Source organism: uncultured Nisaea sp., assembly GCF_963974195.1.
GTDB lineage: Bacteria > Pseudomonadota > Alphaproteobacteria > Thalassobaculales > Thalassobaculaceae > Nisaea.
In genome coordinates, this window is record NZ_CAXBDC010000022.1 from 1 (window position 1) to 48,349 (window position 48,349).

A 48,349-nucleotide genomic window follows, 5' to 3' on the forward strand; every position below is an offset into this window, starting at 1 on the left:
AGTACGGCGCCTATGTCCAGAACGAGCTCGTTCTCTGGGACAAGCTGACCCTGATCCCGGGCATGCGTGTCGATTACACCGAGCTCACCCCGGCCGATAACCTAAGCGTCAGCGAAGGTTCCGAGAACACGGCCTTCTCGCCGAAGCTCGCGGCGCATTATCAGCTGAACCAGAACTGGGGTGTCTTCGGTTCCGTCTCCTACACGGAGCGTATGCCGGTGCTGGACGAGGTCTATGACGCGACCAGCGGCAACCTCAATCTCGATCCGGAAAAGTCCTTCAACGTCGAAGGAGGTGTGGCCGCATCCTTCCGCGATATCGCGCAGCCGAACGATGCCTTCACGGCGAAGGCGACGGTCTTCCGCAACGACGTCAAGGACTTGATCGAGCGTGAGAACACCCGCTCCAGCTACTACAATGTCGGCAAGGCGGAAATCGTCGGTGTTGAATTCGAGGCGTCCTACCAGTCCACCTACTTCTTCACCCGCGCGGCCTATTCGGCTCTCCGGGGCGAAAATACGGAGGACAATACCGACCTCAACTCCATCCCGGCGGACGAACTTGTTCTGACCGTCGGTGGCCGGGTGCCGGAATACAACGTCGATTTCGGTTGGCGCGGTGTCATGGCGGCGGGCCAGGACAAGGTTTCCGGCAGCACTGCCGCGACGCCTGGCTATACGGTGCACAACCTCTTTGCCAGCTGGAAGCCGGATGAAGGCGTCCTGCAGGATTCCGAATTCCGCTTCGGCATCGAGAACATTCTCGACAAGACCTATCGCGAGCATCTGTCCGGTGACAACGGCAAGGGCCGTACGTTCCGGGTCACGCTGGTTCATCAGTTCTGAGGCTGAGCTCCAGCGCATAAAAACGGGAGACGACAATGACGGCCAGATCGGCGGAAGAACTGCTGGTTGAACTCAATCGCATGAAGGAAGAGCAAGGATTTGTCCGTGCCCGGGCAGCAGCCGAACAGCTCGGTGTGCCCGAGGCGGCTCTTCTGGAAGCGAGGGAGCACGATGGCAGTGTCCGCCGATTGTCGGTCTCCGGCATGGACGTCGCCGGCCTTATCGAGCGCATGCCCGAGGTCGGCGACGTCATGGTCCTCACACGCAACGACCACTGCGTGCACGAGAAGACCGGGACTTTCGAGAACATGCGGTTCAACACCCATATGGGCTCGGCCTTTGGCAAGGAAATCGACCTCAGGATGTTCCTTGGGCAGTGGAAGACCGGTTTCTACGTCACCGACCCGTCACCGAAGCTCACACGCCACTCTTTGCAATTCTTCGACAAGACAGGCGCCGCCGCCTTCAAGATCTATGCGGTTGGCGGCACCGATATGGACAAGTTCGTCGCACTGGCGCGGGACTTCACGAACCTGACGCCGGAGCCGCTCCAGTACGAGGAACCTGACGAAATAAAAGCCGAACGACCCGACGATCAGATCGATGTCGAGGATCTGCGATCCCGCTGGAGTCGTCTTGGTAACGGGCACCAGTTCACCCGCATGCTGGCCGAGCTCGGCATCGGCCGCCGTCAGGCCTTGCGGCTGGCGGGGAGCGATTTCGCCAATCCCGTTCCGGCCAGTGCCGTTGAAAACATGCTGAACAATGTTGCCGAAAGCGGGCTGCCGATCATGTGCTTCGTGCGCGGCCCCGGCTGCATCCAGGTTCATTCCGGCCCGATCCAGCGCATCAAGCGCGCGGGCGGGTGGCTGAACATCCTCGATCCGCGCTTCAACCTGCATCTGAAGGACGAGGCGATCGACGCCTGCTACGCGGTCTGCAAGACCTCGACCGAAAAGGGCCTGAACATCACCTCGCTCGACTGCTTCGCGGCCGACGGCACGGTGATCTGCCAGTTCTTCCCGGTCCGGGGAGGAGGCGAGGAGGAGCCGGAAGCCTGGCTCTCGCTGATCAATGGCTTTGCCGAAGGAGTGGCGGCATGAGATTTCTGACGGCAATACTGCTCACTGTCGCTCTGCTTGCATCCGGCGACGCACGCGCGGCTGGACCGCAGCGTATCGTCTCCGCCGGTGGGGACATTACCGAGATCATCTATCAGTTGGGTGCCGGAGACCGGGTGATCGGGCTCGACAGCACGTCGAATTTCCCGGCTGATGCGTCCGAAAAAGCGCAGATCGGCTATATCCGGAGACTGGCGGCCGAGGGCATTCTCTCGCTGCAGCCCGATCTGCTGATTGCCGCGCATGATGCAGGGCCGCCCCCCGCGCTCGAGCAGCTCCGGTCTGCCGGTCTGCGGGTCGAGCTGGCCCCGAAAGGCGATTCCGTCGCCGGGGTACAGGAGAAGATCCGCTTCGTCGGCAAGGTTCTGGAAATGCCGGAAGAGGCGGAAGCGCTCGCGCTCAAGCTCGCGGACGAAATGAAGGCTTCCCTCGAAATCGCGAACGCAAACAAGGAGCGTCCGCGCGTCATTTTCGTTCTGAATACGGCTGACGGGGCGCTGCTTGTCGGCGGGACGGAGACATCCGCGGATGCCATCATCGCGCTGGCCGGGGGCGTGAACGCGGCCTCGGGCTTCGAGGGCTACAAACCGATGTCCCAGGAGGCGATCATCACCGCCGCGCCGGATGTGTTGTTGATGATGAGCCAGACGGTGAACCGGATGGGCAATATCGACGTCATGCTCTCGCGTCCGGAGTTCCAGCTCACGCCGGCCGGCAAGAACCGGCGCTATGTTGCCATGGAAGGTATCTTGCTGTTCAGCTTTGGCCCGCGTCTGCCGCAAGCAGTCCGGGAGCTGGCGACGGCATTGCAGCAGAAGGACGGCTGACGGGTGGCTGTGACGACGGCCCTGCAGAGACGGGCGGCGAGCGTTCTTGGACGCCGGCCGCTTTTCAGCGCCCTTGTGGCGCTGGTTGTGCTTGTGGCTTTTGCCGAAGTCGCTCTGGGGCCGGTGCGGCTCGGGCCGTCCGATCTGTTTTCCGTCCTGATCGGTGAGGGCGAGCGCGGCCCGACGGCAATCCTGCTGCAGATCCGGATGCCCCGGATGGTGCTCGGCCTTGCCGTCGGCATTGGCCTCGCGCTGTCCGGTTGCGCCTTGCAGGGCGTGCTGCGCAACCCATTGGCCGATCCGGGCCTGATCGGTGTGACCGCAGGAGCGGCGGTCGGCGCCGTCGGTGTCATCGTTCTCGGCAATTTCTTCGTCGGCGACCTGCCGGCCTTCGTGCGGCCCTATGCCCTGCCGCTTGGCGCCTTTATCGGCAGCATCATCGTCACCGGGTTCGTCTTCTCCTTCTCCAGCCGGGGCGGCGGCACCAATATCGCCATGCTGATTCTTGCCGGGGTGGCGGTGAACGCCATCGCCGGGGCGCTGATCGGCGCCATGGTCTTCATCAGCAACGATCAGCAGCTTCGGGACCTGACCTTCTGGTCGATGGGCTCCATCGCCTCGGGCAACTGGATGACGGTGACGGTGACCTCGGTGGTCGCCGTGCTGTCCGGACTGTTGCTGGCCTGCATGGGGCGGACCCTCGACCTGTTCCAGCTTGGTGAGCGCGCGGCGTTTCACGCCGGGGTCGATATTGAGCATCGCGCTGCTGACCGCGCTCGCCGTCGGTGCCGTCACGGCGGCGGCGGGGCCGATCGGCTTCATCGGTCTGGTAGCGCCGCACATGGCCCGGCTGATCGTCGGCCCGGCCCATCGGCATGTGCTTCCGGCAGCCGCCCTGATCGGCGGCGCCCTCATCCTCGGCGCGGACTTGATGGTCCGGCTGGCGATCCCGCCCAGCGAGCCGCCCATCGGGCTGGCGACCAGCATGATCGGCGGCCCGTTCTTCCTCTGGCTGCTGATGCGCCGGATGAGAAAGGGAGGCGGGGGTGCTTGAAGCCCAGGGAATTACCGTCAGCTTCGGCAAAACGACCGTCCTGCGTGATGTCAGCCTGCGGGTGCGGCCGGGCGAGCTGGTCGCCCTGTGCGGCCCGAACGGGGCCGGCAAGTCGACCCTGCTTGCCGCCATGGCCGGAGACTTTCAGCCCGAGCGGGGCCAGGTTTTCATCGAAGGCGCCATCATCACCGGCCTGCCGCCGGCGGAGCTGGCACGCCGCCGCGCGGTGCTCGAGCAATCGCCATCGCTCTCCGCCGGGTTCAGCGTTGGCGAGCTGTTGAGCCTCTCCATCCCGCGCGACGTCCCGCCGGAACGGGCCGACGCGCTGATCGCCAGGAAACTGCATTCCGTCGGCCTCGCCGACCGGATCGGCGACAATTGCCAGATCCTGTCCGGCGGCCAGCGCCACCGGGCCCATCTGGCGCGGGTGCTGGTGCAGCTCGCCGCCTCGGATAACCCCGAGACTGGCTATCTGATGCTGGACGAGCCGACATCGAGCCTCGACATCGCCCACCAGATCACCACCATGCGCATTGCCCGCCGGGCGGCCCGCGAGGGGGCGGGGGTGCTGGTGGTGCTGCACGACCTGAACCTCGCCGCAGCCTTCGCCGACCGGGTGGCGCTGATGCATGACGGACGCATGGTCGCGGAGGGCACGGGCGCCGAGGTCTTCACAGCCGACCGGCTGAGTGCCATCTATGAAACCGAAATCGCCGTCGAACGGGAGGACGGCCATGCGCCGCGCATCCTCCCCGTCTACAGCCCGGACGCGCATGCCAACCCGGAGCTTTAGAAGCACTGGACCTTTAGAAACCCGATACGTTTAAAAAAACCAGGAGAGAGTGAATGTATATCGCCATGAACCGCTTCAAGGTCACCAAGGGCTCCGAAGAGGATTTCGAGACCGTCTGGAAGACCCGGGATTCCCAGCTCGACCAGGTGCCCGGCTTCGTCGAATTCCGCCTGCTCAAGGGCCCCGAAGCCGAAGACCACACCCTCTACGCCTCGCACACGCTCTGGAAAGACCACGACGCCTTCGTCGCCTGGACCAAGTCCGAGCATTTCCGCAAGGCCCACGCCAACGCCGGCAACGCCGACCGGAAACCGCTCTATGCGGGCCATCCGCAGTTCGAGGGGTTCGAGACGGTTCAGAAGATTTGATCTGGATGTGAGATGTGTGGAGCACCGGGTCGGGAGACGGGGCGGTGTTCCATGCTGCAGCGGGGATTGTCAGCTGCAGACTGAGCGAAACTAATGGATGCCGCCTCCCAACCCTTCGGAGTTGGATGGCTGAGACACAAAGGGGAGAATTCAACAAAGCTGAAGGTGCTCAGTATGCGGCAATTTTCTTTCTCTTCCGTGATCGAGTTTTCATATCCATACCGAACTAGGATTAACGGGAAATAACTAGATGCATCGCTCTGAACCAATTCTGCAGGCGACAGGAAGCACTGCAATTAATCCGCAATGAATCTGTAGCGGCTCTGACGCAACACCACAGTAAATACACCTTTATTCGATCATAAATACTAAACGCCTACCAAGGATCTTACGCCCTCTCGTCATACAGGAGCGTGATCCATGAAAATTTTGACCCGTCTTGCTGCGGCTGGGCTGATGGCTCTTGGGCTATCGGCAGGTTCCGCAATTGCAGACGACCGGCCCGATCTTGTCGTTGCCGTCAACGATATCCCCGATACGCTTGAGCCTGCAGACGGGATGGGGAATATCCATGTCCGTCTCATCTATTCGATGTTCGACTCGCTGATCCGCCGTGACTTCCTGTCCGACGGTCAGGGCGGTGGCTCCAAACTGGTGCCAGGTCTGGCCGAGAGCTGGACAGCGATTGACGACAAGACCATTGAGTTCAAGCTCCGTAAGGGCGTCAAGTTCCACAATGGCGACGAATTGACCGCCGATGACGTGGTGTTCACCTTCACGATGGGGCGGATGATCGGCGAACAGCCGGTGGTCGCAACCGGCAAGCGGTTCATGGACACGATCAGCCATGCCGAAAAGGTCGACCGCTACACTGTTCGCGTAGTCAGCAAGGTACCGGATGTCATGCTTGAGCAGCGGATGGCTGGCTATGCCAGCTGGGTCGTCAATGCACGCGAATATGTGCTGAAGGGCAACGAGTCCTTCAAGCGCAACCCGGTCGGAACCGGACCGTACAAGCTGGCTGAGTTCATCGATGGCGAGTACATCAAGCTGGACGCCAATGACGACTATTTCGGAGGTAAGCCGACCGCCAAGTCGATTACCTATCGCGTGGTTCCGGAGACCTCGGCGCGGATCGCCGGTCTGGTCAGCGGTGAGTTCGATATCATCGTCAATGTGCCGCCGGACCAGGTTCCGGTTCTGGCGGGCTACGATGATATTCAGGTCGAGCAGATCGTCCTCGATAACACCCACATGCTGGTTTTCTACCAGGATGCCCCGTTCATGAAGGACAAGAAGGTCCGTCAAGCTCTGTCCATGGCGATAGACCGGGATCTGCTGCGCAAGGCACTTTGGGACGACAAGAACTACACCCCCAACAGCCACCAGCTGCCGTCCTACGTAATGTACATGCCGGATTATCCGGGATTCGAATTCAGCCCCGAGAAGGCCCGCGCGCTGGTCGAGGCATCGTCCTACAAGGGCGAGGAGATCGTGTACCGTCTGCCGCTGAACTACTATCTGAATAGCCTTGAGGCTGCTCAGGCGATGCAGCAGATGTGGAAGGATGTCGGCCTCAACGTGAAGGTCGAGCCTGTGGAAACCTTCGCGCAGGTGACCGGCCAGGAAGGCACGCATATCCGTCCCTGGTCTAACACCCACCGCATGCCGGACCCGCTGGGCTCGTTTGTCCCGCAATGGGGTGATCTCAGCCCGGTGCAGAACAACAAGAAGTTCCCGGATCGGGCCTGGAAAGCGCCGGCTCGCTTCAACGAGCTGCATCGCCAAATCGAGTCCGAGACCGATATGACTGCACGGAAAGCGGCCTATCGCGAGGCACTCGATATCTGGATGGATGAGGCGCCGGGGACCATGCTTTACAATCCGCTGGAAACCTATGCGATGAAGTCGAGCGTCCATTGGAAGCCCTACGCGCTCTACTACATGGACTTCCGCCCTTACAATCTGACCTTCGGAGACTGACATCGGCTTGCGCGCTGCGGCGGGAATCGTTTCCCACCGCAGCTCCGGCTGATGTCTTTGCTGAATTGAGTACCCTTATTGATATCCGCGACCTGACGGTTCGCATCGATCTTCCTGATGGACCGGTATTCCCGGTGCGCAATGTCTCTCTGAGTCTTGAAGAAGGCGAAACCGTTGGCCTTGTGGGCGAGAGCGGTTGCGGCAAAACGCTGACCTGTTTGTCGGTGATTGGTTTGCTTGGCCGTCGCGTCTCGATCGAGAGCGGCAGCGTGGTCTTCCAGGGTGTCGAGATCGACCCTGACGACAAGGATGACCGGCGCAGACGATCACGCGGTATGGGCATGATCTTCCAGAATCCGATGACCTGCCTGAACCCGGTCCGCACCCTCGGATGGCAGGTTGCCGAGGCCTATCAGATCCGCACCGGCGAAGGCCGCCGGGTTGCACGGAAGCGAGCGGTGGAGTTGCTTGACCTGGTTGGTATTCCGGAGCCGAAGCGTCGCGCCGCCGATTATCCCCATCAGGTCTCCGGCGGACAGCAGCAGCGCGCGATGATCGCCATGGCGATCGCCGGCGGCCCCGCCCTGCTCGTCGCTGATGAGCCAACCACGGCACTGGATGTAACAGTTCAGGCGCAAATTCTCGATCTGTTGGCTCGCCTTCAGCGGGAGATCGGCATGGGCATCCTGTTCGTGACCCACGATTTGGGCCTCGTTGCAGAAGTCGCCGACCGGGTGGCGGTCATGTATGCAGGGCGGGTTGCGGAGCTGGCACCTGCCGCAGATCTTTTTTCCCGGCCGCGTCATCCCTATACCCATGGGCTCCTGACCTCCCTGCCTTTCCTCGACGACGATATCGATCGCTTGACACCGATCGAGGGAACGGTGCCGCCAATGCATGCGATGCCGCCGGGTTGTGCCTTTGCTCCGCGCTGCTCGCGGGCGTCGCCGGTCTGCACCACCCCGCCGAACTTACTTGCAGCAGGTGACGGTCTGGTTGCCTGCCATCACGTCTTAAAGACGGATACCGTGGCAGCATGAGCGCAACGTTGCATCAGACGGCGCCGATCCTAAAGGTTCAGGGGTTGGCCAAGCGGTTCCCGATGCCGCGTGAGCGGCTGTTCGGACCAAGACCGATGCTGACGGCAGTGGCCGATGTGTCATTCGATCTTGCCGCCGGGGAAACACTGGCTGTGGTCGGGGAGAGCGGGTGCGGCAAGTCGACGGTTGGCAATCTGGTCCTCAATCTGCTGAAGCCCAGCGCCGGTGTCATCGCGTTCGAGGGCGAGGATCTGTCGCGCGCCAATGCGGCCCGCTGGCGCGCCCGGCGCCAGGATCTGCAATTAGTCTTCCAGGATAGCCGAGGAGCTCTCGATCCTCGTCTGACCATCGACCGGCAAGTGGCCGAGGGGCTTGAGATCCACCGCATGGGTGCGCCCTCGGAACGACTGGAGAGAGCGCGTCATATGCTGGGGGCGGTGGGGCTCGGCGGTAACTTGATGGGAAGATACCCGCACGAGCTGTCCGGAGGGCAGCAACAACGGGCGGTGATCGCGAGGGCGCTGGTACTGGAGCCGAAGTTGATGGTCTGCGACGAGCCGGTCGCCGCTCTCGACGTGTCTGTCCAGGCTCAAGTCGTCAACCTGTTGCAAGACCTGCAGAGCGCCTACGGGTTGACCTATCTGTTTATCTCCCACGACCTCAGTGTGGTGCGCCACGTCGCCGACCGGGTCGCGGTCATGTATCTCGGCCGGTTCGTCGAGGTCGCAAGCCGTGACGCATTGTTTTCAAAACCCGCTCATCCCTATAGCCGCGCTCTGATCGGAGCGGTGCCGGCGGCACGGTCGCGGCATGGCCGACGAGTGCAGCCGGTCGCCCTGCACGGCGAGCCGCCGAGCCCGCTGTTTCCTCCACAGGGTTGTGCGCTGAACCCGCGCTGTCCCTTCGCCACCGATCTATGCCGGCAGGAGCGCCCGGACCTGCGGCCACTTCCCGGCGGCGGTTTCGTGGCGTGCCATCATGCGGAAAATTTGACGTGAACCTGCGCTATATCGCGATCAAGCTGCTGCGGGCGATCTTCACCCTCTGGCTGGTGGTGAGCTTTGTCTTCATCGTATTACGGATCACAGGGGACCCTACCGAGCAACTTTTGCCTGATGATGTAGGTGAGGAAATACGACAGTATTATCTTACCCTTTGGGGCCTCGACCGGCCAATCTGGGAGCAGTATCTGCTCTATTTCAAAGCGGCGTTCCAGGGCGACTTCGGTATTTCATTCCGCAACAGCCAGCCAGCCCTTGATCTCATCTGGCAGCGAATTCCGAAGACTGTCGAGCTGGGTCTGGCAACGTTCGTTACAGCACTCGCACTTGGTATTCCTCTTGGCGTAATGGCGGCAATCTGGCGAGACAGCTGGATCGACCGTCTGACCATGTCCTTCGCTGTGTTCGGGTTCTCAATGCCAAACTTCTTTCTGGGAATCCTGCTGATCCTGTTGTTTGCGATGAATCTGCGCATGCTGCCCAGCTCCGGCTACGGCACGTGGGCGCATATGGTTATGCCGGTATTCACACTTGCGACCGCCTTTGCGGGTGCGATTGCCCGCTTTACCCGCTCCGCCATGCTCGACGTGCTGTCGCGGGACTACATCCGGACGGCGGAAGCCGAGGGTGCGTCGCTGTCTCGTAGGGTCTGGCTGCACGCCTTTCCCAATGCGGCCGTGCCTGTGGTGACGATTGTCGGCTTCAGCCTGGGCGGGATGATTGGTGGTGCCGTGGTGACGGAAAACGTGTTTGCCTGGCCGGGAGTCGGGCGTCTGCTGACAAGTTCTGTTGCCGACCGGGATCTCGCGATCGTGCAGGGCATTGTGGTGCTGGTGGCGATCACCATGGTGACAGCCAATTTCCTGGTTGATCTCGCTTATGGCTGGCTTGACCCCCGGATCCGGCTGGGTAGCGGGGGGCAATCACGATGAGCGCCGAAACCGATGCTCTGGTGGAATCCGGGGCTTCCGGCCCGCGCGGTGAACGATTCTGGCGGATGCCGGCACTGGTCTGGTTCGCTGCTGGTTTCCTCGTCCTGGCCGCGTTGATAGCAATATTCGCCCAGGTACTGATCCCTTACGGCTATGAGGACACAAACCTGCTCTATCGGCTGAAGCCGCCGTTCTGGTCGTCTCTCTCGATCGAAGGGCACGTGCTCGGTACCGACAAGCTCGGCCGCGATTTGCTGTCGCGCCTGCTGGTGGCAACCCAGGTTTCCTTCGCGCTTGCCCTGCTGGGAACCTTGATCGGTGCGGTTCTCGGTACGGTTCTCGGCGTCCTTGCCGCACATTATGGCCACCTGGTCGATGAGATCGTCATGATGCTGGTCGATTGGCAGGCGGCGATGCCATTCCTGATCATCGCACTCGCCGTGCTGGCATTCTTTGGCAACAATTTCTATCTGTTCCTGGCGCTCATGGGGCTGGCGGGCTGGGAGACCTATGCCCGGCTGACCAGAGGTCTTGTCCTGTCGGCGCGGGAGCAGGGATATGCAGTGGCGGTCCGGGCGTTGGGCGCACGCCCCTGGCGGCTCTACACCCATCATATCTTGCCGAACGTGGTCGGTCCGTTGATTGTGCAGCTTACGCTGAACTTTCCCCAAACCATCCTGCTGGAAACCTCGCTCAGCTTTCTGGGACTCGGCATTCAGCCGCCGCTGACTTCTCTCGGCCAAATGCTGGGCGAGGGACGGGATTATCTGCTGACATCATGGTGGCTGGCGGTGATACCGGGTGCGGTGATCTTCATCACCACCTTGTCTATGAGTCTGTTCGGCGACTGGCTGCGGACGCGCCTCGACCCGACCCAGCGTTAAATGCGTCAGGGATTGTCGACCGCATGCCGGCCGAGATCGGGATCATTTATCAGGATACCGCCGATACCGGCAGCGATCAGGTTACCGAGAGATTCAGGCGTTGCGTCCCCGACATCGCGTCCGGTCTTCGGACCACCGGTCGTCGCCCAGACTGTGCAGCCCTGGGACCGCAGACCGGACACCGTTACCGGAGCGGCCTGCGCCTCCCATAGCCGGACAAGGGTAACGCCGGCTTCGCGGAATGACTGGAGTGGATCGCTCTCTCCATGCAGGGCCAGAATATCCGCATCCGGTAGTTGGGTTCGGCTCGGCCGGACCAGCGCCGCATCCCGCAGGCCGAGAATGAGCGCCGATGCCGGGAAACCGGCTTCGACTGCAGCGGAAGCGATATGTGTGAGCACGATCGGATTCCGCTCCTTCACGTCGAGCATCAGTGGTATGCGCCCCCGCGCTGCCCGCATCAAAGTGGCAAGTCGCGGAATTTCGGCCCCGGCGCGCCTGGCGCGAGCATCAAGTTCTTCGGCCGGGAGGTCGGCAACGGCACCGTTATCACCAGCGAGCCGCGAAAGATGTGCATCATGCGAGACCACTGCGATGCCATCGGATGAGATGCGAACGTCTGCTTCCACCGCATCGGCGCGGGCGACGATGGCCTGCTCCAGTGCTGAGACGCTATTCTCCGCGGCTGCGGCGGAATGACCGCGATGTGCGATCACCCAGGGGCGTGCGGGACTCATGCCGCGACGGAGCAGGCATTGACCCTATCGGCGAAGGCACGCAAATGGCAGAGGCTGTCGGCCAGCATCGCGCGGGCATGACCCTGAAGCTCCAGCACGGCGAGCGTACCCGGCAGAACCGGTGATGCGTCGGCAAGCGCTGTCAGGTCCATGCATCCGGTTCCCAAAGGCGCGTGCATATCGCCCACACCGAAATACATCCAGTCCGGCTGAGAGGTGATCGAGGGAATTGTCGGTAAACCGGATGCCTCACTGATGTGAATATGACCGGTGAAGGGCGCCATCGCTGCCGCACCGGCGATCGGGTCGAGCCCAAGCAGACCAGCGCCCTGGGTGGCGTGACTGTAATCGAGGCAGCCAGTCACCGACGGGTGATGCAATGCACCGAGCTGTCGTGCCAGTGCTGCCGGATCGAGTGAGTAGCTGGTGGCTTTGCCGCCAATAACAGCCAGGTTCGGGCTGATGTTCTCAAGGGCGATCCGGACGCCGGATTTTGCCGCATGATCGCCGAGGGCGGATAATTCCTCGCGCTCAAAGATGAGCAGACTGTCGGGGTCCGAGGCCCACTCGGTGGGATCTGCCCGTCCGGCATGGATGACGACAATCGGCGCGCCTATCTCGGCAGCGAGATCAACTGAAACCCGTGCGGCGGAGCGATGCAGAGTGATGTTGTCACGGTCCATGAAGTCGATCGGGATTGGTGCATGCAGGGTCGGCATCAACGGCCGCTCCTCGCAAAGCGTGCGGAGTTCAGTGGTACGTGCTGGCAATAGTCTGGCGTTGGCGACCACGCCCAGTGACGACGCATAAAGCTCCATCACATCGACGCCGAATGCCAGCAACTCATCTGCCTGCGCGCGAACCCGGTCCAGTTCGCCATTGACGGCTCCGAGACTGGCACCGATCCCGGCAATGCGTTTCTCGCTGTTCATATGCAGCCCCCTATTACCTTGAGCGAGACAGCCAGTCTCGTCCCCGGTTAGGTCTTTACATTGTTATGTGACCTCCGGATGACATCGCGCGATAAATCCATAGGCGTTGGCTGTATCTTCGGAGGCTCGCCGCGAGCGAGTGCTTCCCCGTCGCGCCTGACAGCCTATTCGCCCGGCAGCGACCCGAAGCGGTCATTTGATCTGGGCTTTCGGATATCTACCTGGCGAACTCGTCCTCCCAAATCACGAAGTTTAGAGACTGGCTGCCCTTGAGCAGGAAGGTCGTTATTCCAACTAGATTTCCAACAGCCCTCCGTCGGATGATCCGGGACTGATCGGTGAGGTGGTTTGTATGCGGCGGATTCCTCGGATGCTTCTGATGCCAGCAATTATCACCTCGCGAAGCGTCCGATCTAGTGCCTGCGGCGAACCTACCGTATATACGTGTTCTCCTGTGCCCGCGCGGGATTGATGCGCGACACCCTTTGCCCTTGGTCGACCGCCCCGGACCCTGCGCTTGGCAAACAAGTGCTCGGCGAGCTCATGCAGCGCGAGATCCTTGTCGGCGGACACCAAGCTGAGAATAAAGTGCCCCTGACGCGCAGGCTCAAGCGCACCTTCCGCCCGCCACTGTTGATCCCACTTGATCGCAGAGGATGGCGCCACAGAAAAACCGGCACCACGCTAAACCGCCATCAATCGCGTCGACAAGCTCGGATTGCCAAAGATCGAGCCGTTGTCATGTTCATAAAGCGTATTTGAGGCTTTGAGCTTCACGAATGTCTATGCTCAATCGGACAAGCCGTAGAGGTCAATCAGGCTGGAGATTTTATGCTCCATTAAATTTTGAGTAATGAACTGACTGACGTTATTGCGCATCTGAGCGTAGTCCACCTTTCGCAAGCGCTCCGGTAGGCTCTGGAGCTCCTCCGATGAAACCGTAAGCCCAATACCATTATTTTGAATGATCGACGAAGCGTGTTTGTATTCGGAGTTGATCAGTATCGGTAACCCAGCTTCCAGATAATTAAAAAACTTTGTTCCGACACCGCCTTTATAAAGCTCCGGGCGACACATACTGTTCGTCATATCTAGATTGTTAATAATCAAACCGAAATCGTATCCGGCGATGCCCGCGGCCAGTTCGTTCGTCGGCAAGCTCGGCTTAACCTCGAAATGCGGATAGCGCTCCTGCAGGTCTTCAAGGAATTTGAATCCAGGTATGTCTCCCTTGCCATAGGGGGTGTAATAGATCGAAACTGAGATTCCTGCCCGGAGCAGGACTTCCCATGCTTCTGCCGCGCCCCAATTGGGATACAAAGCCGGCGGATGACGTTCGTTGCGGGGAACAATGCCGCCGATATAGACGCAGCGAATTTCATTCGGACCGCGAGATGTTGAAGGTCTGCTTTGAAGTAAGGGAGCAATGGGATATTGCTGAATTTCGGCTTGTGGCGGCACGCGACCGTAGGTTTCGCAATGTTCGGTGATCAATTCGGTTGGAAACCGGTGTACGATCCCGTCACTCTCGCGAATGATGGTCCGTTCGCAGTCTAGTTCGAGATCGACAGCTGCGGGGAGCCAGTTCGTATAATAGGCCTCTCTGGTGCTCACGATCCCTGTAATGTCATAAAATTCACAGATCACGCGGGCCTTGCGTTTGCGTTCTAGGACGAAGCGCCCCATCACGTATTCCCACATCCGGCACTGTACGTGAAAGACGTCTGGTTCCAGGTGTCTGAGGACGAGGTCGAGCGCGACGTAATTGTCGCACCCATGGAATATGCGATCGAAAGCTTCCGAATACGACGCAATCTGGTCGTCGGGGATGGTATCGAGGCAGACTAGAAAAACCCGAAATCCCCGACGTCTGAGTGCCCAGGCCTCGCGCCAGATGACGTTATAGCAAGTGCCCGCGACCATCACGACGATGCCTTTGGTGCCCGGTTCGGATCTGACTGTCGCGATGATTTTCCCGAAGTTCGTAGCCGCGGTTTCGTTTAGGTCGAGGCAGATCCGGGCAAAGACGTCCTCCATAAAAGGCTGGTCGATCTTTATGTTCAGAAGAGAAATGCTGTCGCTCAGAAAGGCAAGGCGCGCCTGAACTGACTCGTCACCTGCGCTGATTACTTCCTCGGCCTTCGCCGGGAGGTCTGGATCTTCGAGTCGTTCTGCGGCAATTGCGGCAAATGCCCTGACGCCGGAGTCAGTTACGAGCGAGTTTCGGAAATGCACGTCCATCTGTTGCTTCAAGTGCGTGAGGCCCGAAGACGTAATTGGAGGTGTTCTCATGGGAAGCCGCGTTGCCAGACGATAAAGGTCTTCGGGTTGTTTCACGCGAGGTGCTCCTTTATCTGAGATGCAGGCTGTTAATGCAGGTGGTGGGCTACAAGGTTTGAAGATAATACTGCGCGGCACGGGCGATCAAAGCCTGTGCCAACGCTTCCTGCCCTGGTGTGGAGGGGAAACGCACCAACTCCTGGCTAAGTTGAAGCTGCTCACTAAAACCTTGATCGACAGTATGGAGTATCTGCGTTGAGACGTCAGCGGTCAGCATGACTGATTCCTCGTAATTTTTAAATATGGAAGCGCCATCGAACGGAAGCGACTGAAGAAAAGTTAACCTTATTTAAAATCCGAAACATCTTCAATTACCGCGAAATATACCCGGTAAGGAGGAAGAATTAGTTTAGTTTTTTATGTTTATGTTCGTTATATATTGATTTTATGGTGTAAAATGAACAGCATATTAAGTTCTTGATGGTTGACCTGCGTCTCCAGTTTTATTTGCCTGCTGGTAGGGTTCGAGTATCAATTGGCGACTTGTTGTTGATGGGCTGGCAAGCAGATCCTTCAACATGGTGATGTCGAGCATTATTTCAGCCTGCAACTTCTTAAGGCGCGCGTTCTCGTCTTGGATGTCCATCAGCGGCTTTGCGTCGAATACCTCAAGGCCTCCATACTTGGCTTTCTACTTGTAGAACGTCGTGTCACTGATCCCCCGACGGCGGCACACATCCGCCGTCCTCTGGCCAGCCACCTGCTCCTTCAAAATCGAAATGATCTGCTCTTCGCTGAAGCGGCTGCATTTTATATAATCCGTCTCCTCTCGGGTGACGGGCTCTACTCAAAAAGGAGGAGCCTTGCGGGATTGAGGTTACAGCGCTTCAGAAAGCGGCTCTGCAGGCGCAGGAAAGCTCTTCTTCACTAACTGCTCTCCAAAAGATCTACTAAATTCATGTCAACAGGACTGACTGTGACGTAGTCAACAGATGATGAAATCGCACGCTTTGCGACCTGGCGCGAATTCTCCAGACTTCTATAAGGAAACGACGCCGTCAGGCAGACAGAGAACCCTCTTCTATGTAGTCGCTCCGTCAGTTCAGGGGATGCCGTCCGATAGCGAACATATAGACGATCAAGCCCCTCTACAGGAGCCGGCGCATAAGCGTCCTTGGTCAATTCAGTGAGAAATGCTCGGCAACTTCGCTCAGCAAGACTGAGAGGCACGTTTGGAAACAGTCTCTTGAGGCGCCTATATGTGCTTGGTTGACCTACTATAAGCCGAAGGCGTTTCCCCGCATCGTTCTGTATTATAGGCTCGATGCCCTTAAGCAGGGAATGTACGGGATTGACCGGAAGGTCTGATACCGAGAGGTTACTTTCCGGAAACAGTTCCATAGAGGTATCGTCACGCAGATCGAGCTCAAACTGGGTATCCGGAAACGCATCAAGCGCCCCCGTCAGGGTTGCGACTTTCGATTCACCTGCAATTTCCTCCAACTCGTTGAGAGTGACATCAAGAATCGTACGACGACGCCCGAAGAGACGGTCCAGAGAGAGATCATGCAGTAAGACCGGATGACAATCCTTTGTTACGGCTACGTCAATTTCAACGGGTCGCCAAGGAGCCAGCTCAATGCATTCCTTAATTCCAGCGATTGAATTTTCTGCTTCAGTAAGGTTGCATCCTCGATGAAATATCAACCCGATCATTCAGGAACAATACGTGTCATACCAGCGACATAGGACTGCGCTGTTGAGAAATCATTAGCGGCCGGATCGAGCACGTTCCGATGTCGGCAATGAGTACAGTTTCGGCAATCCTCGTTTTGATTCTCGACCACGTTCACTTTTGCCCTAAAGGCAGCAAGGCTATCGCCGTTCCAGATGTTCTCAATCGACTGCTCGTTCAGATTGCCGATCGGATTAGAGGTCAAGGGACACGGATAAACGTCGCCATCCGGTTGAATGGAAAGCCTATACCAAGGCATCGAGCAGTAACGGTGTCCCAAATCCTTCGTCGCCTCGACGATTTCATCCACGGTGCCGCCTTGCTGCTCGAACGCAACACCGAGCCTATCTGCGTGCGCCCGGGCTGCGTCGCAGGCTTTCTGGAATTTCGTCGGGTCATTCAAAGGCATTTCACGCACCATGTCATCACCGTGAGCCTTCAAATAGGTCACCTGCACCCCTTCGCTCGCCTCAAACTCGTCTGCAAAATCGATGGCTTTCGGCAAATCATCCAAAGTGCTTAACATTCCGACAGTTGAGATGCGCAGTTTTGGAAGATCCGTTTCCCGTTCTCTCTTTTTCTCATTCAGGCGTTTCAATCTTTCGCGCACGACGTCCAATCGATCCAGGCCCATATGACGTTCATAGGATTTTCGATCAAAACCGGTCACGGACACGGTCAGATATGTCAGGTTTCCAACAAGAACGTCGAGAATGTCATCCTCAAGCAGGATGCCGTTTGTCGAGAAATAGGTTTCGATATCGTAGGAAGAGATTTTCTCGAATATCGGAATAAAATCGCGACACGTTAACACCTCGTACTTGCTGAAAAGCGTCATTGATTTCAGGTGAGGGAGCAACGGTTCAACAGCTCTAAACTGACCTGCTGATATCTGGGTCCAGCTCTTAGGTTTAAAATAACTGAGATGGCAAAAACTGCAGCGCAGATTGCACTTGGTGCTCAGGTCGATATCAATATGAATCGGGAACTCTGTGTGCTTCACCATGTGCGTCCTTTATCTCGGTCAGCTCGGCCCACAGGATTGAAACAAACCACCATCGCATTCACCGCGTATACCACATATGTAAATTCGCATGAACATCAGGCAAATTACAGGCCACTGTCTTCTGGTGTTATGATTTCTGTTGCGGCATCTTCCTTAAAAACGAACCTTGGAAGCAGTCTTATATGAACCTCCTTTGCACCCTTGGGCCAGCCTCGTTTGAGAGTTCTGTTATCCGAAAACTGGATGCGATCGGTGTCGATCTGTTCCGAATCAATCTATCTCATACTGCCGTAGATGAGGTTGCGGACCGGGTAAAATTCGTTCAGGAGCATAGCGCCGTACCGATCAGCCTCGATACCGAGGGAGCGCAAATCCGAACAGGCAAGATGCGTACAGGGACCGTGGAACTCGCCGAGCACATGAAGGTTCACATCGTCTCAGAGCCAATGCTTGGAGACGCGGGCCAATTCAGCCTCTACCCGGCTTATGCTTTATCGCTGCTCGAGGTCGGCGATCTCATCATGATCGATTTCAACGCGGTGATGATTCAGATCGTCGAGCTAAACGAACATGACGCGCGAGCCCGCGTCATTACCGGCGGGACCGTCGGCTCCAACAAAGGGGTCTCGGTTCACAGACCACTTAGGTTGCAACCGCTTACCGACAAAGACCGTCAAGCCGTTAGCATTGGGCGTGAACTGGGCATCAAGCATTTCGCTCTATCCTTTGCCAACTCGGCGAGCGATGTTGATCTTTTGAGGCAACTTGCCGGCGATGACGCGCACATCATCGCAAAGATCGAAAGCCAGAGTGGGTTGGCCCATTGCATGGATATCGCGCGAACGGCGGACGCGATCCTGATTGACCGCGGTGACCTTTCCCGCGAGGTGCCGATCGAACGCCTTCCAATTACCCAGAAACGAATTATCCAGACCGCAAAGAAGGTTCGCACTCCGGTTTATGTAGCTACCAATCTTCTCGAATCGATGGTGGTTTCCCCGGTCCCCACGCGTGCTGAAATCAACGACATTTATAATACTTTGCTTGATGGTGCAGACGGCCTGGTGCTGGCAGCTGAAACGGCTATCGGCGAGCATCCGGTTGCCTGCGCTGCTATGATTCGCCGACTGATCCAGCAGTTCCGCAGCGACACTGGTGCGCTTGCCAGCACCCCAAACTTCGAGAGTGCAGCAAACGGCCCTCACGGCGGAACCCTAGTCTCGGCTATTGCTGATTCGGATACGATTGCTCTGGCAGAACAGGACTCTCTTCCGACCCTGCATGCGGATGCCATGGCGCTTAGTGATATTGAGCAGATTTGTCATGGCACCTACTCCCCCATCGATCGCTTCCTTGGAAAGGAAGAACTCGGATCAGTCTTGTCCGAAAACAGGCTGCTGGACGGAACTGTCTGGCCCCTGCCAATAGTTCTGCCTGTGTCGACAGATCAAGCAGGAAAGCTTTCGGTCGGGCAACGTGTCGCAATCCGCGGCGCACAGAACCATCTGCATTCGATCCTCGACGTGTCTGAAATCTATGAGGCCGACCTCGATGCTCTCGCTTCGACCTGGTTCGGTACGCGAGATCGGAACCATCCCGGAATCCGGAGTCTGGAAGGAAGAGGCAGCCATTTTGTTGCAGGCAAACCAACCCTTGTTGCCGCCACCCGTGAACTCTACTCGCCCTATAAACTGCAACCAGCAACAATCCGGGACATTCTGGCGCAAAAAGGCTGGAACCGGGTGGTCGGGTTTCACAGCAGAAATGTTGCGCATCAAGTACATACGCACCTGCAGTTCGAGGCTTTGGAACGTGCTAATGCGGACGGACTGCTCATCAGTCCGGTGCTCGGGTTCAAAAAACCGGGAGATTTCCTTTCCGCTCCGATTATCGAGAGCTACGAGGCGTTGCTTCAGACTGGAATCTACCCTAGCGGCAAAATCGTTCTGGGTGGGTTCGCGACCTATTCCCGCTACGCTGGTCCACGAGAGGCGGTCTTCACGGCACTCTGCCGAAAGAATATGGGATGCACCCATTTTATCGTCGGCCGGGATCATACTGGAGTCGGAGATTTTTATGCCGCTGATGCAGCTCGGGCATTCTTCGCATCCCTTCCCGACCTTGGGATAACACCTCTATTTTTCGATGCATACGCCTACGATCTGGCAAGCGGTCGGTACGGTCCGGCAAAGGGAGCGAAGGATGCTCGGGCGATTTCTGGAACCGAAGCGAGAGCGGCACTACTGGAAGGCAAGCGCCTGCCGGACTGGTACATACACCCCGTTGTACAGGACCTTTTGATTGCCCGCCTGAAAGCCGGACAGGATATCTTTCACGGCAGCAATGGATGATTTCGGCGCCTTCGTGCTAGGCTGACCGTACAATAGAACTGAGTATGTTTTCCCCAGGAGGATGAACAGAATGGACATCCTAGGCTTTGAGAAACTCATCTATCATCGGGACAAGCTCGACAAGCTCGCCCGCGGTGAAAAGCAATTCCCCATCCATGTCACGCTAAGTCTTGGAAACTATTGCAACCACAAGTGCCTTTGGTGCACGGCTTATGAGTACCAGCTCGACAAAGCGAAGATGATGGATTTCGATCTGCTGCTTGAGTGGCTGACAAAAGCACGAGAGCGCGGTCTAAAGGCCGTTGGATATGTAGGCAACGGTGAGCCGACCGCCCATCCACGGTTCGGAGAGTTGGTCCGCTCAGTCCACGCACTCGGTATCGAACAGGGCATGTTTACGAACGGGTTTCTGCTCGACCGGTTCGAACAAGAGATTCTTGATTGCTTCACCTATCTCCGGATCAGCCTAGATGCCGGCAGCACTGAAATGCATGCCTGGATGCACGACGTGCGTCCACAGCATTACCCGAAAATCATGAAAAATCTTGCCTCAATCATCAAGCAGCGGAAGGACGGCACGCCGACCATCGGGATCCAATATGCAACGCACCACCATAATCTTGGCGATCTGCATCTGGCGGCCAGAAATGCATCCGAAATCGGAGCCGATTATTTTTCTGTCAAACCGGTATTCAATCGAGGTTCCGTAGGGGAGCGCATCGACAAGAATAATCTTACCTTCGAGGATATCACTCCGATCGTTGCGAGGGCGCGGCAGGATTTCGAGAGTCGCGATTTCACGATCTATTATCGACCGCATCAAATTCTTTCAGAGGAAGCGGACAGGAATATCCTCAATTATGATCGCTGTGTAGCTGGTTTCTTTAATCTCAATCTCTATGAAGATGGTGCTGTCGTCTATTGCGGCCCGCACAGGATTCCGGTCGGAACAATGGATGACGACCTTGACCTGATTGAAGAGAATATCCTGTCACTTTCGAACAAGCTGAACCTGTCGAAATGCCCAGGCGGCTGCCGGTACCACGGGATGAACCATCTGATTCACACGGTTCTGAACCCCGACGCGGCAGACCAATATCACAAGAACTTCTTGTGATCAGATGGGGCATCTCGACTCCGAAATCTTGCGGCAGGCCAACGACTCGCTGAGTAATCTGGATCTCACGTTAAGCGGTTCGGCGTCAGACTTGCGGTGGCCACCCTGCTTTATCGCGGCACCTCCGCGAGCAGGCTCCACCCTGCTGCAGCAAGTCATGGTCTCGTCATTCCAGTTCGGATATGTCTCGAATCTTATGGCCCGTTTCTGGAATGCGCCAGCTGTCGGTGCGGCGCTTCACGTACAACTCGCACCGGAAGTTTTCACGAGCTCCTTCACATCTCGCTTCGGCAATACGGAAGGCATATTCGAGCCTCATGAATGGGGATGGTTTTGGCGCAAGTGGCTATCCCTTGAAGGGGATGAGCATCATGTCACCCGCCCGGTAGACTGGTCCAGTTTGAGACGAACACTTGGTATCATTGAACATATACTCGAAGTGCCACTGCTTTTCGATTCACCTTTAGCCGGGAGTAATTTAACCGATATCGATGCAGGGTCAGGACCAATCCTCGTATTAAATCTCACGCGCTCCCCATGGCATATCTGCAATTCTCTGTTGAATGCACGGATTGAGCGTTATGGCAATCTCAACACATATTACGGTACACATGTGAGAGATCGATCGGTGCTCGATAAAGCCTCGAATCCGATAGAGCAGATTGTCTTCCAGGCTCGTGCCCTGATTGACGAACAGGCCATGCAAGTATCACAGTTTTCACCCGAACAGGTCCTGGACCTGAAATATGAGGAATTGCGAGCGAAGCCAATGGCAATCGTCGAAGCAATTGACGCCTTCTATCAGTGGCACGGTATCTCGCTCAAGCGAACCGGGAAACAGATTAGCCCTTTCCCGGATCGGAACAGAAATGCTCTCATTAACCTGAAATTCACTGAGGAATTATCATTTTTCGTGGAAGGGGTTTTCGGTGCTGACGCGCTCCCGCATTGACTGCATGCCGTCACGCCTTGAAGCATTCGCTTCAGCAAGGGAAGGCACGATAGTCTGGTATCAAAAAGCAGCGCTCGAGAGCCGGGATCGCAATACCTCAGATCATTCTTCCCTGGGCCAACCTACCTTTGCATGCCGGCGAACAGGCACTCAAAGTGAAAGAAATTTTCGTGCCAGATTTTAAAATATTGACCCTGAAAAATACAGACGAGTGGAGCGCCGCTCTTCAAAGTGTGAATGGAATGGGGGTTTCGTCGTTACCTGAATATTGCTCAGTGTTGGAGGGTAACGGAGATGGCGACGCGGAATGCATCGTTTACACATGCTCAGAGGGCACGATTGTTTATCCCGTCATACGCACGTCGCTCAAGGGGCTCCCATTCGATCGGGGCACGCTCAAGGATGAATTCGACATTTCCACACCTTATGGATACGGAGGATTCTACGTTGGTGGCACGGGTGCGGCCTGTGAGAAAATCACGAGAGATTTCCGAGCACGCCTGACAGAGTACGCCTTGGATACGAACATCATCTCCGAGTTCATTCGCTTTGATCCTATCGCCGAAAATAATGTCTTCGGCCAAGGATTGATCGACAACGTAAGGCATCACAACGAGAACCTCTACATAGACCTGACCCAGAGTGAAGATGACATACTAGCCGGATGCCGATCGCGCATCAGGACCGGTATCCGCCAGACTGCGAGGCTTGGGTTCGTCATGGAGCGAAACTATACCGCTGATACCATCACTCAATTTATTGAACTTTATCATGAAGCCATGCGTCGTCGCGGTAATTCCGGATACCTGAATTTCAAAGCAGAGTTCTTTGCGAGTTTATTCAAAAAGATGAAAGGCCATATCGAGCTCTTTACTGTTCAAGAGCAAGGAAATGTCCTGGGCGCAGCTATCACGCTTCGTAGCGGTGACACGTTGGAATACTTTTTGGCCGCGAACCGGCGCCTTCAGAAGCGTACATATGTGAACCATTTCTTGATAATGCAGATTGCAAAATGGGCCAAACAGCAAGGTTTCAAAAAATTTCACCTCGGAGGCGGGGCTGAATCCATTATGTATTTCAAGAGGAGCTTCACGCGGACTAGCTTGCCCTATTACGTAGGAACCCATGTATTTAACAAGAAGCGCTACGCTCAGCTTGTGAGTACAGGTCAGGCAATGGGGGTCATTCCCAGAGTGCTACCTCCATTCTTTTTCCCCGGATACCGCGCCTATTACTCGACAAAGGCCGACCGTGCCTTGCTGGACGTCCTTGCCAGGGAGAAAGCACCGTGAATGGTTTCCCGTTTTGGGCTTCGGACACATAACCAGTAACAAGACTGTAGCGACGAGCTGAACGGGTGCATGCCGTTTCGGGCAGGCCATCAGATGTTGGAAACGCACGGATACTCCCATCCCAAAACAGCAGTTCTATATGATGGGCGCTTCTTTCAGACGTTAATGAGCGATTGGGAGCCGATCTGCGATGTTCCGCGCCTCAAGCCAAAGACACTTTTTTTCAACAGACCTTTCGTTCCTCGAATGCGAGGCTGGCCTCGCCCAGCGGCTATCGAAGCTGACCGATAGATGAACGGGACAAAGATTTTAGCGTTGGAGAGCTTTAATCCCTGAGCCTCGCAGCAGGCTGTATGAGTATCGAATCCTCAAGGTTGCCGCGACGAACGACCGCTTCCCACATAGCTGCCTCTGAACTCCCCCACGCTCAAACTCGACCGCATTACCGTCATCGTGTCAGGCCGCGCTCGCACGCATCAGCTCATTTGTTCCTGTCACAGGGGGCGGTCTGCGCTAGGGTGGCGCCCATAAAATAAAAACGGGAGGAAACCGCCATCATGAAGCTCTATTACACCCCAAATTCGCCCTATGCCCGGATCTGCCGGATTACCGCGATCGAAAGCGGGCTGGGCGAGGCGCTGGAGCTTGATTGGGTGGGGTTGCGGACGCAGGATAGTCCGGTTATCCCGGTTTCTCCGCTGGGGCGCATTCCGCTGCTGGTGGACGGTGACCTCGTGCTCTCGGAGGCGCGCCATATCTGCGCTTATCTGGACGAAAAATCCGGCAGGCGGACTGTTGCGCCCTATGGCGACTGGCAGGCCGTCGCGGAGGAGGCGCAGTCGCTTGCTTTTCTCGATGTGGTCACGGTCTGGTCGCGCGAGATGCGGCGCAGTGAGGCGGAGCGTTCCGGGTTCCTGCAGGAGGTGGCCGATATTCAGGTCCGGCGCGGTCTGGCCCATCTGAACGACACATTGAAAACGCCCGCGGGGAAAGCCTCCGCTGGCGCCCCGCCGATCAGTTTCGATGCGCTCTGCGTCGTGGCGGCGCTCGGCATGATGCAGTTCTACGAACTGGTGACGGACTGGCGGGAGAGTTATCCGGCACTTGCCGCCTGGTCGGATGCCTATGACGCCATCGCGTCCGTCGCCGACAGCGCGCCAAGTCAGGATGCGCTCCGTCCGCTGACCCGCTGAAACTCAGCCGCCTCGCATTAATCGCCCGACGCGGGCCTGCCGAGACGTATCTCCGGGGAGTCTGTCCCCGGTGTGCTGTTCAACGTGCCGCTTGCACAGGTGTCTGCCTGCAAAGTTGGTCCTGTCGAATCTTCTTGAAAAAAAGAACGACCGTTCGTATTTATTTTTCATGAAGAGACATGAAACTAAACAGAAATTGCTGAAAGCCGGGATCGATCAGGTCAGTGCGCTCGGTCTTTCCGGCGTGACGATCGGGCGGCTTGCCGAGGTGTCGGGTTTGTCGAAAAGCGGGCTTTTTGCGCATTTTCGCTCGAAGGAGCAGCTGCAGATCGATCTGCTCGACGAAACCGTACGGGCGGCCGAGCGCGTGGTGCTTAAGCCCGCGATGCAGGCACCTGCCGGTTTGCCGCGTCTGCTGGCCCTTGCCGGGTTGTGGTTCGGCTGGTCGCGCCGGGCCGGGCTCAGCGGCGGCTGTCCCGTGGCGGCGGCATTGTTCGAGCTGGACGATATCGAAAGCGACGTGCGCGATCACGCCCTGCAGCTCGAAGCGGAATGGCGGGCAGTGCTGGGCCGGCTCGTGCGCGAGGCGGTGGCGGCGGGACATCTGTCGGCCGATACCGATGTGGAGCAATTCATCTGGGAGCTCTGCGGGATTTACCTCAGCCATCATGCTTCGAGCCGTTTCATCCGTGACAAGAGTGCGGATGCGCGCGCGGCCCATGCCGTCGATGCCCTGGTCCGGCGATACCGGGCCGCGCCCGCACCGGACGAAACACAACCGGAAACGTGATCCATGCCCTTGTCGTTTACTCCCGTTGCCCCGGCTTTTATCGAAAGCGCGGAAAGATCTCCGGCAACCTGTTCCAGCCTCCGGCTTCCGGAGGGGCGTCGATGACTGACCAGCCAATGCCCCCGCGCTCGACCGACACGCTTGAGCAGGACCAGCTGAAACGGCTGGAGCTTCTGTCGATCATCGAGGCGACGACACTGGTTGTTCTGGTATGTGTCGCCGTGCCTGCGAAGCATCTGTACGACTGGCCGCTCGGGACCCGGATCCTCGGCCCCGTGCATGGTCTTGCCTTTCTGGCCTATATCTGGACCGCGCTGCAAACCGCGTCGGGCGGCGGATGGAGCAAGCGCGACACGGCCCGGCTGTTCCTCGTCGCCTTCCTGCCATTCGCCGGATATTTCAACATTTCCTGGCTCCGGCGCAGGGCAGGGGCATTCAGCGGCGCACAGAGCAGGTAGAGATGATGGCGTTTTATCCGTTTCTCGTGGCCGCGCATGTCACCGCGGTGGTGTTCCTTGTCGGCGGCATGCTGGCGCTGGATCGTATGGTGGCTGCCGTGTCGCGTTCACCGCAGGATCAGCAGGCCGGAACACTCACGGCCCTGGCCCGGTTCGACCGTCAGGTCGTGACACCGGCTTTGCTGCTGGCCTGGATATTCGGGATTACCCTGGCGGTATGGGCGGAATGGTTTCCGTCAACCTGGTTGACGGTCAAGCTCGCCGTCGTCGTCGCCGTGTCGGCCTTTCATGGCCTGCAGTCGGGACGGTTACGGCGATCCGCGCGGGACGGAACGCTGGCGGAAGGGATGACCGGCGCCGGCGCTGGTCTTGTGCTTGCCATGCTGATCATTGCCATTCTCGCGATCGCAAAGCCGATCTAGGAGATCTTCTCGAGAGGAGCAGAGGCATATGATGAAGCGCGAGACATCATGATCCCGATTTCAGCTTGGCCTGGAGGTCTATCGTGAGGGCCTAATGCCCGGTCTCGACAAGAAGTAAAAGCGCAGGCCGGAACTGGCCGGCTGGGGCGAAATTGCTCTCCCCCGCCAGCCCTCTCTCAAGCCGTAAGGCTCAGGGGCGTTTCTTCTGAGCCAAGATAGTGCGCGACCAGATCTTCCCGCAGCGCCATGGCGGGCTCGAGGGTGCGGGTGTTGATCACGATGAGGCGCATTCCACCTTCCGGCATGCCGAGGGTCTTGAAGGTGCCGTCCGGCGCGTAGGAGGGGAGCTGCATATAGGTGACGCCCTCGGTTGCGTTCCATTGCTCCCATAGCTCTGGCGCTGGCGGCGGGTAATAGGCGGGTGGGGCAAATGCCACGACGCTATAGCCGCTCGGGTCCTCGGGCTCGTATTCCCAGCGGCCCGTCTCGTGCAGATGGTGTAGTGCCCGCACGAAGCCATCGCCATAAAGGTCTACCCATTGCACGGCGATCCGGGGATGCGCCTCGATGATCTTGGTGCCGATAACTTCGAAATTGAGCGCTCCGGTATAATCACCCAGATGCCGGGCGATGAAGTCCCGCAGATGGGCTTCGACCTCGGGCGCGGCGGGCATATTGACGTGCCAGTAATCCCAGGTGCCCTTGGCCAGCGGATATCCCCTGGTGATGCAGATCCAGGGCATCTCTCCTTGAACGGCGATGCAGTCGACACTGTAGTGCGGCCCTTCCAGGAATTCGCACCACATCATGCCGGGGCGCAGCGTGCTTTCAAACTCATCGATTGTCTCAAACTTGCGCGCGCCCACGGACATGCCGGAGAGATTGTAGATCGGCTTGGCGAAAAGCGGCTCCAGCGTTGGCAGAACCCCGAATGGGCCGGCCCGCAATCCCTGGAGTTCTGCCAGATGCAGTTTGTTGAACAGCCAATGATGGTCCGGGTTTAGCCGGTAGGCATCTGCGTCGTCAGTTGGCACGGCGGCGGTGTCGGGAAAACCGAACTTTTCAAAATAGGCCTTTCGCCAACTGTTGCAGCACAGGATCGCCATGGCTTACTGCGCTTCCTGATGTAGTGCGGTGGCGCCGACCTGAAGGACCCAGTCCTTGATCTCCGGCGTCTTGTCACTCACCAGATTTTCCGCCAGATACAACAGCCGGTCCGTGTCCTTGCTGCCCTCTCCGGTGCAGAAGCGATCCTGCAAATAATAGGGCGGTGTCGCTTGATACAGCAGGCGTGCCGTGACTTTGGCGACAGTCGCGCCGGGCAGGTCAAAGGCATAGGTCAGGCTGTCTTCACCTTTTACCTTGTTCGGGCCTTCGGTATTGTAGTCGGGGTCACTACCCACTCCCAGCGCCGTTGTATCTTCCGCCAGGTCCTCTTGCGCGCCCAGGGCCTTCGCGATTTCCTTCCGGTGTGCCAGTGGTAGAAAGCCGGACGGGTACAGCCGGTTGTCTTTAACCTCGGCACAGATCGACAGGAAGCTGGTTGTCAGCACGCCTTCAGGCGTCGCGGCATGGCCGCATTGTGACGGGGTTGCATTCGCGGGCGGCGTACTGGCCAGCTCCTGGTAGATCTGGGCCTGATCCTGCGCCGTGATCAGCTGATAATGCGGCTGATGCGGCCGGTCGGTCCAGTTGGCGGGGCGGGCACATTGCTTGGTCCACCAGATTTCGCCCGTGATCGGATCTCGTGACGTGTCGCCCGTATTCACGATTTGCCCGGCCGGATTCACGGCCCCCGACTGCCACAGCACGGTGTCGCTGGCGTCATATGCGGTGAACTCGATAAAGGCGCGACGGAACCCGACACCGGAAGGAAATTTGTGTCCGGTCTGGTTCGCTACCGTCACGTCATAGGCATTACCATAGGGCTTGCCTGTCTTCGGATTGTTCGGCGGGGCCGTACTTTTCGTGACGCTGACCGTCGCCGTTGCGTTTCTCGCATTGTCGAGCATCGCAAGCTTGGTCAGGCCGGCCGGGTCCAGACCATGGCTTACGAGCATTGGGCTTGACGCGGGTATACCAAGCACGCTCGGGAACTGATTGGCCATCTCGACAAGGAAGAGGTTGAGGCCGACCAGGGAATGCTTGGCAAAACCCGTGCGATAGGGCAGGTCGATCGAGGCTGCTGATTCCGCGTAATCGGTGACCGGGAAATTCGTGCGCTCCTGGATCCCGGCAATTTTACTCACAAAATCCTGGCCGCTCGGTGTTTTGCTTGGCAGATGGCAGCCTTGGCATTCCTCTGACTTGCTGCCTTCGTCCGGTTTCCCCAGCAGGTCCACACCCAGCAACTTGCCGGAGCGATAGGCGCTGAAGGCCCATTCCGGATAGGTCGTCTGTTCGTAGACATAGCCAAGAATATTCATGTCCGGGCTGGTTGGGTCAGTCTTGCCCAGCACCGGCAAATGCACCGTGTGGCAAGAGCCGCAGACGGCGGAATCCTTGAACCCCTCGTGATATTTCGGGGTGATGCCTAGAGCGTTCTGCATCGGCACGGTCTTGATCGGTCCGGCAGGATCGGTTGGGCCGCCAAACGGACCGTTGATGTCCGTGGCCGGACCAACCTTGAAGCTGCCGGTGAAGGTGGCGGCAAAGTTGGTGTTTGCCGGTTTACCCGCGCCGTTCTGGCTGAATATTTCCTGACGTTGCTCCACACATGCGTCGCGCGGAGCGGGCGTTACCTCAACGCCATTCGTGCCCGGGGTATTGCTGGCAACCGTTGCGCCGGAGAAATCCATCCGGTGACAGGCTGTGCAGTTGATGCCGTCCCTGGCGAGTGCCGCGTGCCGCGCATCCAGATCATCGAATGTCGTTGGGATGACGTTTACGTCGTCGCGTGTGAACTCCTTGCAGGTATTTGTCGACGCATCGTAGGTGTCGATCTGGAACTGGCGCTGGCCTGAAATTCCGTGGCAGCCCAAACAGGTATTTTCAACGAAACTGGGTACGCTTTTGGCGCCATTGTCATAGGTGCCAGGGTGGAAGGTTTTCGTTTCGGAAGCCAGTTGCGCGTAAAAAATCGGATCGCGCCCGGCCAATCCCATCGGTGAGGTGCGCCAGGTGGCATAAGGCGAGAAATTGTAGAGATAGGGTACTGATGCGTCTCCTCCGGCGTTCTCTTTTAACCGTGTATGCTCGGCCACGGTCAGCGGCTGGGTCATGTCGAACTGCATCCCTGTGCCGCCCGCGTCATGACAACCTGCACATTGATCCGACGTCAGATATTCGCTGGAGTCCGTAAGCTCCCCGGCTGCGGCCGTCGCCGTGTCATAGGTCGCGCTGATCATGCTGACATTGTCCGCGTTCGTCGGAACCGGGGTTTTGTCGTACAAATAGGTCTCGATCAGGCCTTTGACCGGGGGCGCCGCGACAGGTTGCGATGCATCGATCGCGGATTGCAGGGCGCGCAGTTTGTGCCCGTTCGTGATATCGGCGCCATCGGACGGACCGGTTGCAAGTGAAGGCGTTACGGCGACCGGGTCACTGAGTACCTGCTTGTCGAACCAGGAATTGGTCAAATAACTGTGTGGTTCGCCCGTGCCGACCTGGAGATTGTTCATGGATGAGAAGGTCGAGTTGTCGACGGCGGACGCGTGGCAGTTCAGGCAATATTGCCCAAAGCCCATTGATGGCGCTCCCCAGTAAAGCGGCGGCCAATCATTGGCGGAGGTGTTCGTCGTGTCGGGGTTCGGGGCGTATTCCGTGTTTTGCGTCGCGAAATTGTTTTGCGCATCGGCCTTGGTCTTGCCAAGCGCCAGACCGTAATAACCCCAATACCATCCGTCCTGCGTTGCCTCTGCCTCGCGCACCATGAAAGCAATGCCGCTGGTCGGGTAAAGCGTCATCGGATCGCGGTCCTGGCACACGGTGGCAGGCGCGGAATACATTTCTTTTACGATGATGGCGCCGTCTGGCATCGGGGCAGCGGGGGGCGTATATCCGCCGTCATCCCCGGTCCGGTATTCGGAAATCCAGTCAAAGGCGATCTGGTTGTACCAAATCACGGCAGGTGAATGAAATCCGCTCTGTGATGTTTGCCAGATGCCTGAGCCCGATGTGCCGAATGTTACGCCGGTTGCCATATCCGGACCCAGTTGGCGCACATACTTGTCGCGATACCAGCCGGTGCCGGTCGGTTTGCCATTCTCGATGGGGGCCAGACGGCGATGGCACATATTGATGAAGAACTGGCTGACCAGATTTTCGTACACTTCAGGCGCTGATTTACCGGTGGATGGTTGAGTGGCGCTTGGCTTTTCGAGCAATAACTCAAGCTCTTCGCACGTCGTTCCGGAAGTGCCCCCGATCGTCCCTTCGGTTGGCATCAGCCCCGTGGCGGTATTGTAGGGGCTGGGCGGTGTTGCGTCGCACCAGACCTCGGCCTGAGCGGTAAAAGCAAACGCAACCATCGAAACGGCGGAGATAAATGTCTTCATAAGTGGTCCCTCGATTTTCTTCCATTCAGACCACTTGGAGGCGTGGCTAACTTACATCGCGAGTGGCTGGCGAGACTCCATGTATGCAACTTTAAGATGTTTTAATGATTTTATCAATGCGTCTGTCGATGTGCCGCGCCGGTAAGCGCGCGAGTCTGTAAAACGCTGGAAGCTGTCACGTTCTGAAAAGAGGGCTTGTTAATTTTTGTCTGTTTTTAAAGGAAATGAAGTCGTCTCAGTCTGATGAAAAGATCATGACGGCCAGCTCCTGTTTTGCGCTGTTTTCTGGTTGAAGTGGAAGCTCGCTTGGCAATCAAAATTAGCAAATCTTTATTATGTATCCCGGTATCATTTAAACAATTTTGTAATTGGGTGTTTCCCATCCAAGGTGCCTTTGATTTTCCCGGCCGATAGGGTTTTATGGCTTCTCCTGACCGCACTGGAGTTCTTCGTCGATGCTGAAGCTCGACCACATCACACTCATCGCCCCGACACTGGCCGAAGGGGCGGCGCATGTCCGGGCGTGTCTTGGTCTCGATGTGCCGTTCGGGACGCGCCACAGCTATATGGGCACGCACAATCACCGGCTTCAGCTTGGCGGGAATGTCTATCTCGAGATCGTGGCGCTCGATCCGCGCGGGGTTGCGCCGGAGCGGGCGCGGTGGTTCGGGCTGGATGATCAGGAGAAGGTCCGGGCGGACTGGAGGGACGGGCGGCGGTTGCGCGGGTGGGTTGCCGCGGTGGAGGGGATTGATGCCGTTGTCGCGGCGCATGGCGCGGTCTTCGGGGATGTGGTCCCGCTGCCGTTCGCCGATCCGGCTTTTGCCTTCTCCATTCCAGTGGATGGATCGCTGCCGCGCGACGGTGTGCTGCCCTCTCTGATCGATCACCGGGGCGATCCAACATCGATGGCGGAGATTCCCGATCTGGGGGCGCGGCTTCGGTCGTTCACCCTCGAGCATCCGGACCCGTCCGCCATCGGGGCACTGTATCGCGATCTCTCCATCGGCACGCCGCCCGCGATCCTCCAGGGACCAAACTTCCGCTACCGGGCGGAAATCGAGACACCGGGCGGCGTGAAAGAGCTGACCTGAGGCCGGTTCAGACCGTTCATTCAGGCTGTGGCGGCGGGGCCGTCCTGCCAGTCGACCTTCAGCTCTTCCTTCCAGGCAAACCGGACCACGTGGTCTTCCACCACATATTTCACCTTGCCGAGGCCTTCCGCGTCGGGCGCGTTGCAGGCAAGCAGAAGTGCGCCGTCCTTCGCCGTCATCTCGCAGGTGCCGATCCCGAAATCGGCATGCCCTTTGGTTTCCTCGCCCTCCGTTTCGTCCCAGGTGGCCGGGATCTTGTGGGCGAAATGCTTGCAGAGCTGGACCAGATAACGGCCGGCTTTCTCCGAGGTGATGGTGGCGTGGGCGGAATGCATCATTCTCTCCAGGTTATTGATTTTGTTCTGAGTTGTTTGCTGTGAAGGGCAGGGAGCCGATGGCGTAGACGCCGTCCATCCGCACCGGCAGCAGGCGGCTCATCAGTGCGGCTTTGGTTTTCTCCGGGTCGAGGTCCGCAAACAGTTCCGGATGTAGCCAGGTTGCGAATTTTTGCAGGGCATAGACGTTCATCGGCGAATTGGTGAAATGGTGCCAGATGCCGTAGGTCCTGCCGGTGTCGATGGCGCCCAGTGCGGCGATATCCCTGCGCAGCGTCGCGCTGATCAGGGAGCGGCGGGCCAGAACCGCGTCAATCCCGGCTCCGAGCACAATCGGCCCGCCTGGCGTCCAGCCCCGGCTGCGGGAGCCAACGGCGGTGCCGATATAGACATCGGGATTGTTGGCGATGATGAATTCAGGCTTCAGCGGGCCCGCTATATCTGGCAGAGCCGATTTCGCGATGTTACGTCCGCCGGCCACGTCGATCAGGGTGGAAAGCATGCCGCTGGCGACGGTGAAACAGCATTCACCGGTCAAGCCGGCCTTGATGTCCAGGAAGACGGTCGGTCGCGGGCCGGAATAGAGGATCATCCGGTCGGTCACTCTGGAGACTTCTCTGCTGTAGAATTTTACAAAATCTTCCGCTTCCGCCTGCAAGCCGAAGACCTGACCCAGAACGCGCATGCTGTGCTGGGTGTTGACGATCGGGTTGTTGCGGAAATCGATGAAGATGACTGGCACGCCGGCGGCTGTAAGCACTTCAATCGCCTGCTCCGACGAGGCGTTCAGGCCATGCCCGCCAAGGCCGAGGATCGCTGCATCGGGTTTAAGAGCCAAGGCGCTTTCCAGAGTGAGGCTCCCGGCGCCGGGAGCGCCAAAGGTCGGAATGTCTGTCAGGGCGGGGTATGCCTCGGCGAAGCGTGCAAATCCGTCCGGGTCCAGGGTCTCGAAATCCGGGAACATGCCGGCAACGCGGGAGACCGGGTCCTTGGTCAGCAGAGCGAGGGCCGTGAGAAAACGCCCCTTTCCAAGCAGGACTTTCCCGACCGGTTTGTCCAGTATGACCAGTCGTCCCTTGAGATCGTATATCCGTATGGCATCCGCCGGGGCGGCGGCACCGACCAAGAGAGCCGCCGCGATAATCAGTGTCCCCAAAAGGGAGCGTATTTTTCCCGGCATCCAATGCCCTTAAAATCTGCCTGTAAGCCTGAGCGTTGCGGTCAGCGGGTCGCCGTAAAAGACGCCGCGCTCTGTCGTATTAACACGCTCAACATACTCGTTATCCAGCAGATTTTTAACGAACAGGCCGACTTCAAAGTTCTCGTTGATGGGGTAGCCGGCGGCCGCATTCACGACCGCATAGCCTGGCGCATCGATCTTGACGCCGTTGCTGACGGCCTCGAATTCACCGACGGCCTGTACCCCGGCGCCGATATAGAGATTCTCCAGCGCGCCATCGAGGAAGGTATAGCGGCCCCAGACCACGCCGCTATGGGCCGGTGTCGGGTCGGTTTCGAGATCCGTGTCGACATAGCTGTATCCGGCACTCAGCTCAAAGCCCGGATAGGGGCTGCCGGCAATGGACAGCTCGAAGCCGTGCGTGTCTTCTTCCTGGGAGGCGATGAAAGAGCCCGCATTGTTCGGGTCGCTGACCGCCCGGTTCTCGTCCTGTAGCCAGTAGACGGAGGCCTGGCCGTTCAGGAAGCCGTCGAACAGCGAGACTTTCGTGCCGATCTCGACCTGGCGCCCGCGCACCGGCTCAAGCTGGGAGCCGTCGGCTCTCTGTTCGCTCTGCGGCTGGAAGATTTCCGAATAGCTCGTATAGACCGTCGCTTCCGGCAGGATGTCGTAGCTCAGGCCGACCATCGGCACGAACTCGTTCTCGGAGATGCTGGTCTTGATGGACCGACCGGTATCCAGCGTGTCGCTGTCGTAGCTCGCATAGCGGCCGCCAAGCGTCAGGTTGAGGCCGTCATAGACCTGCAGGCGGGTATAGCCGTAGCCGCCATATTCGTTGTTCTCGGTCTCGGTGTTCAGCCGGAAGCCGGGGCCGACACCCGGATAGGTGATGTCGGGCTCAACCAGGCTATAGGGACTGAACGTATTGATGTTCTGCGTGCCCAGCGAGAAGTCGAAATTCTGCTTCATGTCCTGCTCGGAGCGCCGGTAGTCCGTGCCGACGGAAAACTCGCTGCGCCGGCCGAAGAAGCTGAACGGGGCGGAATAGTTCGCATCGACATAGGAGGACACCTCGTCGTACCGGCGGGCAAAGACGAACATGTCGAAATTGCCGGTGGTCGGGTCGACCGAGGTCGAGGCCAGGGCGTTCTTTATGTCGGTATCCCGGTTGTAGACCCGGCTCGTCACCTTGAAGACGCCGCCATTGTCGAAGGCATATTCGGCTTCGGCAAAGCCTTCGGCTGTGTTGATCTCGCGCTGTCCCCAGGGGGCGCCGAAGAAGGTTTCCACCGGAACATTCAGCAGGGAGCCGTCCGAATAGGTCGGCTGGCCGCTCATCGAGACCGCGTCCTCGCTTTCGTGGATGCCGCCGAAGGAAAGCGTCAGCCGGTCCGTCACGTCATATTCGAAGCTCCCGTATCCGCCGCCTTTTTCCTGCTCGGCAATGTCGAGATAGGAGCCCTTAGTGTAGCCGTAGCCGATGATCCGGCCGCGCAACTGCTTGTTGTCGCCGGTGGCTGCCTGCAGGTCAGCCTCGCCACGGAAATGATCGTCCGTGCCGGTGATGCCAGTGACCCGTCCGGCATTCTGGCCGGTCGGCCGCTTGCGGACCAGATTGACGGTGCCGACCGGCTCGCCCGATCCCTGAAATACGCCGGAGGGGCCGGACAGCACCTCGACCCGGTCGAAGAAGACAAGGTCCGGCGCGGTGCCGTAAAGACTCAGGAAGGGACGTGGCGCGCCATCGACATTGTAGGTGAAGACCTCGTGGCCCCGGGAATAGAGCGAGCCGTCGAAGCCGTTGCCGGTTGCCGTGGTGACGTTGGGCAGCAGATAACCGGCTTCCTCCAGCGTATTCACATTCTGGTCGTCCAGCCGCTGCCGGGTCAGGACATTGACGGTCTGCGGGATCTCCCGGATATCCGTCGGCTGCTTGTAGCCGACCGTGGAGCGGCTGGTTGCGTAGGAGCCGGTATCCTCCGTGACCACGCCCGGATCGCCTTCGACCACGATGCTGTCGAGAACAACCGGCTCGGTGCCCGCTTGCTGGGCCTGTGCGGTGTCCGAAAGGGCAACAACGCTCGCCATGGCAGTGCCGAGCAGGAGCGCACGCATGACGCGTCGATTGCAATCTTCGCTTTTCCGAGCGTAAACCATGGTCTGAACTATCCCCCAAAGCTCTTGTAAATTATGATCTTTCGGTATCTGAAATTGACAATCATTCGCAATTGATCGATCATTTGCGGGATCGTCAATCCCGTTTGCCTGCTGGTCAGGGCCGATTATCTCTCCACGGGTAGGTTGTCCCGATGCTTGATGCAGATCTCAGTTTTGAAGACCTGTTCCGCCAGGTTGAAGCGGATGCAAGCTTTTACCGGATGCTTGGCAGCACGGGAGAAGAGGCGCCGGCCGTACTGCGGGGCGGCTTTTTTATCGAGAGCTTTCGCTCCGGATTGCACATCCATGCAACGGATGCGGTGGAGCAGAGCGATACGGTAACGGAGCTTCGCCTCGACCCGCAGGTCTCGGTTTCCATTGTGTTCGCGGGAGCGCCCTTGGCGGCGATCGACGGTGTAGAGCTCGATCTGTCCGTTCCCGATGGTGCGCAGGCGGGCGGGCTTATCTGGTCCGTCGCCAGACCGGCGCTTCTGAGGCGCACCATCCGGACCGGCCAGACGGTGAAGAAGGTCAATGTTTCGGTCAGTAAGGGGTGGATCGAGGAATTTCTTGGCCCGGATGTCGGGCAGGATCATACCGTCCGGCAACTCGCCGAAAGTCATCTTGAGATACACCATTGGCGCCCTGCGGCGGATACGGTGCAGTTTGCCCGCAAACTGCTTGAATGCCTTGGCAGCGATGGTTTGCTGAATCGTCTGTCGCTTGAAATGCTTGCCCTCGGCGTTTTACGGGATGCTTTCGCCAGTATTGGGCAGCCGGAAGGATCTTCCGAGGACAGTGACCGCGCAGCGCTGGTGCATCGCTATATATCGGACAATCTGCAGGGTACGCTCACGCTGACGTCAATCGCGGCGGCTAACGGGATGAGCGTCAGCACCATGCAGAGGGTTTTCAAGGAAGCATACGGGGTTCCCGTTGTTGACCATCTCAGACGCGCCCGCCTCGATCTGGCGCAGAAAGCCCTGATAGAAGAGCATCTGCCCATTCAGCAGGCGGCACATATCGCCGGATATACATCAGCGGCAAATTTCGCCACCGCCTACCGCCGGGTTTTCGGCCATGCACCGTCGGAAGCACGGCGGGCGCTCGCCTAGCCGGTTGCCGTTCGCGTTTTCCGCACAGGCTGATTTTAGTTCAAGTAATTAAATAAATTTTGAAATAAATTGAGTGCCTTGTTTACGTTTTTTACAATCTTTGATGCTTTTCTCCCTACATAGGCTGTTTCGCTGAGGCGGAGACTGAATGTTTTAGTTGAAATACCTCTCGAAAGCCTTCTAGATCGAACAAAAATAAAGTCTACGGGGCGGAATACGTGAAGAACATCAATCTATCGACGAAGATTCCAGCGCTCGTTGGAATAGCGACCGCGCTTTCCATTCTGGTGGTCGCATCCTTCAGCTATTTTCAGTCCGCGCATCAGCTTGAAAAGCGCGCGGTCGATCAGTTGCAAGCCATGTCGGTGGCGCGTGTCGATGCTCTGAAGACCCTGCTTGATACCATCCGCGACGATATGCTGATCGTGGCCGCCAACAGCGGTACGGACAAAGCGCTGAACGGATTCAAGTTCGGCTTCCGGCTGTTTGCCCGGAAGGGCGATCCGACAGAGACGCTGCAGAAGCTCTATATCGTCGATAACCCCAATCCCGAGGGCAGCAAGCAGCTTCTGGATCTGGCGGAGGATGGCTCCGGTTATTCCAAATATCACGGCGAGAACCATCCCTGGTTCCGCAGGCTGCAGGAAAGCCGCGGCTATGCGGATGTGATGCTGATCGATTCCGACGGAAATATTGTCTACAGCGTTCTGAAGGCTGCGGATTATGCAACCAGCCTGGCGGAAGGCCCGGCGAAGGACACGGAGCTGGCGACGATATTCACCCGGCTGACCGAAAACCCCGAGCCGGGGCAGGTCGTGATGAGTGATTTTCATGGCTATGCACCGCGCGGGAATGCGCCGACGGCCTTCATCGCGACGCCGCTTTTCGTCCGGGGCGAGTTCGCCGGTGGTCTTGTGATCCATATCCCGGCGGAAATGATCGACCGGCTGATGCGGGATACCACCGGCATGGGCAATACCGGGGAGACCATCCTGGTCGGTGCCGACAAGTTGCTGCGCAGCAGTTCCCGTATTTCCGGCGCCGACGCCATTCTGAAAGCCGAAGCGAACACCGAGGCCTCCGAAAAAGCTCTCGCGGGTGAGGAAGGCATGGTGCAGGACCTCAATTATCTCGGTGAGCCGGTTTATTCGGTGTTCAAGCCGCTGGAGTTCGAGGGCGTGCGCTGGGCAGTGCTTGGCGAGGTGAGCGAAGCCGAGATTCTTGGCCCTGTACAGGATATGCGGAACATTCTCGCCGGGGTCGGCGTGGTGATGTTCCTGCTGCTTGCCGGTATCGGTTACACGATCGCGCGGAAGGAGCTGCGTCCGGTGGTGCAGATGACCGGGGTCATGCGCTCGCTCTCCGAAGGCGATCTCGGTGTCGAGATCCCCGGAACGGGACGCGGCGACGAAATTGGTCAGATGGCGGAATCCGTCGAAGTGTTCCGCGCGAACATGATCAAGAACGAGGAGATGCAGGCCGAGCAGGAACAGGCCCGCGAGCAGCGCGAGGCCCGGGCACGCCGGATCGAGCAGATCACCGAGACGTTCGACAATGCGGTGAGCGAGGCTTTGCGCAGTGTCGCCAGCGCCACCACGGAGCTCGATTCCACGGCCCAGTCCATGGCCAGTATCGCGGATAACACCCAGTCGCAGGCGGGATCGGTGGCTGCAGCCTCCGGTGAGGCATCTTCAAACGTGGAGATGGTTGCCTCCGCAGCGGAACAGCTTGCCTCCTCGATCCGGGAAATCGGCCAGCAGGTCAGCGAATCCACCCGGATCAGCGCGGAAGCCTCCCAGCAGGCGGAACATACCCGTGAGTCCGTTGTCGGCCTCGATCAGGCGGCCCAGAAGGTTGGCGAGATCGTCGGGCTGATCAATGACATTGCGGAGCAGACCAATCTGCTGGCCCTGAATGCGACCATCGAGGCCGCGCGTGCCGGCGAGGCGGGCAAGGGCTTCGCCGTGGTGGCCAGCGAGGTGAAGAACCTGGCGACCCAGACGGCCAAGGCGACCGAGGATATCACCGCCCAGATCACCGCCATGCAGTCGGAGACGACCAGCGCGGTGAGTGCTATCCGGACGATTTCGGAAACCGTGGCCCGGGTCAGCGAGATCGCGACCGGGATCGCCTCGGCGGTGGAGGAGCAGAACTCCGCAACCAGCGAAATCAGCCGGAACGTTCACGAGGCGGCGCAGGGCACCCAGATGGTCTCCGCCAATATCGCATCCATGACCGAAGGGGCGCAGGATACCGGTGCCGCCGCCAGTCAGGTGCTGGAGACGGCGCGCGAGGTCGCCCAGCAGTCGAACACGCTGAACGACACGGTGCGCCGCTTCCTGGAAGAGGTCCGCAACGCCTAGCGGGCTGTAATTCCTGGTGTCAGAACGGGTTTCGGTTCCAGCCGGTCGCGGAACCAGCCCAGCAGGCGGCGCCACAGCTCGTCGCCGAGGACGGCGCCCTCGACGCTGGTATCCAGGTTCGGGTTGTCGTTGATCTCGATGACGAACACCCCGTTGGCATTCTGCTTCAGATCGACGCCATAGAGGCCGTCGCCCATCAGGGCGGCGGCCTTTACCGCAATATCGATCACTTCCGCCGGTGCCTGTTCGACCGGCATGGTCTCGAACCCGCCCTCACGGACCTGGCCGTCCGGGCGGTGATGCACGATCTGCCAGTGTTTGCGGGCCATCAGATATTTGCTGACGAAGAGCGGCTGTCCGGCCAGCACGCCGACGCGCCAGTCGAAATCCGTCGGCATGAATTCCTGCGCCAGCAGCAGGTCCGTATCCCGGAAAAGCTCTGTCGTCAGTGCCTTCAGATGCATCAGATCGGTGACCTTGTGCACCCCCCGGCTGAAGGAGCCGTCCGGAATCTTCACCACCATCGGGAAGTCGATCACATCGGTCGCTTTCGAGAGATCGCTCGCCGGTGACAGCACGACGGTCTTCGGGATCGGCAGCTTTGCGGCTTCCAGTTTTTCCTTCAGGAACACCTTATTGGTGCAGCGGATCATCGACATCGTGTCGTCGATCACCGGCATGCCTTCCTGCTCCGCCCGGCGGGCGAAGCGGAAGGTATGATCGTTGACCGAGGTGGTCTCCCGGATGAACAGCGCGTCGAACTCGGCGAGACGGGGCAGGTCCTTTTTCTGGATCGGCTCGACCTGGATACCCATTTTTTCCCCGACCGCGGCCATGCGTTTCAGGGATTTGAGCTGCGAGGGCGGCAGCGCTTCCTTCGGGTTATGCAGGACGGCGAGACTCCAGCGCAGCGGCGTCTTGGATTTAGGGCCGGACCAGGAGCGCCGACAGTGAATGTCCATGGCCTCGATCAGGAAGGCTTTGTTGTCCGCATTGACCCGTTTCAGGGAGAGCGGCTTCAGGTGCCGGATGCGGGTCCATTCTCCGGCATCCACTTTCACGGTAATGCCGGGGCAGCGATACCAGTCGAACAGCAGGCGGGCGAATTTCTCGTAGCCGGGGCGGGACGGGCGGCCGAAGGCGACGATGAATTCGAAGCCTTCCGCGCCGGTATCCCCGGCACGGGCGCGATCCTTGTTCAGTGCTTCCTCAAGTTCCGGCAGGGACGCCGCGTAGAGGCTCTTGCGTGACAGCTCGAGCATGGTCTGCACACTCGGCATGACCCGGTGGCCCCGGGCTTCGGCCAGCAGCGAGGCGTAATAGCCTGCGCTCTGGTAGGCATAGCTGCGGGCCATGTTGATGACGACCGGGCGCGACCGTTCGAACAGGGCGGGTGCGGCGAGATAGTCGCGCACGGACATCACCTTGTGCTGCGTATCGGCCTGGTCGATATCCTTCCGGCCTTCGGTAAGAACCAGCCAATCCGTCATTCCGCCTGTTCCTTTCGAACAATGATCGCGGCCCGCAGCCGCCCGCGCCCCCAGCGGGCCATCCGCTCGAAGGCTTCCTTGGGGACGGGCAGGGCCGCTGCCGCGCTTTCGGTTTCGAGCGCATCCTTCTCGACCCATGGATCATGGATCAGGAAACGCCCGTTCTCTTCTCCGTAAACCAGGACCCAGTGTGGCGTCCGGCTGCCGAGCATCTGATAGAGGCTGACCAGCACGATTGCGTAGGCGCCCTCGCCGAGGGCGGCACTCAGGGCAATATTATCCAGCGGTTCGATATGAACCGGGATATTCAGCTCATCCGCCTCGCGCCGGTAATCTTCCTGGATCAGGGTCAGGGCCTCGCGCTGGTCCTTGAGGCGGACGCTGTCGATGAAGAGCGGCGGCTCCTGGCTGAGGAAGACCTCAACCGAAAGCCCCTTGCGGGCCAGCGTCACCGCCATGCCGACCGGCTCGCAGCCGCCGTGCCCCGTTTGCATGAAGACCGTCGTGGATTCCCGCCAGAGCCTGAACTCCTCAACCCGGCCAAACTCGAGCGCGGGATCGAAGGCTTTCAGTGCCATCATCATGCAGGCAGGACCGCAGGTGAATTCGGATGTCTGCGAATAGTAGGACGGCGCCGTCGCAGACGGCATCGGCCGCACCAGCCGCTTTTCGAAACGGAGCGCGTCCGCGTGATCCTCGTAATAGTCGAGATAGGTGCCGAACTGCTTGTATCCGAGGTCTGTATAGAGGGCTATGGCCGCCGCATTGTCCGGCCGGACTTCCAGCCGGAGCGAGAGGCAGCCATGCTCGCGGGCGACATCCTCGCCGGCGGTCATCAGCACCGCCGACAGACCGATACCGCGCGCGGATGGCATCAGGGCGATGGAATACAGCCGGGCCAGTGCCGTGCCTCTCCGGTAGAGCACCAGGATGTATCCTGTAAGGCCGTCGCCGCCTTCGGATACCAGCAGCGTGCAATGGCCATGATGGATGAAGTCGCGGAAGCTGCGGCGGCTGAGCCGGTCGCTGTCGAAGCAGGCGGCCTCAATGCCGACAAGGGCATCCAGATCGGACAATGTGGCGGCACGGACCTGCATTTCCGCCGCTTCCGCGGCTGGATTGTGCAGGCGCTTTTTCTCACCCAGTGACGAGGCCACCCCGCCATACTCCGCAAATGTCATTGATCGAGGGCGCGGGCATTGGCCGGCATCGCGCCGCCTCCCGCTTTCCGTGCGGGAGATTAGCGATAGTCGCGGTTGCTGTCTTGTGGATATGCATGCCGGCGCCCGCGAAAAACAGAGCTCAGCATTGCATAAACGGCATCGGTTTGCAGCGGCCCTTTCTGCTCGTTAAACTGGCTGTCCAATCTCTTGGGAAAACGGATCATGGATATCTCGTCGCTATTGGTTTTCGCCATCGCTCTTGCGCTTGCCGCCGGATCACCCGGACCGAGTCTGGCCGCACTGGTGGCCCAGGTTCTGGCCCGTGGCTGGCGTGCGGTGATGCCGTTTCTGGTAGCGATGTGGCTGGGCGAGCTTGTCTGGCTGACCATGGCTGTTGTCGGGCTGGCCGCGGTCGCGGAGACTTTTCACGCGGCTTTCCTTGCCATCAAGTGGCTTGGCGTCGGCTATCTCGCCTTCCTGGCCTGGAAGATGTGGACCGCGCCGGTGGATACGGCGGGCGAGCGTCTGCCGGAGCCGCGCAGCGGGTTGAAGATGTTTTTCTCCGGCATGTCGGTCACCCTCGGTAATCCGAAGATCATGCTGTTCTATCTTGCCCTGCTGCCGACCCTGATCGATCTCGGCTCGGTGTCCTTTGCCGACTGGGCCTCGATCTCGGTCACGCTGGTTTTCGTGCTGGCGGCGATCGATCTCAGTTATGTCGTCATGGCGGCGGGCGCCCGGACGCTGATGCGCAGCCCACGGGCGGTGCGGATCGCCAACCGCACGAGTGCCTCGGCGATGGGCTGTGCCGCGATTGCTATCGCGATCCGGGAATAGGCGCGGAAGGGGGCATTAACCGGCTGGCTTGTCTTGCTCGCCGCCGGTTGTCTCCGCGTCCTCATCATCGACAGGCGGCAGCGGGTCCACGGTGGAGAGCGTTTGCGCCAGCACCACAGCATCGCCGAAAGGAATATGTTCTTCCGTCGGAGCCGGGCTCCGGACGCCCATGCGATAGGCGCAGAAGGCAGCGGCCAGGACGTGGATGGCCGCCGTATAGGCAAACAGGTACTTGATGCCAACCAGATCGATCAGGGCCGATGCTGTGAGCGGCCCGGCGATGGCCCCCACGGCGAACACCAGCAGCAGTCCGCTGGCGGCCTCGACGTAGTCCGACGGCTCGGTGATGAAGTCGTTCAGATGGGCGACACTCAGGGAATAGACCGGGAAGGCGAAAACCCCGAAGGCAAACCCGAAGATATAGAGCCCGTAGGGCACATCATTTGCGAACAGCACCATGCAAAGGCCGGAGGCCGCCGCACCGAGGCAGGCGCCAATGATCACCTTGCGCCGGTCCATCCGGTCGGAGAGGCGGCCGATCGGCCATTGGCCCACGGCGCCCGCGATCACCACGATGCTCATGAACCAGGCGACGTTTGACACGGATGCCGCGCCCATCGAGGTCAGGGCATAGACCGGGGCGAGGGACCAGAAGGCACCATTGGCGAGGCCGACCGCGACACAGCCGACAACACCGACCGGGGAAATCAGGAACAGCCGTTTCAGCCGCAATTGCACGATGTCGAGTGGTGCCGGCTGCTCTATCCGGGTCAGCGCAATCGGCACGGCGGCGATGGACACCAGGATCGAGGCGAAGGCGAAGAGCGGGAAACTCGCGGGGTCTGCCGTCATCAGCAGCATCTGGCCGGCGGTGATCACGGTCAGATTGATGATTGTGTAGACGGAAAAGACGAGGCCGCGCGTCTCGTTCGTCGATTTCTCGTTCAGCCAGCTTTCGATCACCATGTAGAGCACGGCGAAACAGAAGCCCGTCGTTGCCCGCAACAGCCACCAGACGGCGGGCTCAAGCACCAGCGCATGGATCAGCACGACGGACGAGGCGACGGCGACCATACCGGCAAAGGTCCGGATATGCCCGGCGACCCGGATGACGCGCGGGCCATAGACGCACCCGGCCATGAAACCGCAGAAATAGGCGGAACCCAGGATACCGATCTCGAACGAGCCGAAAGCCTCCATGCCAGCGCGGACAGGAAGCAGGGTGCCCTGCAGGCCGTTGCCCATAAGCAGGATCGCAACGCTGAGAAGCAGCGGAAAGAAGGGGGATATGGATGCCATCGGGGCCGGACTATAGGGGGCTGGCGGGCCCGACTCAAGGCAGACCGGACTATTCCGCCGCTTTTCGTTCCTCATCCTCCGGCGGCGCCGTGGGATCGACGGAGGAATAGGTCTGGGCCAGCATGAAGGCGTCGGAGAAGGCTATGTGTTCTTCCAGCGGCGCCGGCTCCCGGATCTGCATGCGATAGAGGCAGAAAGCGGCGGCCAGTATATGGACCACGGCGGTATAGGCGAAGAGCGTGCCGATCCCGATCAGCTCGATCAGGGCCGAGGCGACCAGCGGTCCGGCAATCGAGCCGATGGCGGAGACCAGCAGCAGCCCGCTCGCCGCCTCCACATAATCCGAAGGCTCGGTGATGAAATCGTTCAGATGGGCGATGCTGACCGCGTTGACCGGGAAAGCGAAGGCCCCGAACAGGAACCCGAACAGATAGACGCCATAGGGAATGCTGCCCGCGATCAGCGTCATGCCAAGCCCCGTGGCGGCGGCGGCGAAGCAGGCGCCGATGATCACCAGCCGCCGGTCTATCCGGTCCGAAAGCCGGCCAAGTGGCCATTGCCCGATGGCACCGGCAATGACGACGGTACTCATGAACCAGGCGACGTTGGAGACCGTGGCGTCCACCACGGTGCCGAGGACATAGAGCGGGGCGAGAGACCAGAAGGCGCCGTTCGCCAGCCCGACCGCCAGACAGCCGACCACGCCGACGGGCGAGATCCGGAACAGCCGCACCAGCCGGAGCTGCGCGACCTCGAGTGGCGCCGGCTGCTCGACCTTGATCAGGGCAACCGGCACGGCGGCGACCGACACCAGGATCGAGGCAAGGGCGAAGAGCGGGAATGTCGACGGATCGGAGGTCATCAGCAGAAGCTGGCCGACCGTGATCACGGTCAGATTGATGATGGTGTAGACCGAAAAGACGAGGCCTCTGTTCTCGTTGCTTGAGCGCTCGTTCAGCCAGCTCTCGACGACCATATAGAGCACGGCGAAGCAGAACCCGGTGACGGCGCGCAGCAGCCACCAGATCGCGGGCTCCATCACCAGCGCATGGATCAGCACGACCGAGGAGGCAAGCGCGACCATTCCGGCGAAGGCGCGGATATGGCCGACGATCCGGACCACGTGCGGGCCATACAGGCAGCCGCCCATGAAGCCGAGGAAATAGGCCGAGCCGAGAATGCCGATCTCGAAGGAGCCGAAGGCTTCCATTCCGGCGCGCACGGGGAGCAGGGTGCCTTGCAGGCCGTTCCCCATCAGCAGCAGGGCGACGCTGGCCAGCAGGGGGAGGAAGGGAACGAGAGTCGCCATCATGTTCAGTCTCCTGACACGGGCGTTTCCCTCGATATTTATTGATTATGCGCCGAGCCTGCGGCGGTGAATGCGACCACGTATCCTGAGTGCCTGTGATGCATTCGCTTTTTTGCCACTATAGGGGGCGATCCGGAGCCACTCAAGGGCGGCTCCGGAAACGGGTCCGTTCGTAACCTCAGGCGGCGATCACGTTATGCGCCGGCCCGTAAGGGAAACCGGTGATGTTTTCCGCGCCATTCTCGCCGATCACGAGGATGTCGTGCTCGCGGTAACCGCCGACGCCGGGCGTGCCTTCCGGCACCCACAGCATCGGCTCCATGGAGACCACCATGCCCGGCTCCAGCACCGTTTCGATGTCCTCGCGCAATTCCAGTCCAGCCTCGCGCCCGTAATAGTGCGACAGGATTCCGAAAGAATGGCCGTAGCCGAAAGAGCGGTAGTCGAGCAGGCCTTCCTCATGGAAGAACCTGTTGATCCCGGCGCAGATCTCGTCACAGCGGGCGCCGGGCTTGATCAGCGAGATACCGAGTTCATGGGCCGCCACGTTCGCTTCCCAGAGCCGGAGCGTTTCCTTGTCCGGCTCCCCCAGCGTCAGGGTGCGTTCCAGTGCGGTGTAATAGCCGGAGATCATCGGGAAAGTGTTCAGGCTCAGCAGGTCACCCGCTTCGAGCCTGCGCATGGTGACCGGATTGTGGGCGCCGTCCGTGTTGAGCCCGGCCTGGAACCAGACCCATGTGTCCCGCATCTCGCTGTCGGGAAAGGCGTCCGCGATGGCCAGCTCCATGGCGTCCCGCCCGGCCATGGCGACATCGATTTCCCGCGCTCCCGGCCGGATCGCATCCCGGATCGCGGCCCCGCCGATATCGGCAATGCGGGCTCCCTCCCGGATCAGGGTGATTTCCTCCGCCGATTTCACCATCCGCTTGCGCATGGCGGCGGGGGCGATATCGACGATCTGCGCGATGCCGGCGATTTCCTCCAGGGCGCTGCGCGCCTGCAGGGTCAGGTGATCTCCCTCGATGCCGATCCGGTCGGCCGTGCCGATCAACTCGCGGATCGCACGCCAGAAATTACCCCGCTGCCAGTCCGTGTAGATGACGTTGTCGGCGATGCTGCGCCGCCAGGGTTGCCCGCCATCGATATTCGCCGAGACGGTGGTGCAGGAATCCTTGGTGACGACGCAGCCGAACGGGCGGCCGAAGCTGCAATAGAGGAAGCCCGAATAATAGGCGATGTTGTGCATCGAGGTGAACAACACGGCGGGCAGGCCAAGCTCGGCCATGACCACGCGCAGCTCGCAGAGCCGGCGCTCATATTCCGCCGTCGAAAAGGGCAGCGGCGCCTTCTCTCCATTGTGCCGGGTGAAATGCGTGGGGCGTTGTTGTGGTGTCAGCATCCTATCCTCTTATCCGAAACGGACGCGGGCGCGCCCGGTAATCCATCCGGGCGTACAGGATGCTGGATCACCCCCGATTTCTCCCGGAGGCCGCATGCGTGAACCACGTTCGCGACGACGCCATCGCCGCACATGCTGGACGGAGATTAAATCCGTGAATCCGCTCTGGTCAACGGCAAGTCTCGCGACGAAGCGGGGGCGGAAAATTTTCTGCTTGCCGACTCTTCTAAACGCATATCAATATATCATTTAGCGTTTAGGGGATTTCATGACGGATCGGTCGGTCAGTATTGGTGTGCAGGGGGCGAGCGGGGCATTGCGGATGCCGCTTTACCACCAGATCTTCCTGATTCTGCGGCAGCAGATCATGGATGGCTTGCACGAATATGACGCGCTGATCCAGGGCGAGCAGGAGCTTGCCGAGACCTATGATGTCTCCCGTATCACCGCGAAACGGGCGCTGGACGAGCTGGCCGCCGAAGGTCTTGTCGTCCGGGAGCGCGGGCGCGGGACGCGGGTGCGCTACAAGCCAAAGGCCCGGGCCTATCAGGCTTCGATGGACGGGCTGCTGGAAAATCTCATTGCCATGGGGCTAGAGACGGAAGTGAAGCTTCTGTCCTTCGGTTATGTCCCGGCGGCGGAAGAGGTGGCGGCGGCGCTGTCCTGCCCGATCGGCCAGGAGGTGCAGCGCTCGGTCCGGGTGCGCAGCGTCGAGGGTCAGCCCTTTTCCTTTCTCACCACCTTCGTTCCCGCCGAGATCGGCCGCCGCTACGGCGCCGAGGATCTGGCGAACAAGCCGTTGCTGTCGCTGCTGGAGCGCGGCGGCATTCAGGTCGATGCCGCCAACCAGCTGATTTCCGCGACCCTCGCGGATGCCGAAGTTGCCGGGCATCTCGGGGTCGAGGCCGGGTCCGCCCTGCTGAAGATCAACCGCATCGTGCGCGACCGGGACGGGCGTCCGGTCGAGTACATCACCGCCCTCTATCGCCCGGATCAATACCAGTACCGGATGGTGCTCTCGCGGGTTCAGGGCGAGACGCACAATACCTGGACACCAAGCCAGGACGCGGCAACGACCGCGGCAGAATGAACCGATAAATCAAACGCGCTTACCAAACAGGGGAATGGCTATGAAAAAGACTTACACATTCACGCATCTCTCGCGCCGCCAGGTGCTGGCCGGTGTGGCCGCGGGTGGCGCCGTTGCCGCTGCCGGAACGCTCGGCATGCCGCACATCGCCCGTGCCGCCGACGCCGTGAAAGTCGGCGTCGTGCATCCGGTGACCGGCTTCCTGCAGTTCTCCGGCACCCAGTGCCGCTTCGGCGCGCTTGCCGCGCTTGAGGAAATCAACGCGGCGGGCGGCATCAAGGCGCTCGGCGGTGCAAAGCTTGAGGCGGTCCTGGGCGATGCCCAGTCGAAAGCCGAAATCGGCGCGGCCGAGGTCGAGAAATTCAACGAAGCCGGTGTTGCCGCCATCGTTGGCGCCTATGCTTCCGGTATCTGTCTCGCCACCACCCAGACGGCCGCGAAATACGGCATTCCGCATGTCGTTGATGTCGGGGTGAGCGACAAGATCGTCACCCGTGGCCTGGAAAACACGTTCCGCTTCGGTCCGGGCTTCGGCACCATCACCAAGGAAGGTGTCGATCACCTGATCGCCATCAACAAGGAAGCCGGCAGCCCGACCAAATCCGTTGTCATCGTGCATGAAAACACGACCGCGTTCGGCAGCGGCATGGCTGGCCTCTTGGAGAAGAACCTGACCCCGGCCGGTTTCGAGGTGAAGGAAATCCTGCCGCACCCGACCGGCAACAAGGACTTCAACAACATTGCCCTGAAGATCAAGGAGCTGAACCCGGATCTGGTCATCCCGTCGCACTATTACGGCGATGGCGTGCTGTTCCTGCGCACCCTGCAGCGTCAGCGGGTGAAGCCGAAGGCGATCTATTCCGTGCTTGGCGGCGCTTCCTCGCAGTACCGTTTCGTGAACGAGTTCCC

At 59.4% G+C, this 48,349-nt stretch carries 40 protein-coding genes and 2 pseudogenes; 25 read left to right on the top strand and 17 right to left on the bottom strand.

The annotated features are described in order from the left end of the window. The 11 genes and pseudogenes from AAC126_RS07015 to AAC126_RS07065 all read left to right on the top strand — a co-directional run. Positions 1–845: TonB-dependent receptor (locus tag AAC126_RS07015; RefSeq protein WP_339851480.1), on the top strand; the 845-nt coding region annotated here is incomplete at its 5' end. Positions 846–880: 35 nt separating this feature from the next. Beyond that, entirely contained in the window at positions 881–1,948 is a 1,068-nt protein-coding gene (locus tag AAC126_RS07020) for a ChuX/HutX family heme-like substrate-binding protein (protein WP_339851482.1), read from the top strand. Then, positions 1,945–2,793, top strand: a complete 849-nt coding sequence (locus tag AAC126_RS07025; protein ID WP_339851484.1) for an ABC transporter substrate-binding protein — start codon at positions 1,945–1,947, stop codon at positions 2,791–2,793. The genes AAC126_RS07020 and AAC126_RS07025 overlap by 4 nt, the downstream gene beginning before the upstream one ends. Before the next feature lie 123 nt (positions 2,794–2,916). Continuing rightward, positions 2,917–3,847 (top strand): annotated as a pseudogene (locus AAC126_RS07030) (iron ABC transporter permease). After that, positions 3,840–4,640, top strand: a complete 801-nt coding sequence (locus AAC126_RS07035; protein ID WP_339851487.1) for a heme ABC transporter ATP-binding protein — start codon at positions 3,840–3,842, stop codon at positions 4,638–4,640. Before AAC126_RS07030 ends, AAC126_RS07035 begins: the two are co-directional and overlap by 8 nt. Before the next feature lie 53 nt (positions 4,641–4,693). Continuing rightward, positions 4,694–5,008, top strand: coding sequence for an antibiotic biosynthesis monooxygenase (locus AAC126_RS07040; protein ID WP_339851490.1), 315 nt, complete (start codon positions 4,694–4,696; stop codon positions 5,006–5,008). A gap of 420 nt (positions 5,009–5,428) precedes the next feature. After that, positions 5,429–6,991, top strand: a complete 1,563-nt coding sequence (locus AAC126_RS07045; RefSeq protein ID WP_339851493.1) for an ABC transporter substrate-binding protein — start codon at positions 5,429–5,431, stop codon at positions 6,989–6,991. Between the two features lie 65 nt (positions 6,992–7,056). Further along, complete coding sequence (locus tag AAC126_RS07050; protein WP_339851496.1) at positions 7,057–8,031, top strand: ABC transporter ATP-binding protein; 975 nt, start codon at positions 7,057–7,059, stop codon at positions 8,029–8,031. After that, positions 8,028–9,029, top strand: coding sequence for an oligopeptide/dipeptide ABC transporter ATP-binding protein (locus AAC126_RS07055; RefSeq protein WP_339851499.1), 1,002 nt, complete (start codon positions 8,028–8,030; stop codon positions 9,027–9,029). Before AAC126_RS07050 ends, AAC126_RS07055 begins: the two co-directional genes overlap by 4 nt. Continuing rightward, positions 9,026–9,964, top strand: coding sequence for an ABC transporter permease (locus tag AAC126_RS07060; RefSeq protein ID WP_339851500.1), 939 nt, complete (start codon positions 9,026–9,028; stop codon positions 9,962–9,964). Before AAC126_RS07055 ends, AAC126_RS07060 begins: the two co-directional genes overlap by 4 nt. Next, a complete protein-coding gene (locus tag AAC126_RS07065) occupies positions 9,961–10,848 on the top strand; it encodes an ABC transporter permease (RefSeq protein ID WP_339851502.1) in 888 nt (295 codons plus the stop codon). Before AAC126_RS07060 ends, AAC126_RS07065 begins: the two co-directional genes overlap by 4 nt. A gap of 5 nt (positions 10,849–10,853) precedes the next feature. On the opposite strand, the gene AAC126_RS07070 is transcribed toward AAC126_RS07065, so the two are convergent. The 7 genes and pseudogenes from AAC126_RS07070 to AAC126_RS07100 form a co-directional block, all read right to left on the bottom strand. Further along, positions 10,854–11,585 (bottom strand): glycerophosphodiester phosphodiesterase family protein, encoded by a 732-nt coding sequence (locus tag AAC126_RS07070; RefSeq protein ID WP_339851504.1) that lies wholly within the window; start codon positions 11,583–11,585, stop codon positions 10,854–10,856. Next, positions 11,582–12,517, bottom strand: a complete 936-nt coding sequence (locus AAC126_RS07075) for a sugar phosphate isomerase/epimerase family protein (RefSeq protein ID WP_339851506.1) — start codon at positions 12,515–12,517, stop codon at positions 11,582–11,584. The genes AAC126_RS07070 and AAC126_RS07075 overlap by 4 nt, the downstream gene beginning before the upstream one ends. 789 nt (positions 12,518–13,306) lie before the next feature. Then, entirely contained in the window at positions 13,307–14,854 is a 1,548-nt protein-coding gene (locus tag AAC126_RS07080) for a hypothetical protein (protein WP_339851509.1), read from the bottom strand. A 49-nt stretch (positions 14,855–14,903) separates the two neighbouring features. Beyond that, positions 14,904–15,074, bottom strand: coding sequence for a hypothetical protein (locus AAC126_RS07085; RefSeq protein WP_339851512.1), 171 nt, complete (start codon positions 15,072–15,074; stop codon positions 14,904–14,906). A 285-nt stretch (positions 15,075–15,359) separates the two neighbouring features. Next, positions 15,360–15,611, bottom strand: a pseudogene (locus AAC126_RS07090) (transposase); the annotation flags it as partial. A gap of 113 nt (positions 15,612–15,724) precedes the next feature. Continuing rightward, a complete protein-coding gene (locus AAC126_RS07095) occupies positions 15,725–16,513 on the bottom strand; it encodes a glycerophosphodiester phosphodiesterase family protein (RefSeq protein ID WP_339851513.1) in 789 nt (262 codons plus the stop codon). Further along, entirely contained in the window at positions 16,510–17,538 is a 1,029-nt protein-coding gene (locus AAC126_RS07100; protein ID WP_339851516.1) for a radical SAM protein, read from the bottom strand. The genes AAC126_RS07095 and AAC126_RS07100 overlap by 4 nt, the downstream gene beginning before the upstream one ends. 182 nt (positions 17,539–17,720) lie before the next feature. Here AAC126_RS07100 and AAC126_RS07105 point away from each other — a divergent pair, with 182 nt between their 5' ends. The 8 genes from AAC126_RS07105 (at position 17,721) to AAC126_RS07140 (ending at position 26,113) form a co-directional block, all read left to right on the top strand. Then, positions 17,721–19,889 (top strand): pyruvate kinase, encoded by a 2,169-nt coding sequence (locus AAC126_RS07105; RefSeq protein WP_339851518.1) that lies wholly within the window; start codon positions 17,721–17,723, stop codon positions 19,887–19,889. A gap of 70 nt (positions 19,890–19,959) precedes the next feature. Continuing rightward, positions 19,960–21,006, top strand: coding sequence for a radical SAM protein (locus AAC126_RS07110; protein ID WP_339851520.1), 1,047 nt, complete (start codon positions 19,960–19,962; stop codon positions 21,004–21,006). A gap of 4 nt (positions 21,007–21,010) precedes the next feature. Beyond that, positions 21,011–21,958 carry a hypothetical protein gene (locus AAC126_RS07115; RefSeq protein WP_339851523.1) on the top strand — a complete coding sequence of 316 codons (948 nt, stop codon included), beginning with the start codon at positions 21,011–21,013 and terminating at the stop codon, positions 21,956–21,958. Between the two features lie 155 nt (positions 21,959–22,113). After that, positions 22,114–23,250, top strand: coding sequence for a GNAT family N-acetyltransferase (locus tag AAC126_RS07120; protein ID WP_339851524.1), 1,137 nt, complete (start codon positions 22,114–22,116; stop codon positions 23,248–23,250). A 557-nt stretch (positions 23,251–23,807) separates the two neighbouring features. Further along, a complete protein-coding gene (locus AAC126_RS07125) occupies positions 23,808–24,443 on the top strand; it encodes a glutathione S-transferase family protein (RefSeq protein ID WP_339851527.1) in 636 nt (211 codons plus the stop codon). Positions 24,444–24,612: 169 nt separating this feature from the next. Next, the gene (locus AAC126_RS07130; protein ID WP_339851530.1) at positions 24,613–25,233 is read left to right on the top strand and encodes a TetR/AcrR family transcriptional regulator; all 621 of its coding nucleotides are present in this window, start codon (positions 24,613–24,615) and stop codon (positions 25,231–25,233) included. Between the two features lie 101 nt (positions 25,234–25,334). Beyond that, the gene (locus tag AAC126_RS07135) at positions 25,335–25,691 is read left to right on the top strand and encodes a DUF3817 domain-containing protein (protein WP_339851532.1); all 357 of its coding nucleotides are present in this window, start codon (positions 25,335–25,337) and stop codon (positions 25,689–25,691) included. A 2-nt stretch (positions 25,692–25,693) separates the two neighbouring features. Further along, positions 25,694–26,113: a CopD family protein gene (locus AAC126_RS07140; protein WP_339851535.1), complete on the top strand. Its 420-nt coding sequence runs from the start codon at positions 25,694–25,696 to the stop codon at positions 26,111–26,113. 176 nt (positions 26,114–26,289) lie between these two features. Here the strand turns inward: AAC126_RS07140 and AAC126_RS07145 are convergent, their stop codons facing one another. Beyond that, positions 26,290–27,147, bottom strand: a complete 858-nt coding sequence (locus AAC126_RS07145) for a hypothetical protein (RefSeq protein WP_339851538.1) — start codon at positions 27,145–27,147, stop codon at positions 26,290–26,292. Between the two features lie 75 nt (positions 27,148–27,222). Next, a complete protein-coding gene (locus tag AAC126_RS07150; protein ID WP_339851541.1) occupies positions 27,223–30,609 on the bottom strand; it encodes a hypothetical protein in 3,387 nt (1,128 codons plus the stop codon). 455 nt (positions 30,610–31,064) lie between these two features. On the opposite strand from AAC126_RS07150, the gene AAC126_RS07155 reads away from it, so the two are divergent. Next, positions 31,065–31,703 carry a VOC family protein gene (locus AAC126_RS07155; protein WP_339851543.1) on the top strand — a complete coding sequence of 213 codons (639 nt, stop codon included), beginning with the start codon at positions 31,065–31,067 and terminating at the stop codon, positions 31,701–31,703. A 20-nt stretch (positions 31,704–31,723) separates the two neighbouring features. On the opposite strand, the gene AAC126_RS07160 is transcribed toward AAC126_RS07155, so the two are convergent. The 3 genes from AAC126_RS07160 to AAC126_RS07170 are packed head-to-tail and all read right to left on the bottom strand — an operon-like array spanning position 31,724 to position 35,333. Next, positions 31,724–32,038, bottom strand: a complete 315-nt coding sequence (locus AAC126_RS07160; RefSeq protein WP_339851546.1) for a DUF2218 domain-containing protein — start codon at positions 32,036–32,038, stop codon at positions 31,724–31,726. A gap of 13 nt (positions 32,039–32,051) precedes the next feature. Beyond that, entirely contained in the window at positions 32,052–33,194 is a 1,143-nt protein-coding gene (locus AAC126_RS07165) for an ABC transporter substrate-binding protein (RefSeq protein ID WP_339851549.1), read from the bottom strand. A gap of 33 nt (positions 33,195–33,227) precedes the next feature. After that, positions 33,228–35,333, bottom strand: coding sequence for a TonB-dependent siderophore receptor (locus AAC126_RS07170; RefSeq protein WP_339851552.1), 2,106 nt, complete (start codon positions 35,331–35,333; stop codon positions 33,228–33,230). Between the two features lie 194 nt (positions 35,334–35,527). On the opposite strand from AAC126_RS07170, the gene AAC126_RS07175 reads away from it, so the two are divergent. Together AAC126_RS07175 and AAC126_RS07180 are read left to right on the top strand one after the other, a co-directional pair. Then, positions 35,528–36,490, top strand: coding sequence for an AraC family transcriptional regulator (locus tag AAC126_RS07175; RefSeq protein ID WP_339851554.1), 963 nt, complete (start codon positions 35,528–35,530; stop codon positions 36,488–36,490). A gap of 218 nt (positions 36,491–36,708) precedes the next feature. Then, the gene (locus AAC126_RS07180) at positions 36,709–38,853 is read left to right on the top strand and encodes a methyl-accepting chemotaxis protein (protein WP_339851557.1); all 2,145 of its coding nucleotides are present in this window, start codon (positions 36,709–36,711) and stop codon (positions 38,851–38,853) included. On the opposite strand, the gene AAC126_RS07185 is transcribed toward AAC126_RS07180, so the two are convergent. Then, on the bottom strand, positions 38,850–40,343 hold the full coding sequence (locus tag AAC126_RS07185) for a RimK family protein (protein WP_339851560.1): 1,494 nt from the start codon (positions 40,341–40,343) through the stop codon (positions 38,850–38,852). The genes AAC126_RS07180 and AAC126_RS07185 overlap by 4 nt on opposite strands. Beyond that, positions 40,340–41,500, bottom strand: coding sequence for a GNAT family N-acetyltransferase/peptidase C39 family protein (locus AAC126_RS07190; protein WP_339851562.1), 1,161 nt, complete (start codon positions 41,498–41,500; stop codon positions 40,340–40,342). The genes AAC126_RS07185 and AAC126_RS07190 overlap by 4 nt, the downstream gene beginning before the upstream one ends. 228 nt (positions 41,501–41,728) lie before the next feature. Between AAC126_RS07190 and AAC126_RS07195 the strand changes: the two genes are divergently transcribed. Continuing rightward, complete coding sequence (locus AAC126_RS07195; protein WP_339851565.1) at positions 41,729–42,343, top strand: LysE family translocator; 615 nt, start codon at positions 41,729–41,731, stop codon at positions 42,341–42,343. Positions 42,344–42,358: 15 nt separating this feature from the next. Here AAC126_RS07195 and AAC126_RS07200 read toward each other — a convergent pair whose 3' ends face one another. The 3 genes from AAC126_RS07200 to AAC126_RS07210 all read right to left on the bottom strand — a co-directional run bounded on the left by AAC126_RS07200 (position 42,359) and on the right by AAC126_RS07210 (position 46,350). Then, positions 42,359–43,642 (bottom strand): MFS transporter, encoded by a 1,284-nt coding sequence (locus tag AAC126_RS07200; RefSeq protein WP_339851568.1) that lies wholly within the window; start codon positions 43,640–43,642, stop codon positions 42,359–42,361. 49 nt (positions 43,643–43,691) lie between these two features. Continuing rightward, entirely contained in the window at positions 43,692–44,954 is a 1,263-nt protein-coding gene (locus tag AAC126_RS07205) for an MFS transporter (RefSeq protein WP_339851571.1), read from the bottom strand. 175 nt (positions 44,955–45,129) lie between these two features. Next, entirely contained in the window at positions 45,130–46,350 is a 1,221-nt protein-coding gene (locus tag AAC126_RS07210; protein WP_339851573.1) for an aminopeptidase P family protein, read from the bottom strand. A gap of 268 nt (positions 46,351–46,618) precedes the next feature. Between AAC126_RS07210 and AAC126_RS07215 the strand changes: the two genes are divergently transcribed. Then, positions 46,619–47,440, top strand: a complete 822-nt coding sequence (locus AAC126_RS07215) for a GntR family transcriptional regulator (protein ID WP_339851575.1) — start codon at positions 46,619–46,621, stop codon at positions 47,438–47,440. Between the two features lie 40 nt (positions 47,441–47,480). Beyond that, positions 47,481–48,349, top strand: an 869-nt coding sequence (locus AAC126_RS07220; protein ID WP_339851577.1) for an ABC transporter substrate-binding protein, incomplete at its 3' end; no start/stop codon positions are given.

Bases quoted from the DNA above. Each gene is read 5' to 3' on its own strand.
- AAC126_RS07020 (WP_339851482.1), top strand. From the start codon at position 881: ATGACGGCCAGATCGGCGGAAGAACTGCTGGTTGAACTCAATCGCATG.
- AAC126_RS07025 (WP_339851484.1), top strand. From the start codon at position 1,945: ATGAGATTTCTGACGGCAATACTGCTCACTGTCGCTCTGCTTGCATCC.
- AAC126_RS07040 (WP_339851490.1), top strand. From the start codon at position 4,694: ATGTATATCGCCATGAACCGCTTCAAGGTCACCAAGGGCTCCGAAGAG.
- AAC126_RS07045 (WP_339851493.1), top strand. From the start codon at position 5,429: ATGAAAATTTTGACCCGTCTTGCTGCGGCTGGGCTGATGGCTCTTGGG.
- AAC126_RS07055 (WP_339851499.1), top strand. From the start codon at position 8,028: ATGAGCGCAACGTTGCATCAGACGGCGCCGATCCTAAAGGTTCAGGGG.
- AAC126_RS07065 (WP_339851502.1), top strand. From the start codon at position 9,961: ATGAGCGCCGAAACCGATGCTCTGGTGGAATCCGGGGCTTCCGGCCCG.
- AAC126_RS07070 (WP_339851504.1), bottom strand. From the start codon at position 11,585: ATGAGTCCCGCACGCCCCTGGGTGATCGCACATCGCGGTCATTCCGCC.
- AAC126_RS07075 (WP_339851506.1), bottom strand. From the start codon at position 12,517: ATGAACAGCGAGAAACGCATTGCCGGGATCGGTGCCAGTCTCGGAGCC.
- AAC126_RS07085 (WP_339851512.1), bottom strand. From the start codon at position 15,074: ATGCTGACCGCTGACGTCTCAACGCAGATACTCCATACTGTCGATCAA.
- AAC126_RS07095 (WP_339851513.1), bottom strand. From the start codon at position 16,513: ATGATCGGGTTGATATTTCATCGAGGATGCAACCTTACTGAAGCAGAA.
- AAC126_RS07100 (WP_339851516.1), bottom strand. From the start codon at position 17,538: ATGGTGAAGCACACAGAGTTCCCGATTCATATTGATATCGACCTGAGC.
- AAC126_RS07105 (WP_339851518.1), top strand. From the start codon at position 17,721: ATGAACCTCCTTTGCACCCTTGGGCCAGCCTCGTTTGAGAGTTCTGTT.
- AAC126_RS07110 (WP_339851520.1), top strand. From the start codon at position 19,960: ATGGACATCCTAGGCTTTGAGAAACTCATCTATCATCGGGACAAGCTC.
- AAC126_RS07115 (WP_339851523.1), top strand. From the start codon at position 21,011: ATGGGGCATCTCGACTCCGAAATCTTGCGGCAGGCCAACGACTCGCTG.
- AAC126_RS07125 (WP_339851527.1), top strand. From the start codon at position 23,808: ATGAAGCTCTATTACACCCCAAATTCGCCCTATGCCCGGATCTGCCGG.
- AAC126_RS07130 (WP_339851530.1), top strand. From the start codon at position 24,613: ATGAAGAGACATGAAACTAAACAGAAATTGCTGAAAGCCGGGATCGAT.
- AAC126_RS07135 (WP_339851532.1), top strand. From the start codon at position 25,335: ATGACTGACCAGCCAATGCCCCCGCGCTCGACCGACACGCTTGAGCAG.
- AAC126_RS07140 (WP_339851535.1), top strand. From the start codon at position 25,694: ATGATGGCGTTTTATCCGTTTCTCGTGGCCGCGCATGTCACCGCGGTG.
- AAC126_RS07150 (WP_339851541.1), bottom strand. From the start codon at position 30,609: ATGAAGACATTTATCTCCGCCGTTTCGATGGTTGCGTTTGCTTTTACC.
- AAC126_RS07155 (WP_339851543.1), top strand. From the start codon at position 31,065: ATGCTGAAGCTCGACCACATCACACTCATCGCCCCGACACTGGCCGAA.
- AAC126_RS07160 (WP_339851546.1), bottom strand. From the start codon at position 32,038: ATGCATTCCGCCCACGCCACCATCACCTCGGAGAAAGCCGGCCGTTAT.
- AAC126_RS07170 (WP_339851552.1), bottom strand. From the start codon at position 35,333: ATGCGTGCGCTCCTGCTCGGCACTGCCATGGCGAGCGTTGTTGCCCTT.
- AAC126_RS07175 (WP_339851554.1), top strand. From the start codon at position 35,528: ATGCTTGATGCAGATCTCAGTTTTGAAGACCTGTTCCGCCAGGTTGAA.
- AAC126_RS07185 (WP_339851560.1), bottom strand. From the start codon at position 40,343: ATGACGGATTGGCTGGTTCTTACCGAAGGCCGGAAGGATATCGACCAG.
- AAC126_RS07195 (WP_339851565.1), top strand. From the start codon at position 41,729: ATGGATATCTCGTCGCTATTGGTTTTCGCCATCGCTCTTGCGCTTGCC.
- AAC126_RS07200 (WP_339851568.1), bottom strand. From the start codon at position 43,642: ATGGCATCCATATCCCCCTTCTTTCCGCTGCTTCTCAGCGTTGCGATC.
- AAC126_RS07205 (WP_339851571.1), bottom strand. From the start codon at position 44,954: ATGATGGCGACTCTCGTTCCCTTCCTCCCCCTGCTGGCCAGCGTCGCC.
- AAC126_RS07210 (WP_339851573.1), bottom strand. From the start codon at position 46,350: ATGCTGACACCACAACAACGCCCCACGCATTTCACCCGGCACAATGGA.
- AAC126_RS07215 (WP_339851575.1), top strand. From the start codon at position 46,619: ATGACGGATCGGTCGGTCAGTATTGGTGTGCAGGGGGCGAGCGGGGCA.